The organism is Pseudomonas sp. ICMP22404, from assembly GCF_006227205.1.
In the GTDB taxonomy this organism is placed as follows: domain Bacteria; phylum Pseudomonadota; class Gammaproteobacteria; order Pseudomonadales; family Pseudomonadaceae; genus Aquipseudomonas.
The window spans coordinates 114,954-172,624 of record NZ_VCNG01000001.1; the positions used below are offsets into that span (position 1 = coordinate 114,954).

The 57,671-nt window shown below is 61.3% G+C and carries 49 protein-coding genes (2 of these 49 cut by a window edge); 26 read left to right on the forward strand and 23 right to left on the reverse strand.

Going from position 1 to position 57,671, the window contains the following annotated elements:
- A protein-coding gene (locus FGE05_RS00510; protein WP_139640699.1) for an acyltransferase crosses the window boundary here: on the forward strand, nt 1-25 show its 3' portion. The gene continues 863 nt to the left of window position 1, outside the view; the window shows 25 of its 888 coding nt (coding positions 864-888); its start codon lies off the left edge, out of view; the stop codon is at nt 23-25.
- Here FGE05_RS00510 and FGE05_RS00515 read toward each other — a convergent pair whose 3' ends face one another.
- Nucleotides 26-604 carry a DUF2780 domain-containing protein gene (locus FGE05_RS00515; RefSeq protein WP_139640701.1) on the reverse strand — a complete coding sequence of 193 codons (579 nt, stop codon included), beginning with the start codon at nt 602-604 and terminating at the stop codon, nt 26-28.
- 286 nt (nt 605-890) lie between these two features.
- Here FGE05_RS00515 and FGE05_RS00520 point away from each other — a divergent pair, with 286 nt between their 5' ends.
- The gene (locus FGE05_RS00520) at nt 891-1,304 is read left to right on the forward strand and encodes a hypothetical protein (protein ID WP_024779439.1); all 414 of its coding nucleotides are present in this window, start codon (nt 891-893) and stop codon (nt 1,302-1,304) included.
- Nucleotides 1,305-1,388: 84 nt separating this feature from the next.
- The gene (locus FGE05_RS00525) at nt 1,389-1,964 is read left to right on the forward strand and encodes a hypothetical protein (RefSeq protein ID WP_139640703.1); all 576 of its coding nucleotides are present in this window, start codon (nt 1,389-1,391) and stop codon (nt 1,962-1,964) included.
- A gap of 765 nt (nt 1,965-2,729) precedes the next feature.
- Here FGE05_RS00525 and fdhA read toward each other — a convergent pair.
- From fdhA to FGE05_RS00565, 8 genes are all read right to left on the reverse strand, one after another.
- A complete protein-coding gene (fdhA, locus tag FGE05_RS00530) occupies nt 2,730-3,929 on the reverse strand; it encodes a formaldehyde dehydrogenase, glutathione-independent (RefSeq protein ID WP_041022259.1) in 1,200 nt (399 codons plus the stop codon).
- A 183-nt stretch (nt 3,930-4,112) separates the two neighbouring features.
- Nucleotides 4,113-4,970: a formyltetrahydrofolate deformylase gene (purU, locus tag FGE05_RS00535; RefSeq protein ID WP_047702346.1), complete on the reverse strand. Its 858-nt coding sequence runs from the start codon at nt 4,968-4,970 to the stop codon at nt 4,113-4,115.
- A gap of 160 nt (nt 4,971-5,130) precedes the next feature.
- Nucleotides 5,131-5,763, reverse strand: a complete 633-nt coding sequence (locus FGE05_RS00540; protein WP_041022257.1) for a sarcosine oxidase subunit gamma — start codon at nt 5,761-5,763, stop codon at nt 5,131-5,133.
- A 132-nt stretch (nt 5,764-5,895) separates the two neighbouring features.
- A complete protein-coding gene (locus FGE05_RS00545; protein ID WP_139640705.1) occupies nt 5,896-8,913 on the reverse strand; it encodes a sarcosine oxidase subunit alpha in 3,018 nt (1,005 codons plus the stop codon).
- Nucleotides 8,910-9,239, reverse strand: coding sequence for a sarcosine oxidase subunit delta (locus FGE05_RS00550; RefSeq protein ID WP_024779445.1), 330 nt, complete (start codon nt 9,237-9,239; stop codon nt 8,910-8,912). The genes FGE05_RS00545 and FGE05_RS00550 overlap by 4 nt, the downstream gene beginning before the upstream one ends.
- A 15-nt stretch (nt 9,240-9,254) precedes the next feature.
- Nucleotides 9,255-10,505, reverse strand: a complete 1,251-nt coding sequence (locus FGE05_RS00555) for a sarcosine oxidase subunit beta family protein (protein WP_024779446.1) — start codon at nt 10,503-10,505, stop codon at nt 9,255-9,257.
- A 21-nt stretch (nt 10,506-10,526) separates the two neighbouring features.
- Nucleotides 10,527-11,780, reverse strand: a complete 1,254-nt coding sequence (gene glyA, locus FGE05_RS00560) for a serine hydroxymethyltransferase (RefSeq protein WP_024779447.1) — start codon at nt 11,778-11,780, stop codon at nt 10,527-10,529.
- 280 nt (nt 11,781-12,060) lie between these two features.
- Nucleotides 12,061-12,765 carry a TraX family protein gene (locus FGE05_RS00565; protein WP_139640707.1) on the reverse strand — a complete coding sequence of 235 codons (705 nt, stop codon included), beginning with the start codon at nt 12,763-12,765 and terminating at the stop codon, nt 12,061-12,063.
- 192 nt (nt 12,766-12,957) lie between these two features.
- Between FGE05_RS00565 and FGE05_RS00570 the strand changes: the two genes are divergently transcribed.
- Nucleotides 12,958-13,998: a low specificity L-threonine aldolase gene (locus tag FGE05_RS00570; RefSeq protein WP_139640710.1), complete on the forward strand. Its 1,041-nt coding sequence runs from the start codon at nt 12,958-12,960 to the stop codon at nt 13,996-13,998.
- 230 nt (nt 13,999-14,228) lie between these two features.
- Nucleotides 14,229-14,759, forward strand: coding sequence for a transposase (locus tag FGE05_RS00575; protein WP_139640712.1), 531 nt, complete (start codon nt 14,229-14,231; stop codon nt 14,757-14,759).
- An 893-nt stretch (nt 14,760-15,652) separates the two neighbouring features.
- Here the strand turns inward: FGE05_RS00575 and gbcB are convergent.
- Nucleotides 15,653-16,753: a glycine-betaine demethylase subunit GbcB gene (gene gbcB, locus FGE05_RS00580; RefSeq protein WP_139640714.1), complete on the reverse strand. Its 1,101-nt coding sequence runs from the start codon at nt 16,751-16,753 to the stop codon at nt 15,653-15,655.
- Between the two features lie 283 nt (nt 16,754-17,036).
- Here gbcB and gbcA point away from each other — a divergent pair, with 283 nt between their 5' ends.
- Nucleotides 17,037-18,332, forward strand: a complete 1,296-nt coding sequence (gene gbcA, locus FGE05_RS00590) for a glycine-betaine demethylase subunit GbcA (RefSeq protein ID WP_139640716.1) — start codon at nt 17,037-17,039, stop codon at nt 18,330-18,332.
- A gap of 241 nt (nt 18,333-18,573) precedes the next feature.
- On the opposite strand, the gene FGE05_RS00595 is transcribed toward gbcA, so the two are convergent.
- The 10 genes from FGE05_RS00595 to FGE05_RS00640 all read right to left on the reverse strand — a co-directional run bounded on the left by FGE05_RS00595 (nt 18,574) and on the right by FGE05_RS00640 (nt 34,883).
- Nucleotides 18,574-19,818, reverse strand: coding sequence for a metallophosphoesterase (locus FGE05_RS00595; protein WP_139640718.1), 1,245 nt, complete (start codon nt 19,816-19,818; stop codon nt 18,574-18,576).
- Nucleotides 19,819-19,845: 27 nt separating this feature from the next.
- Nucleotides 19,846-21,714 (reverse strand): cytochrome c, encoded by a 1,869-nt coding sequence (locus FGE05_RS00600; RefSeq protein WP_139640720.1) that lies wholly within the window; start codon nt 21,712-21,714, stop codon nt 19,846-19,848.
- A 123-nt stretch (nt 21,715-21,837) separates the two neighbouring features.
- Nucleotides 21,838-25,290, reverse strand: a complete 3,453-nt coding sequence (locus tag FGE05_RS00605; RefSeq protein WP_139640722.1) for a GMC oxidoreductase — start codon at nt 25,288-25,290, stop codon at nt 21,838-21,840.
- 1,038 nt (nt 25,291-26,328) lie between these two features.
- The gene (locus FGE05_RS00610; protein ID WP_139640724.1) at nt 26,329-26,895 is read right to left on the reverse strand and encodes a GNAT family N-acetyltransferase; all 567 of its coding nucleotides are present in this window, start codon (nt 26,893-26,895) and stop codon (nt 26,329-26,331) included.
- Nucleotides 26,896-27,093: 198 nt separating this feature from the next.
- Nucleotides 27,094-27,864, reverse strand: coding sequence for an electron transfer flavoprotein subunit beta (locus tag FGE05_RS00615; protein WP_139640725.1), 771 nt, complete (start codon nt 27,862-27,864; stop codon nt 27,094-27,096).
- Nucleotides 27,865-27,879: 15 nt separating this feature from the next.
- Nucleotides 27,880-29,100, reverse strand: a complete 1,221-nt coding sequence (locus tag FGE05_RS00620) for an electron transfer flavoprotein subunit alpha/FixB family protein (RefSeq protein WP_139640727.1) — start codon at nt 29,098-29,100, stop codon at nt 27,880-27,882.
- The gene (gene dgcB / locus FGE05_RS00625) at nt 29,100-31,049 is read right to left on the reverse strand and encodes a dimethylglycine demethylation protein DgcB (RefSeq protein WP_139640729.1); all 1,950 of its coding nucleotides are present in this window, start codon (nt 31,047-31,049) and stop codon (nt 29,100-29,102) included. Before dgcB ends, FGE05_RS00620 begins: the two co-directional genes overlap by 1 nt.
- 169 nt (nt 31,050-31,218) lie before the next feature.
- Complete coding sequence (gene dgcA / locus FGE05_RS00630) at nt 31,219-33,279, reverse strand: dimethylglycine demethylation protein DgcA (protein ID WP_047702362.1); 2,061 nt, start codon at nt 33,277-33,279, stop codon at nt 31,219-31,221.
- A gap of 15 nt (nt 33,280-33,294) precedes the next feature.
- The gene (locus FGE05_RS00635; RefSeq protein ID WP_024776567.1) at nt 33,295-33,825 is read right to left on the reverse strand and encodes a DUF5943 domain-containing protein; all 531 of its coding nucleotides are present in this window, start codon (nt 33,823-33,825) and stop codon (nt 33,295-33,297) included.
- Between the two features lie 80 nt (nt 33,826-33,905).
- Nucleotides 33,906-34,883: a dipeptidase gene (locus FGE05_RS00640; protein WP_024776566.1), complete on the reverse strand. Its 978-nt coding sequence runs from the start codon at nt 34,881-34,883 to the stop codon at nt 33,906-33,908.
- Between the two features lie 234 nt (nt 34,884-35,117).
- Here FGE05_RS00640 and FGE05_RS00645 point away from each other — a divergent pair, with 234 nt between their 5' ends.
- From FGE05_RS00645 to FGE05_RS00670, 6 genes are all read left to right on the forward strand, one after another.
- The gene (locus tag FGE05_RS00645) at nt 35,118-35,519 is read left to right on the forward strand and encodes a lysozyme inhibitor LprI family protein (RefSeq protein ID WP_139640731.1); all 402 of its coding nucleotides are present in this window, start codon (nt 35,118-35,120) and stop codon (nt 35,517-35,519) included.
- A gap of 93 nt (nt 35,520-35,612) precedes the next feature.
- Complete coding sequence (locus tag FGE05_RS00650; RefSeq protein WP_139640733.1) at nt 35,613-35,867, forward strand: type II toxin-antitoxin system RelE/ParE family toxin; 255 nt, start codon at nt 35,613-35,615, stop codon at nt 35,865-35,867.
- A complete protein-coding gene (locus FGE05_RS00655; protein WP_139640736.1) occupies nt 35,851-36,174 on the forward strand; it encodes a helix-turn-helix domain-containing protein in 324 nt (107 codons plus the stop codon). Before FGE05_RS00650 ends, FGE05_RS00655 begins: the two co-directional genes overlap by 17 nt.
- Before the next feature lie 141 nt (nt 36,175-36,315).
- Nucleotides 36,316-36,774, forward strand: a complete 459-nt coding sequence (locus tag FGE05_RS00660) for a hypothetical protein (RefSeq protein WP_139640737.1) — start codon at nt 36,316-36,318, stop codon at nt 36,772-36,774.
- Nucleotides 36,775-36,843: 69 nt separating this feature from the next.
- Nucleotides 36,844-37,620 carry a DUF4239 domain-containing protein gene (locus FGE05_RS00665; protein ID WP_139640738.1) on the forward strand — a complete coding sequence of 259 codons (777 nt, stop codon included), beginning with the start codon at nt 36,844-36,846 and terminating at the stop codon, nt 37,618-37,620.
- A gap of 78 nt (nt 37,621-37,698) precedes the next feature.
- Complete coding sequence (locus FGE05_RS00670) at nt 37,699-38,115, forward strand: DUF3010 family protein (RefSeq protein WP_139640740.1); 417 nt, start codon at nt 37,699-37,701, stop codon at nt 38,113-38,115.
- A 117-nt stretch (nt 38,116-38,232) separates the two neighbouring features.
- Here FGE05_RS00670 and FGE05_RS00680 read toward each other — a convergent pair whose 3' ends face one another.
- Nucleotides 38,233-39,174, reverse strand: coding sequence for a GlxA family transcriptional regulator (locus tag FGE05_RS00680; RefSeq protein WP_139640742.1), 942 nt, complete (start codon nt 39,172-39,174; stop codon nt 38,233-38,235).
- Between the two features lie 185 nt (nt 39,175-39,359).
- Between FGE05_RS00680 and FGE05_RS00685 the strand changes: the two genes are divergently transcribed.
- The 6 genes from FGE05_RS00685 to FGE05_RS00710 all read left to right on the forward strand — a co-directional run bounded on the left by FGE05_RS00685 (nt 39,360) and on the right by FGE05_RS00710 (nt 44,773).
- Nucleotides 39,360-40,310, forward strand: coding sequence for a choline ABC transporter substrate-binding protein (locus FGE05_RS00685; protein ID WP_139640744.1), 951 nt, complete (start codon nt 39,360-39,362; stop codon nt 40,308-40,310).
- A gap of 72 nt (nt 40,311-40,382) precedes the next feature.
- Nucleotides 40,383-41,270 carry a 3-keto-5-aminohexanoate cleavage protein gene (locus FGE05_RS00690; RefSeq protein ID WP_139640747.1) on the forward strand — a complete coding sequence of 296 codons (888 nt, stop codon included), beginning with the start codon at nt 40,383-40,385 and terminating at the stop codon, nt 41,268-41,270.
- A gap of 141 nt (nt 41,271-41,411) precedes the next feature.
- On the forward strand, nt 41,412-42,377 hold the full coding sequence (locus FGE05_RS00695; protein ID WP_139640749.1) for an L-carnitine dehydrogenase: 966 nt from the start codon (nt 41,412-41,414) through the stop codon (nt 42,375-42,377).
- Between the two features lie 121 nt (nt 42,378-42,498).
- Complete coding sequence (locus FGE05_RS00700) at nt 42,499-42,981, forward strand: thioesterase family protein (protein ID WP_139640751.1); 483 nt, start codon at nt 42,499-42,501, stop codon at nt 42,979-42,981.
- Between the two features lie 14 nt (nt 42,982-42,995).
- On the forward strand, nt 42,996-44,159 hold the full coding sequence (locus FGE05_RS00705; protein WP_139640753.1) for a gamma-butyrobetaine dioxygenase: 1,164 nt from the start codon (nt 42,996-42,998) through the stop codon (nt 44,157-44,159).
- Nucleotides 44,160-44,509: 350 nt separating this feature from the next.
- A complete protein-coding gene (locus tag FGE05_RS00710) occupies nt 44,510-44,773 on the forward strand; it encodes a hypothetical protein (protein ID WP_024776555.1) in 264 nt (87 codons plus the stop codon).
- A 142-nt stretch (nt 44,774-44,915) separates the two neighbouring features.
- Here FGE05_RS00710 and FGE05_RS00715 read toward each other — a convergent pair whose 3' ends face one another.
- Both FGE05_RS00715 and FGE05_RS00720 read right to left on the reverse strand, forming a co-directional pair.
- Nucleotides 44,916-46,019 carry a GlxA family transcriptional regulator gene (locus FGE05_RS00715; RefSeq protein WP_024776554.1) on the reverse strand — a complete coding sequence of 368 codons (1,104 nt, stop codon included), beginning with the start codon at nt 46,017-46,019 and terminating at the stop codon, nt 44,916-44,918.
- 562 nt (nt 46,020-46,581) lie between these two features.
- A complete protein-coding gene (locus tag FGE05_RS00720) occupies nt 46,582-47,958 on the reverse strand; it encodes an L-serine ammonia-lyase (RefSeq protein WP_024776553.1) in 1,377 nt (458 codons plus the stop codon).
- Between the two features lie 425 nt (nt 47,959-48,383).
- On the opposite strand from FGE05_RS00720, the gene FGE05_RS00725 reads away from it, so the two are divergent.
- The 8 genes from FGE05_RS00725 to FGE05_RS00760 all read left to right on the forward strand — a co-directional run.
- Nucleotides 48,384-49,331: a choline ABC transporter substrate-binding protein gene (locus FGE05_RS00725; RefSeq protein WP_041021079.1), complete on the forward strand. Its 948-nt coding sequence runs from the start codon at nt 48,384-48,386 to the stop codon at nt 49,329-49,331.
- 64 nt (nt 49,332-49,395) lie between these two features.
- Nucleotides 49,396-50,241: a choline ABC transporter permease subunit gene (gene choW / locus FGE05_RS00730; protein ID WP_139640754.1), complete on the forward strand. Its 846-nt coding sequence runs from the start codon at nt 49,396-49,398 to the stop codon at nt 50,239-50,241.
- On the forward strand, nt 50,238-51,416 hold the full coding sequence (choV, locus tag FGE05_RS00735) for a choline ABC transporter ATP-binding protein (RefSeq protein WP_041021077.1): 1,179 nt from the start codon (nt 50,238-50,240) through the stop codon (nt 51,414-51,416). The genes choW and choV overlap by 4 nt, the downstream gene beginning before the upstream one ends.
- Before the next feature lie 274 nt (nt 51,417-51,690).
- Nucleotides 51,691-52,311: a transcriptional regulator BetI gene (gene betI, locus FGE05_RS00740; protein WP_139640756.1), complete on the forward strand. Its 621-nt coding sequence runs from the start codon at nt 51,691-51,693 to the stop codon at nt 52,309-52,311.
- Nucleotides 52,312-52,389: 78 nt separating this feature from the next.
- Nucleotides 52,390-53,862 (forward strand): betaine-aldehyde dehydrogenase, encoded by a 1,473-nt coding sequence (gene betB, locus FGE05_RS00745; RefSeq protein ID WP_139640758.1) that lies wholly within the window; start codon nt 52,390-52,392, stop codon nt 53,860-53,862.
- A gap of 179 nt (nt 53,863-54,041) precedes the next feature.
- Nucleotides 54,042-55,745, forward strand: a complete 1,704-nt coding sequence (gene betA / locus FGE05_RS00750) for a choline dehydrogenase (RefSeq protein ID WP_139640760.1) — start codon at nt 54,042-54,044, stop codon at nt 55,743-55,745.
- 250 nt (nt 55,746-55,995) lie between these two features.
- Nucleotides 55,996-57,438, forward strand: a complete 1,443-nt coding sequence (locus FGE05_RS00755; protein ID WP_139640763.1) for a TldD/PmbA family protein — start codon at nt 55,996-55,998, stop codon at nt 57,436-57,438.
- Nucleotides 57,438-57,671, forward strand: the beginning of a protein-coding gene (locus tag FGE05_RS00760) for a TldD/PmbA family protein (RefSeq protein ID WP_139640765.1). The gene runs 1,104 nt beyond the window's last position; only the first 234 of its 1,338 coding nucleotides appear in the window; the start codon lies at nt 57,438-57,440; the stop codon falls past the right edge of the window. The genes FGE05_RS00755 and FGE05_RS00760 overlap by 1 nt, the downstream gene beginning before the upstream one ends.

Genomic DNA, 57,671 nt, shown 5'->3' on the forward strand with positions numbered 1-57,671 from the left:
CGCCTTGCTTGACGAACGCCGCTGATCAGAGACCGGCGCCGGAGCCCCAGATGCCGCCGAGGTTCTGCAGCAAGGAGCTGGCCACGCCCTGCTGGCCGAGGTACTGGAGGATCACCGGGGCAAACTGGCCGATCATGCCGCTGTCCATGCCCAACGCACTGAAGGCGTTGTTCAAGTCATTGGTGTCCTTGACGTTGCCCAGCAGGCCATCGAGCAGGGCATTCTTCTGCGAACCGCCACCGAGCAGGCCGCCCAGGCCATTGAGCCCGCCAATGGCGCTGTTGCCGGCGATCTGGTCCAGGCCCGGCACACTTTGGCTCAACTCGGAAAACTGCGGTTCGCTGAGACGATTCTTCGCCAACCCCAACATCGCACCGGCACCGCCGACGGCCTGTTCCGGTGTGATCTTCAATTCCGAACCCAACGTGTTGAGCAGCCCGGCGGCCTCGGGCGCGGCGGCCACGGCGCCCTTCCCCTGCTCACCCTGACCGCCCTGCATGGCCGCCACCGCATTGGCCGCATCACTGAGGCTGAACTGCGCGAAGGCTGGACTGGCCGCCAGCGAGAGCAGGCAAGACAGTGCAAAACCGCGTGAAACCTTCATTGCGAACGTCCTCTTGAGCCAAAAAAAACCGCCCGAGATGAGGGCGGCACAAAATCGTGGGTTGGACTGAGGGCAGTAGGGATTGTTCCCCGGCCACATTCCGACCGTCTTCGGACCAAGCTACAAACGTCCCTCAAACGTCCCCCGCATAGAGGACGACTATCACCGAAAGTGCTATGAAGGCTGCGAGCTAATTCTACATAGGCATAAAAAACTGTCAGGATTGACAGTAGCTCGATCGGCTCCAATGGGGACCATGTTCAATGTGAACCAATGGAGCCTGGACATGAAAAATACTCTGACGGGATGCACGTGGTTACTTCTATTGTTTATCAACCATGTTAAGGCCGGTGAAATAACCTGTCCTGCGATTGCGGAGGTTCGTGAACACCTGAAACTCTCGGATGTTAAGTCCATAGAAGTACAGGATGATCGGGAGTGGGCAGATCAGGGCGCTATTAAAATGGTCGATCCCGCATCCATGAAACTCAACGGTGCCGAGTTTGCTCTCCACGACATTGACGTTCCACAAACACCGGGAAGAGCAACCCTCACTTGCGCATATGCGTCCGTAAATCTGGCCCTCCAGTATCTTCAAGTACAGCCGCCTTTTTCAGAGTGGACGAACCGGCGCTGCGAAAATCTTGCCCTTCAGGTGTGCAATCTCATCAATGCTGACGACTTCAACCTGAGTTTCTGATTGATTTATCGTTCATCCGCCGCTGGCAGATGACCCGGAGTCAATAGATACCGTACAGTGCGCCTCCCCCTGAAGAGTTTGCCCATGGACGTAAAAATTGGTGGCGCCACCCTCGCGGTCATCCTGGCGGGCATGCTGATTGCGCTGGGTGTCAACGAATGCCAGCGAGGACCGCTGAATCCGGAAGTTGCCGATGGCGTCAGCGAAGAGCAGAAGACCTGGCTGACCATCGAGCACCGCATCAAGCGCTCCGACCCGTCTCTGACCGCGGTCACCCGCGACCAGCAAACGCTTACCGTGACCTATCGCCCGGACGCCGACGGGACCGACGAGGGTTGGGTGCCGCGCCTGCTACGCGTTGTCGGCCATGGCCTCGCCGCGCTCAATAACGCCCCAGGAGGGAAGCAGTACCCTCAGGTAACGGTCAAGGCCCGGCTCCTTGCCGACGACGACGTTGAACTGGTCTACGACATGCGGGGGTTCGACGCGATCAAGACCCAAAGGGACGGCTACACCACCTTCGCCAGCCTGCCCCGCAGCCTCACATTCGACAGGAATGCGCTGGCCCAGGCCCAGAATGAATGTCGGGACACGAATGTCTGGGGTTTCTACCCCGACTTCTGCGAGCGGGTCAAAACAGCAACGGTAACCCAGCCCTGAGTGGGGTTATCCTTGCCCGACGGGGAATGGAACGGACAACTTCTGGGTATATAAACAAGCGAGACTATTTCTTATCGGCCTTGAGTGCTGTCAGCTCTGACAGTAGTCGAGGACCTGCCTGTCGATGAACATCCAGACTGTCATCAAGTCACGGAGTACATCGAATGTGCAAAATAATGTTCGCCGGTATGTTTTCGCTCGTGGCTTTGCCTGGCCTTGCTCACGCTGCGAATATCGCATCATGTCCTCAGCCGAACACCATAGATTCTTTTACAGCCTCCTCCAGTAATCCACCTCCAAATAACGAAGGTTTCAGATACAAAGCGACCGACCCAAGCGGAGGCGCTTGGGTGGGAGAACAATTTCAATCAGCTTCAGACAACTTCTTGAAACACAACCCCAAGGCAATCTCCATTAGCGCCACGGGAGACAGCTGTAGCTATAGGGGGGATCCTCAGGAAGATAATCAAGGCAATGAGCTCTATAAGCGAGAGTTCACCCTGACCAAAGACAAAAAATGAGCCGCTGGGCCTAATGTCTGTCAGTTAAGGATCAAACGGCGCAACGCCTGTGGGAGTAAAGCTTGCTCGCGATAGCGATGGACCCGTCAACATTGTTGCTGACTGACGTACCGCAATCGTCGGATCGCCGCCCGGAGCAAGCTTTGCTCCCACGGGTTTGTGGCTTAACTGACTGGCATTAGCCGCCGGGCCCCAATAAAAAGGGCGACATCACTGTCGCCCTTTTTCCGTCTTGCTTCCAACCTTACGCCGCGCTGAACAGCTTGTGCGGATCGATCACGAATTTCTTCGGCACGCCAGCGTCGAACTCGCCGTAGCCTTTCGGCGCGTCGTCCAGGCTGATGACCTGTACGCCGACGATTTCCGCGATGTTGATGCGGTCCCACATGATCGCCTGCATCAGCGCGCGGTTGTACTTCATCACCGGGGTCTGACCGGTGTGGAAGCTGTGGGACTTGGCCCAGCCGAGGCCGAAGCGGATGCTCAGGGCACCGATCTTGGCGGCGGCATCGACCGCGCCCGGATCTTCGGTGACGTACAGGCCAGGGATACCGATCTTGCCGGCGACACGGGTCACTTGCATCAACGAGTTGAGCACGGTGGCCGGGGCTTCGTGCTTGACGCCGTCATGACCATGACCACGGGCTTCGAAGCCTACGCAATCAACGGCACAATCGACTTCAGGTTCGCCCAACAACGCGGCGATTTGCTCGTGCAATGGCGTGTCGGTGGACAGGTCGACAACTTCAAAGCCCTGCGCCTTGGCATGAGCCAGGCGGATGGAGTTGACGTCGCCGACGATCACCACCGCTGCACCGAGCAGACGAGCAGAAGCCGCAGCCGCCAGGCCGACCGGACCGGCACCCGCGATATACACGGTGCTGCCAGGACCAACGCCGGCAGTCACTGCGCCGTGGTAACCGGTAGGCAGGATGTCGGACAGGCAGGTCAGGTCACGGATTTTCTCCATGGCCTTGTCACGGTCCGGCAGTTTCAGCAGGTTGAAGTCGGCATACGGCACCAGCACGTATTCGGCCTGGCCGCCGGTCCAATCACCCATGTCCACGTAACCGTAGGCACCGCCGGCACGGGCCGGGTTGACGGTCAGGCAGACGCCGGTGTGCTGTTCCTTGCAGGAACGGCAACGACCGCACGCAACGTTGAACGGTACCGACACCAGATCACCTATCTTCAGGTTCTCGACGTCGCTGCCTTTCTCGATCACTTCACCGGTGATCTCGTGACCCAGGACCAGGCCGGTCTGGGCGGTGGTACGGCCGCGCACCATGTGCTGGTCGGAGCCGCAGATGTTGGTGGAGACCACGCGCAGGATGACGCCGTGTTCGATCTTCCTGCCACGCGGGTCCTGCATTTTTGGATAGTCGATTTTCTGGACTTCGACCTTGCCGTTGCCGAGATACACGACACCACGATTACCGGACATGCTTTCACCTCGCTGTTGTTTTTATGAAACCGCGTTGCCCAGGCAGGCAGCGCGTTGATTGCTCGGGTTAGTGCTTGTGTCTTTGTTTCTGTGCTGTATGGGAGCGCCTCATCGCGAGCAGGCTCGCTACCACAATGGATACACAATCTCCCGTGGGAGCGAGCCTGCTCGCGATGGCGCCCGTCAGAGCACCACCGTACGATTGGCGTTCAGGAAAACTCGTCTTTCAATGTGATACCCCACGGCCCGGGCCAATGTGAGCCCTTCGATATCCCGCCCCTTGGCGATCAGGTCCTCGGGATAATGACTGTGGTCCACGACCTCCACGCCTTGGGCGATGATCGGGCCCTCGTCCAGGTCGTTGTTGATGTAGTGCGCCGTGGCGCCGACCAGTTTCACGCCCTTGTTGTAGGCCTGGTGATACGGTTTGGCGCCCTTGAAACCCGGCAGCAGGGAGTGGTGGATATTGATCGCCTTGCCGTCGAGCTTGCGACACAGCTCCGGCGACAGCACCTGCATGTAGCGGGCGAGGATCACCAGTTCGGCACCGGTGTCTTCAATCACCTGCCACACCTGCCGTTCCTGGGCCGGCTTGTCGTTCGGGTCCAGGGGGAAATGGTAGTAGGGAATCTGGTGCCAGTCGGCCAGCGGCTTGAGATCCGGGTGATTGGACACCACCGCGACCACGTCCATGGACAACTGGCCGATGCGCTGGCGGTAGAGCAAGTCGTTGAGGCAGTGATCGGCCTTGGACACCATGATCACCACTTTCGGCCGGTAGTTGGGCGGCGTCAGTTCGAACACCATGCCAAAGGCTTCGGCGCGCTCGGCCAGGCCGGCACGGAAATCCTGCTCGTCGAAACCATCGGGTTGGCGAAACTCCACACGAATGAAGAAACGCCCCGAAAGCCGGTCATCGAAGGAGTGGTGCTCGGTGACGTAGCAGCCCTGCTCGAACAGAAAGCGGGTCACCGCGTCCACCGTGCCGAGCACGCTGGGGCAGTCGGCAGTCAAAATCCATGTGTCTGGGGCGCGGCTCATTGCGGTGACTCCTGTTGATTGTGAACAACTGCTGCTATGGCAGGGAGGCCTCTGTGGGAGCAAAGCTTGCTCGCGATAAAGCAACGCAGTCTCGTTGAAACCGAGGTAGCCCGATCGCGAGCAAGCTTTGCTCCCACAGATTGACCGCCAAGGCCAAAAATCAGGCCTGCACGCTCAAACCATACTCAGCCGACGCATCCTGCAGCCACAGCCACCAGTAATCGGAGAAGCTGCGGCGGATCAGAAGTTCCCAGGTGTCTTCGGCGGTGTGGCGGATCACCAGTTGCGACTTGGCGAACACCGTGCCCACGGCCTTGCCCACCGGGAAGTTGCTTGGGTGTACATCGTAGCTGGTGGATTTCATCAGCACGTCGCGCACGTTCGGGCCGGACAGTTCGAGAATCTGCTGGCCGCCGCTGACGTTGACGATCTGGATGTGCAGGTCGCCCAGGGCTTCACGCAGTTTCTGCTCGGCGGCGAACTCCTCACCGGTCGGCACGACCAGCAACCATTCATCCGGCCCCATCCATTGCAGGCTGGTCTCGCCCTTGACGATAACGCTCAACGCGCCCGGCAATTCGATGCCGAGAGCCTTGTGCACGCCCGCGGCGAATGCCGCATCGTGACCATCGCCACGGATGGTCAGGTGACCCAGGAGTTTTTTCTCGCGCACGGTCACGCCGGCGTTCTTGCGACCCTTGCCCACCAGGCTGGCGAGGTCGGCATGATGCAGCGACGACTCGGCTTTGGCCCCGGTGGTTGGGCGTTGTTGGTAAACATTGGCTGCTGTCATATAGCACCTGTCTCTTGAATTGATCGTTCCCACGCTCTGCGTGGGAATGCCGCCATGGACGCGCTGCGTCCGCTTTGGGGCGCGGAGCGCCCCGGGATGCATTCCCACGCGGAGCGTGGGAACGATCAGGTATCAAATATTCTGCCGATCGCCCTTCGGATCGAAGAACACCGACGAAACGATCTCTGCCTCGATCACGCTGCCATCAGCCTGCGGCGAGAAGACCCGCTCACCGATACGCTTCAAGCCCCCCTTGACCACACCCATCGCGAACGAATAGCCCAGGGAGTTGTGCGCATAGCTGGAGGTCACGTGACCCACCATGGTCATCGGGATCGACTGCTTGGGGTTGAAGACCAACTGTGCGCCTTCCGGCAGCCAGACATTCGGGTCGATCGGCTTGAGGCCCACCAGTTGCTTGCGGTTCTCACGCACGCAATCTTCACGGTTCATGCCACGCCAGCCGATCCACGAGAACGGCTTGGTACGGCCTACGCACCAGCCCATGTTCAGGTCGTCCGGGGTCATCGAGCCGTCGGTGTCCTGGCCGACGATGATGAAGCCCTTCTCGGCCCGCAGTACGTGCATGGTTTCAGTGCCGTACGGGGTCAGGTTGTACTTCTTGCCGGCCTCGACGATCTTCTCGAGCACACCCATGGCGTAGTCGGCCTGCACGTTGACTTCGTACGACAGCTCGCCGGTGAACGAGATCCGGAACACCCGCGCCGGCACGCCACCCACCAGGCCTTCTTTCCAGGTCATGAACGGGAAGCCGTCACGATCCAGGTCGATGTCGGTGACTTCGCTCAACAGCTTGCGGCTGTTGGGCCCCGACAGGGTCATGGTTGCCCAGTGGTCGGTGACCGAGGTGAAGTACACCTTCAGGTCCGGCCATTCGGTCTGCTGGTAGATCTCCAGCCATTGCAGCACACGAGCCGCACCGCCAGTGGTGGTGGTCATGATGAAATGGTTGTCAGCGACGCAGGCGGTCACGCCGTCGTCGAACACCATGCCGTCTTCCTTGCACATCAGGCCGTAGCGAGCCTTGCCCACGTCGAGCTTGGTCCAGGCGTTGGTGTAGATGCGGTTGAGGAACTCACGGGCATCCGGACCCTGGATGTCGATCTTGCCCAGGGTCGAGGCGTCCAGCAGGCCGACGCTGTCGCGCACAGCCTTGCATTCGCGCTTGACCGCGGCATGCATATCTTCGCCGTTCCTTGGGAAGTACCAAGGGCGCTTCCACTGGCCAACGTCTTCGAATTCAGCGCCGTTCTTCACATGCCAGGCATGCAGCGCAGTGAAGCGAACCGGTTCGAAGATGTGCCCGCAGTGCCGGCCGGCCACCGCGCCGAATGTCACCGGCGTGTAGTTCGGACGGAACATGGTGGTGCCCATCTGTGGGATGCTCACGTTCAGCGAACGGGCCGCGATGGCCAGGCCGTTGACGTTGCCCAGCTTGCCCTGGTCGGTACCGAAGCCCAGTGCGGTGTAGCGCTTGACGTGCTCCACCGACTCGAAGCCTTCGCGGGTGGCGAGCTCGATGGCGGCGGCGGTGACGTCGTTCTGCAGGTCGACGAACTGCTTTGGCGCCCGTGCGGTCCCTTTTTCGTGCGGCACCTGGAACAGCGCCAGGGTAGGCTCTTCGTGGCGGCTCAGGGCTTTAGGCAAAACGCCTTCCACGGTCTTGAAGCCGGCTTCGCTGGCCGCGCGCGCGCCGCCCTCGAAACCATCGGCCAGGGTATCGCCGAGGCTGTAGACGCCATTCACGCCGCCGACGCATACACGTTTCTGCGGTGCTTCGCCCGGTACGAAACCGAGGATGTCTTCACGCCAGATCGGCTTGCCGCCCAGGTGCGAAGCCAGGTGGACCACCGGGCTGTAGCCGCCGGAGCTGGCGACCAGGTCGCAGTCCAGCCATTCGCCGGGGCTGGTGACTTTTTGTCCGCGAACGTCGATCGCGGCGACGCGAGCAGCAGTCACGCGCTTGCTGCCACGGGCCTCGATCACGGCGCTGCCGGTGAGGATGCGGATGCCTTTGGCGCGTGCTTCTTCCACCAGCGCACCACGTGGGTTGCTGCGGGCATCGGCGACGGCGACGACTTGCAGGCCGGCGTCGAACCAGTCCAGCGCAACGCGATAGGCGTGGTCGTTGTTGGTGGACAGCACCAGCTTCTTGCCCGGTGCCACGCCGTAGCGACGCACATAGGTAGAGACTGCACCGGCCAGCATGTTGCCCGGCACGTCGTTGTTGCCGTAGACCAGCGGACGCTCGCAAGCACCGGTGGCCAGCACCACGCGCTTGGCGCGGACGCGGTTGATACGCTGACGCACCTGGCCGATCGGCGCGCGGTCACCGAGGTGATCGGTGAGGCGTTCGTGGATGGTCAGGAAGTTGTGGTCGTGATAACCGTTCACCGTGGCGCGAGGCAACAGCAACACTTCCGGCATCGAGCGCAGCTCAGCCACCACCGCCGCGACCCACTCGGTCGCCGGCTTGCCGTCCAGGCTTTCGCGGGAATCGAGCAGGCTGCCACCGAACTCTTCCTGCTCGTCAGCCACGATCACCCGCGCACCGCTGCGACCGGCGGCCAAGGCCGCGGCCAGGCCGGCAGGGCCGGCACCGACGATCAGCACGTCGCAGTGACGGTTCATGTAGTCGTAGGTATCCGGATCGTTCTCGGTCGGCGAGCGACCCAGGCCGGCGGCCTTGCGGATGTACTTTTCGTAAGTCATCCAGAACGATTGCGGGTACATGAAGGTTTTGTAGTAGAAGCCCGGCGGCATCAGCTTGCCGCCGACCTTGCCGAGAATGCCCATCATGTCGTTGTTCACGCTCGGCCAACCGTTGGTGCTGGTGGCGACCAGGCCCTGGTACAGCGCCTGTTGCGTGGCACGCACGTTAGGAATCTGCGTGGCTTCGGTGGCGCCGATCTGCAGCACCGCGTTCGGCTCTTCCGCACCGGCGGCGAAGATGCCCCGTGGACGGGAATACTTGAAGCTGCGGCCGATGATGTCGACGCCGTTGGCCAGCAATGCAGCGGCCAGGGAGTCGCCTTCGAAGCCCTTGTAAGTCTGGCCGTTGAAAGTGAAGCTCAGCACTTTGTTGCGGTCGATCCGTCCGCCGTTGGACAGGCGATTGATCTGGCTCATACCTTCTCTCCCAGAGCCTGTGCGGCCGCTTTCGGACTGTCAGCCTTGTCGGTGAATTGCGGCTTTTGGCCGATCTTGTAGGTTTCCAGGATTTCGTAGGTCACGGTGTCGCGGGTCGCGTTGAAGTACTGGCGGCAACCGGCAGCGTGGATCCACAACTCATGGTGCAAACCGCGAGGGTTGTCGCGGAAGAACATGTAGTCGCCCCACTCCTCGTCGGTGCAGCTGTTCGGGTCCAGTGGACGCGGGATGTGCGCCTGGCCGGACGAATGGAATTCCTCTTCGGAGCGCAGTTCGCCGCAGTGAGGACAGAAGATGTGCAACATAGGGAATTTCTCCTGTTAGTGGGCGACGGCAGCAGCGCCGTGTTCGTCGATCAATGCACCGTTGTGGAAACGGTCGATGGAAAACGGTGCGGCCAGTGGGTGCATTTCACCCTTGGCCAGGCTGGCGGCAAACACGTTGCCCGAGCCCGGAGTGGCCTTGAAGCCACCGGTACCCCAACCGCAGTTGAAGAACATGTTCGGCACCGGCGTCTTGGAGATGATCGGGCAGGCGTCCGGCGTGGTGTCGACGATGCCGCCCCACTGACGGTTCATGCGCACCCGCGAGAGCACCGGGAACATCTCGACGATGGCCTGGATGGTGTGCTCGATCACCGGGTACGAACCGCGCTGGCCGTAGCCGACCCAGCCGTCGATACCGGCACCGATCACCAGGTCGCCCTTGTCGGACTGGCTGATGTAGCCGTGCACGGCGTTGGACATGATCACGCTGTCGATGATCGGCTTGATCGGCTCGGACACCAACGCTTGCAACGGGTGGGATTCGACCGGCAGGCGGAAGCCGGCCAGCTTGGCCATGTGCCCCGAGTTACCGGCGGTCACCACGCCGACGCGCTTGGCGCCGATAAAGCCCTTGTTGGTTTCCACACCGATGCACACGCCGTTTTCCTTGCGGAAACCGATCACTTCGGTCTGCTGGATCAGGTCCACGCCGAGGGCGTCCGCGGCACGGGCAAAGCCCCAGGCCACGGCATCGTGACGGGCCACGCCGCCGCGACGCTGAACGGTAGCGCCCAATACCGGGTAGCGGGTGTTCTTCGAGCAGTCCAGGTACGGAATCTCGTCGGCCACTTGCTTGGCGTTGAGCAGCTCGCCATCCACACCGTTGAGGCGGTTGGCGTTGACCCGACGCTCGGAGTCACGGATGTCCTGCAGGGTGTGGCACAGGTTGTACACACCGCGCTGGGAGAACATCACGTTGTAGTTCAAGTCCTGGGACAGACCTTCCCAGAGTTTCATCGCGTGTTCGTACAGGTGGGCCGATTCGTCCCACAGGTAGTTGGAGCGCACGATGGTGGTGTTGCGCGCGGTGTTACCACCGCCCAGCCAGCCTTTCTCGACCACGGCCACGTTGGTGATGCCGTGCTCCTTGGCCAGGTAGTAGGCGGTCGCCAGACCATGCCCGCCACCGCCGACGATAACCACGTCGTAGACCTTTTTCGGCGTCGGCGTACGCCACATCCGCTGCCAGTTTTCGTGATGGCTGAGAGAGTGCTTGAAGAGGCCGAAGCCCGAATAGCGTTGCATAGTCATTACTCCAAAACCGACTCAGCGATAAACCGGGAAGTCCGCGCACAGGGCTGCCACTTGCTGGGCGACATTGGCCTCGACATCGGCGTCGCCGAGGTTGTCGAGGATGTCGCAGATCCAGCCGGCCAGCGTCACGCACTGGGAAACCTTGAAGCCGCGCGTGGTCACCGCCGGGGTACCGATGCGCAGGCCCGAAGTCACGAATGGCGACTGCGGATCGTTCGGCACGGCGTTCTTGTTGACGGTGATGTGAGCGCGACCCAGGGCGGCATCGGCGTCCTTGCCGGTCAAGCCCTGACGGATCAGGCTGACCAGGAACAGGTGGTTATCGGTGCCGCCGGACACTACATCGTAGCCGCGCTTGATGAACACGCCAGCCATGGCCTGGGCGTTTTCGATCACTTGCTGCTGGTAGGCCTTGAAGCCAGGCTCCAGCGCCTCCTTGAAGCACACCGCCTTACCGGCGATCACGTGCATCAGCGGGCCGCCCTGGGCGCCCGGGAATACCGCGGCGTTGAGCTTCTTCTCGATCTCTTCGTTGGACTTGGCCAGGATCAGGCCGCCACGCGGACCACGCAGGGTCTTGTGGGTGGTGGTGGTGACCACGTCGGCGTAAGGCAGTGGGTTCGGGTACAGACCGGCGGCAACCAGGCCAGCGACGTGAGCCATGTCGACGAACAGCAGAGCACCGACCTTGTCGGCGATCTGGCGGAAGCGTGGGAAGTCCAGGGTCTTGGAATAGGCCGAGAAACCGGCAACGATCATTTTCGGCTTGTGCTCGACCGCCAGGCGCTCGACTTCGTCGTAGTCGATCAAGCCGGTGGTGGTGTCGATGCCGTACTGCACGGCGTTGTAGAGCTTGCCCGAGGACGACACTTTGGCGCCATGGGTCAGGTGACCGCCGTGGGCCAGGCTCATGCCCAGGATGGTGTCGCCGGCTTGCAGCAGGGCCAGGTACACGGCGCTGTTGGCCGAGGAACCGGAGTGCGGCTGGACGTTGGCGTAATCGGCGCCGAACAGTTGCTTGGCGCGTTCGATGGCCAGGGCTTCGACCTTGTCGACGTGCTCGCAGCCACCGTAGTAGCGCTTGCCTGGATAGCCTTCGGCGTATTTGTTGGTCAGGCCGCTGCCCTGGGCCTGCATGACACGCTTGCTGGTGTAGTTCTCTGACGCGATCAGTTCGATGTGATCTTCCTGGCGTTGCTCTTCGGCGTTCATCGCCGCCAGCAGTGCATCATCGTAACCTTGGATCTGGTCTTGCTTGCTGAACATCGCGTCTCTCCCAGCGGCGTCGGTACGCCTTTTTGTCTTGGTGAGGCACCGCCCGTTCGACAGTGCCCTTTGGATGCGATGGTATGGCTGGCGCAGGCAGGCCAAATGCCTATGGACGCCACGCAAAGGCGCGTTTACGACATGCACTTGCAGAGTTGAAGGTGTGGATAGAACAAAGCTGTGGGAGCGAGGCTTGCCCGCGATGAAAACAACGCGGTCGCTCGGCTAACCAGGCGCCTGGTCGCGGGCAAGCCTTGCTCCCACAACTGTTCCACGGGCGTTACTGGATGACCTGGCGAACCGCGAGCAATACCAGGAAGTGTCCGGGATACAAGGCATACGCCCAACGCCGCATCGCCGGCGGATGAAAACGACCCGCCCGTCGCAAAAGCAACAGCCCGAGTCCTGGCGCAAACAGGCAAGCCAGCATGCCCCACACCGCCACCCCACTCCCCAGCCATGCGGCGCCATAAAGCACCCGCCACTGATTGGCCGCCAGGCACACCAGCCCTGGTAACCATGCGAAGTACCAGGGCCGACGAAACACCACCAACATCGCCAAGGGCAGCAGCACGCCGAAGAAACCGAACATCAGGTGTGAAGCGCACAGTGCCGCCAGCAGCAATGCCCCCAACGCCAGGCACCGGGCCTCCCATTGCGATGCCTGCCAACCACGCGCCACCAACAGCCCCAGGATCAGTGTCGGCAATACATTCAACGTAGAGGGGTCGGGGATGAACAATCGATAAGGTATTTCACTGATCGCGCTGAACAGTAACAGCCAGCCCAGATAACGCCACGGCATGAAACCGGCCCCGTCCCGCGCCAGGTTCGCCGCCATCGCCAGGCAGAACCCGGGAAATGCCAGGCGTCCCGGCACGTAGAGCCAATCGGCGGAAAAACCGACATATCGCAGATGATCGAGCACCATCGCCAACAAAGCCAGCCACTTGAGCAGGTCCAACGCCCCGTCGCGCCGACTCATGTAAAGCGCGATCCACTGAAGTTGAGATTTCCTGACAGAAACATCCGGTGTGTTCCCTCGCTAATCTTGGGTAAAGTGCGCACCAACATCGACCACGGCGCCGTTGATCAAACACGCCGAACCATGAAGCTCCCCACCCGGGAATTTCTGCCAGGGATCTTTACCCAGGACCTCTACTTCAGGAGCAAGGCCATGACCGACAAGAGTCAACAGTTCGCCAGCGACAACTATTCCGGCATTTGCCCCGAAGCCTGGGCGGCCATGGAAGAAGCCAACCAGGGCCACCAGCGCGCCTACGGCGACGACGAATGGACCCACCGGGCGGCCGACGATTTCCGCGCCCTGTTCGAAACCGACTGCGAAGTGTTCTTCGCGTTCAACGGCACCGCGGCCAACTCCCTGGCACTGTCCTCGTTGTGCCAGAGTTACCACAGCGTGATCTGCTCGGAAACCGCCCACGTCGAAACCGACGAATGCGGCGCACCGGAGTTCTTTTCCAACGGCTCCAAACTGCTGGTGGCCCGCACTGAAAACGGCAAGCTGACGCCTGACTCGATCCGCGAAATCGCCCTCAAGCGCCAGGACATCCACTACCCCAAGCCCCGGGTCGTGACCCTGACCCAGGCGACGGAAGTCGGTAGCGTCTATACACCGGACGAAATCCGCGCCATCAGCACCACCTGCAAGGAACTGGGGCTGAACCTGCACATGGACGGCGCGCGCTTTTCCAATGCCTGCGCCTTCCTCGGCTGCTCACCGGCAGACCTGACCTGGAAGGTGGGCGTGGACGTGTTGTGCTTCGGCGGCACGAAAAACGGCATGGCGGTGGGTGAAGCCATCCTGTTCTTCAACCACGACCTGGCGGTGGACTTCGACTATCGCTGCAAACAGGCCGGGCAACTGGCATCGAAAATGCGCTTCCTCTCCGCCCCCTGGGTCGGCCTCCTGCAAAACGACGCCTGGCTCAAGCATGCCCGCCACGCCAACCACTGCGCCCAACTGCTGGCGCAACTGGTGAGCGATATCCCTGGTGTGGAACTGATGTTCCCGGTCCAGGCCAACGGCGTGTTCCTGCAACTCTCGGAACCCGCCATCGCTGCCCTCACCGCCCGCGGCTGGCGCTTCTACACCTTCATCGGCAAGGGCGGCGCACGGTTCATGTGTTCTTGGGATACCGAAGAGGCGCGGGTAAGGGAATTGGCGGCGGATATTCGGGAAGTGATGAGCGCCTGAAGCCAGGCTACTGATCGTTCCCACGCAGAACGTGGGAACGATCAGCAGGAAGGCTGTCGACATCACACCGATCGTTCCCACGCTCTGCGTGGGAATGCCTCCACGGACGCTCCGCGTTCGGCGCCTGCAAACGAACAGACTATTCTCACCTGCCACGTACCCTTTTCGCCTATCACGCCATGAATCGGCAACTGCAACATGACCATTCCACGCGCTACAGGAATGCACCCATGGGCCGGAGCCGCTACGTCATCACCGAACCTGACAAACCGCACTTTCACACCTGCACGCTCATGGAGTGGCTGCCGCTGTTTGTACGGCCCTACCTCGTCGATCACCTGCTCGATTGCTGGCGTTATCAGCAAGCCCACCAGAACCTGCAACTGCTGGGTTATGTCGTTCTGGAGAATCATCTGCATTTCGTCGCCCAGGCACCGAACCTGAACAAGTGCTTGCGCCAGTTCAAATCATTTACGGCACGCCAGATTATTGATGACCTGCAGAGCAAAGGCGCAGAGCGAGCGTTGCAACGCTTGAGGTTCAGCAAGCGGGCACATAAGCAAGACCGGGGGTATCAGCTTTGGCAGGAAGGCTCACATGCGGAGCAGATTCATAGCGAAACAGTCATGCGGCAAAAGCTGGATTACATCCACTTCAACCCGGTGAAGCGTGGGTATGTGGAATTACCGGAACATTGGCGGTATTCCAGTGCGCGCAATTATGCGGGGATGGAAGGCTTGATCGAGATTCAACGATGGTAACGTGCAGACGGCTGGGGAGCTGGGACGCCGAGCGTCCCTGGCGGCATTCCCACGCAGAGCGTGGGAACGATCAGCAGGAATGCTGTCGACATCACACCGATCGTTCCCACGCTCTGCGTGGGAACGCCTCCTCGGACGCTCCGCGTTCGGCGCCTGAAAACGAACTGCTCTCACCTGCCACGCACTCTTTTCGCCTATCAACATTGGCGATTTTCCAATGCGCAATTACGCGGATGGAAGGCTTGATCGGATTCAACGACGGTAGCGTGCAGACGACCGGGGAGCTGGGACGCGAAGCGTCCCTGGCGCCATTCCCACGCAGAGCGTGGGAACGATCAGCAGGAAGGCCGCCGACACCACACCGATCGTTCCCACGCTCTGCGTGGGAACGCCTCCACGGACGCTCCGCGTTCGGCGCCTGAAAACGAAGTGCTCTCACCTGCCACGCACTCTTTTCGCCTATCAACATTGGCGATATTCCAATGCGCAATTACGCGGGATGGAAGGCTTGATCGGATTCAACGACGGTAGCGTGCAGACGACCGCGGAGCTGGGACGCGAAGCGTCCCTGGCGGCATTCCCACGCAGAGCGTGGGAACGATCAGCAGGAAGGCCGCCGACACCACACCGATCGTTCCCACGCTCTGCGTGGGAACGCCTCCACGGACGCTCCGCGTTCGGCGCCTGAAAACGAACGGCTCTCACCTGCCACGCACTCTTTTCGCCTATCAACATTGGCGATATTCCAATGCGCAATTACGCGGATAGAAGGCTTGATCGGATTCAACGACGGTAGCGTGCAGACGACCGGGGAGCTGGGACGCGGAGCGTCCCTGGCGGCATTCCCACGCAGAGCGTGGGAACGATCAGCAGGAAGACCTGGATGTTCCGGATCAGAACTCGATCCGCACATCTCCCTTCGGCACGCTGCAGCACGACAGGATGTAGCCTTCGGCTTCGTCGTCCTCGGTGATCCCGCCGTTGTGATCCATCTCCACTTCCCCACCCAGCTTCAACACCTTGCAGGTGCCACAGATGCCCATGCCGCAGGCCTTGGGGATCATCATGCCGAGCTTGGCTGCGGCGGCGTGGACGGTTTCGCCCGGTGCCACGCGGATGCTCTTGCCGGAGGAGGTGAATTCCACCAGGTGCAGGTCCGCCGCATCGACCTCAGGGGCGTCGGCGGCTTGCTCGGCCTGCTCCACCGCGTCGGCACGGGCTTCCGGTGGCGTGGCACCGAAGGATTCCTCGTGGTAACGCTTCATGTCGAAACCGGCGGCTTCCAGCAGGCGCTTGACCGCGTTCATGTACGGCGTCGGGCCGCAGCAGAACACTTCGCGCTCCATGAAGTCTGGCGCCATCAGCTCCAGCATCTTGTGGTTCAGGTAGCCGCGATAGCCGGCCCAGGGTTCGCCCAGGCCATGTTTTTCACAGATCAGGTGCAGGCTGAAGTTGTCGATCCGCGACGCCATGTGCTCCAGCTCGCGGTGATAGATGATGTCTTTGGGCGAACGGGCGCTGTGGATGAACACCATGTCGACGTTGCCGTTGGTATCGTAGTACCAGCGCGCCATGGACATGACCGGGGTGATGCCGACGCCGCCGCTGAGGTAGAGCACCTTCGGGCTGGAGAAGTCGATGGCATTGAACAGCCCTACCGGCCCGTGCACCGCCAGTTCCTGACCTTCGTGCAGGGTGTCGTGCAGCCAATTGGAGACCTTGCCCCCTGGCACACGCTTGATGGTCACCGAAAAGCTGTAGGGAACCGACGGCGAGCTGGAAATGGTGTAGGAGCGCATGATCTGCTGGCCTTCGATTTCCAGCTCCAGGGTGACGAACTGCCCGGGCTTGAAAAAGAACATGATCGGCTGGTCAGCCATGAAGCAGAATGTGCGCACATCCCAGGTTTCCTGGATGACTTTGACGCAACGTACGATATGTCGGCCATTGGCCCAGGTCTGGGTGGTGACCGGGTTCAGGAAATTATTGGACATGTTGATCTCCACGGCCGACTGCCGGCCTTCATGGTGGCGATTGTGCGCAGGCGCCAGAACGGCCATTTACCTATCTGCGACATTCACATACTTATCGCGACCAGCCCCTAACTACCGGCTCTGGCGCGTCGGGAACAGATTGGGCCATGTCGCCCATGGATAAGGTTCCAGCCTGGCGCGGCCCCACACTCGCCCCAACAGACAAACAACGTTTTCTGCCTTGCGTAGCACAACCGATTAGCCATATTTCGCCGGCCACACAGATGGCCATGAGGATACAACGATGGACGTGACCACAACCCTGAGCCTGGGCGATCCACTGGAACCCGCACGCAAGGCCACCGTGCAGATGCTACAGGAACGCGAGCGTACCTATTCGCTGCCGCAGCCATTCTATAGCGACGAGCGCCTGTTCGACATCGACATGCAGGAGATCTTCCAGAAGGAATGGCTGATCGCCGGCATGACCTGCGAGATACCGACCAAGGGCAACTACCTGACCCTGCAAGTGGGCAAGAACCCGATCATCGTGATCCGTGGCGCCGACGGTGTGGTTCACGCTTTCCACAACGTCTGCCGCCACCGTGGTTCACGCCTGTGCACCAGCGACAAGGGCAAGGTTGCCAAGCTGGTCTGCCATTATCACCAGTGGACCTACGAGCTGGACGGTCGCCTGCTGTTCGCCGGCACCGAAATGGGCGCCGACTTCGACATGAAGGAATACGGCCTCAAGCCTGTGAACGTGAAGACCGCCGGTGGCTACATCTTCATCAGTCTGGCGGAGAACCCGCCGGCCATCGATGATTTCCTGTCGACCCTGAGCCATTACATGGAACCCTACGACATGGAAAACACCAAGGTGGCGGTGCAAACCACCTTGATGGAGAAGGCCAACTGGAAACTGGTGCTGGAAAACAACCGCGAGTGCTACCACTGCGGCGGTTCGCACCCGGAACTGCTCAAGACCCTGCTGGAATGGGACGACGTCACCGACCCGCGCGCCGACCAGGCGTTCAAGGACCACGTGGCCGCTTCCGCCGCCGCCTGGGAAGCCGAGAAGATCCCTTACGCCCACGCCAGCTTCGGCCTGCGTAACCGCATCGTGCGCATGCCGCTGCTCAAGGGCACCGTCTCGATGACCATGGACGGCAAGCAGGGCTGCGCCAAGCTGATGGGCCGCATCAAGAACCCGGACCTGGGCTCGATGCGTATCCTGCACCTGCCGCACTCGTGGAACCACTGCATGGGCGACCACATCATCGTGTTCACCGTGTGGCCGATCAGCGCCCAGGAAACCATGGTCACCACCAAGTGGATCGTGCACAAGGACGCGGTCGAAGGCGTGGACTACGACGTGGCGCGCATGCGCGAAGTCTGGGACGCCACCAACGACCAGGACCGTCGCCTGGCCGAAGAAAACCAGCGCGGCATCAACTCCACCGCCTACCAGCCGGGCCCATACTCCAAGACCTATGAGTTCGGTGTGGTTAACTTCGTGGACTGGTACAGCGGCCGCATGCTGAACAACCTGGGCGCCGAGCCTGCACCGTACCTCAAGGGCATCAAGGTCCAGGCCTAAGGCAAAAAGCATCGCGAGCAGGCTCGCTCCCACATTCGATCTTCGGTCCGCCAAAGATCCCCTGTGGGAGCGAGCCTGCTCGCGATAGCGTTGGATCAACTCGCATCAATGTTGTTTGTACCACCGTCTTCGCGGGCAAGCCCGGCTCCCACAGGTCCCGCATCATGCGTAAATATCGCATACACCACAAATTCACTGTGGGAGCGAGCCTGCTCGCGATAGCGGCCTGACTATCAACCTATTACTTCGAAGACCACCGCACCGAGCCATCCTCCCCGTAGAACGTCTCTTCGATGTTCTCGCCCACCAGCCGCACCTTCACATACCCGTTCAGCACCCGCTCCGGATACACCTCATCCCCGGCCAGTTCCGTCTCTGACCACAATATCCGCGCATGCCCATTCAGCTCGCTGGTGGTGCCATAGGGAATCGCCCCATGCCCGGCGCAACGTGCGTGCAACCCGCCTTGGGTGGCGTAGCAGATGCCGTTGTGCAGATGGCCCCAGTACCAATAGTCCGGCTCACGCCCCAGCGCATCGCACACCGGTTGGTATAGCGCGGTCTTGTTGTGCCCGGAAATGTCGAACCCCTGGTGATGACTGAGCACCATCAGCTTCTTGCGCTTGGGCAGGCTTTTCATCCAGTCGATCTGCTGGCTGTTGAGCGTGCCGTCCATGTACAGGTTCATGGCATCCGAGGCGTAGGCGCTGTCGAGGCCGACCACCAGCCAGTCGTCGTTGTACAAGGCGAAGTAGCTGGTGCCCTGCTGTCCCGGAAAACGCTTGGCCAGCTCCTTGAAATAACCATGGGCGCCGCTGTACATCTCGTGGTTGGAATTGAGAGTGAACGAGCCATGCTTGCCCTGGGGCCAGCCGACCATGTCGACGTCTTCCTGGGAATGTGAACCGGCGTAGTAGACATCCCCCAGGTGAATGGTGAAATCAGCCTGGGCCAGTTGCATCTGATTGGCCACCGCCACCGCCGGGGCGTGGCTGTCGAACGGTCCGGTACCCCAGTCGCCAGCGATGGCCAGCACCACGTCGCTGTCCATTTTCACCATTGCCGGCGTGGTGCCGAACGTCGCGTGGTGGCGCAGGTTCTCGATCCACTTGAGCAGCGCCTCGCTCCACAGCAAGTCCAGCAATTCCCATTTGCGGCAGCCCAGCAAAGTGCCGTCCTTGAGCACCCGTGTCGGCAATTCGTCTTCGCTTTGCGGCAAAGGCGTGGCGTTGCCGATCTTCAGGATCGACAGGCCGTGGGCCAGCTCCCACGGCACGGCCGGTTCGTCGTCCGGCAAGTCGCCATGTTCGATCGTGTACCGAGCCTGGTCGTGGCCCCGTTGCAACAGCTTGACGATGGCCTCGAACTCCTCGGGCTCCAGATCGTTGACGAGCTTTTTCCAGGACATTTCCAGCCGTGTGACCAACCCATGCAGACGGACCTTGACCTTGTCGAACTCATGTTCCCAATGATGCAGTAATGACATGTGGACGCTCCTTCGCAGTGCCCTGGACTACAGGGTCTTCATGAATTCGATCAGGGCCCGTTTGTCGGTGTCCGACAGTTGCGTGCCATACAGATGACCGCCGTTGTGGTTGCCTTCCAGGCGGGTGTCGTATTTGAAATCCGCCGACGCCTTCATCTGCGTGCCGCTGGTGATAAAGCCGACCTTCTGCGGGTCGTAGATATCGGAGCCGGTGTAGAACACTTGCGGACGCTGCTCCGGCGGCAGCAACAGGTCCCACAAGGTCGGCACCGAGCCGTTGTGCAGGTACGGCGCACGCAACCAGACGCCGTCGGTGGGGGTGTTGCTGTAGCTTTGGGTCTTGCGGTAAGCGTTGAAATCGAATGGCGGCTTCTTGAAGCCGTGGAACGCCGTCACCAACCCGGTGGTGAAGGAATTCAGGCGATGGGGATCGGTGCCCAACTGGTCGATGTTGGTGGTGACCTGACCCGTGTCGGTACGACCAAAGTCGTGGCAACCGGCACAGTTCTTCTCCCAGATCGGTTTGCCCTGGGCCACCTTCGCCTGATCCAGGGCGAACGGCCAGGCCGGCGCCTTGTGCCCCAGCAACCAGTTGGTCACCCGGTTGAAGCTGGGCGGCAGCACCGACTCCGGCGTCGCGCCCACGGCCATGGCGGCGGCGTAGTTGCGCTCGTGAATGTTGTTGTTATTGCCGTCCCAGTGCAGGTACATCGACTCGCGAGGCTTCTGGTTCCAGACCTGCGGCAGATCCACAGTGCCGATGGTCGAGTCGTCCGGGAAGCCGAACACCACCATTTTGGTCGGGTTGAAGGTGTCGGTCCGCCCGGGGCCCTGGGCCGGGCGCAGTTTCTGCCAGGCGTAGGCCTGCTTCTGCTTGAGCAGCGCGCTCTTGGCCATCGGGATGATCAGGTAGCGGTTGTACAGCTTCTCGAAAAAGCCCAGTTGGAACTTGCCGTTGATCGCGGCCATGATCGCATCGGGGGTGAATTTCGGGTCGCTGGCACAATCGTAGGCAAACCACTGGAAGGCTTGCAGTTGCAAGGTATTGGCCGGCGCGGTGGCGACCGGAACCGCTACGTCGGTGGCGTTGGCCCGGTATGAGCCGGTATGGCACAGGGCGCAGTTCGGCTCCACGGTGGGGTAGCCCAGTTGTCGCTTGGCCATGCCGATGGGCAGGTCCTTACCGTTTTCATAGAGGAAACCGAATACTTCGTAGCCACCCGGCTTGGGCATCTTTTCCGGGCACATCTGCGGCAGCACGGCGAACAGGTAGTAGGGAATCCGCGCCTCGATACCGAGGCCGATGGCCGCGTACTTGTAGTGGTCTTCGTCGGAAGCGAAGTCCGGTTGCGGGACTTCGCGGATCATCTGGTACCAGGTCTGGTAACCGATGAAGCCCAGCACCAGTACCACGACCAGCACACCGGTCCTGAAGCGCGGACTGTGCCAGTGCCGCGTCCAGCCTTCACGCCACTCCCGGCACCCCGTACAGAGCAAGGCCAGCGGGCGATGGGCAACCGGGCTGCCCAGGTACAGCAGCACGCCCAGTATCAGGAACATGCTCAGGTCACCCACCAGCATTGGAACGAACAACGGGCCTTGGTTGTTGGTGTTGATCAGGTAGATCCAGAACACCACCGCCACCAGCCGCGACAGCACGCACAACCACGAATTCACCACGAAACGCGGCGCATTGAACCCCGAGGGCATGTAGAACAGGCTGATCCCCACCAGCAACATGCCGGTGTTTTCCAGCCAGGGATCGGACAGCACAGGAGGCAGGCCGAGCATGGACGTCAACAATGCCGGCGCGAACAGCGCCGGAATCGCGAAGAACATGTTCATGACAATCCCGACCCAGATGATGCGTTGGTACCAGCGGATGTAAGTGTTCATGGCATTTCCCCAGATCGTGCCCACGCTCTGCGTGGGCATGCATCCCATGACGCTCTGCGTCATAAAAGCGGACGCGGAGCGTCCGTGGCGGCATTCCCACGCAGAGCGTGGGAACGATCCCGGCTAGCCGAGCGCGGTCTTCTCCAAGTGCTGGAGGATGATTGGATACACGTCCATCACCGCATCCTTGCCGAAGATGCAGTCGATATGACCGTAGCCCGGTACCTCGTGGCGGCTGAACAGTTGCGGACCATGCATGTCGCACAGCCGCTCATAGGTCTTGAGGGTGCTTTGCGGCAAGTAGCACTGGTTGTCGGCGCCGCTGATGAAGCAGATCGGCAATTTCAACCGATCGAAATGCGGCATGTAGACATCATTGCCCTTGAAGTCCACCAGATGCCCCTTGCGCACGATCAGCGCCAGGTGCTCGAAGGTGTGCATGTTCGATTCGCCGAACAGTTCATGCAGGTTGTCGTGCAGGGTTTCGTTGAGAGTGTCGTGGCGGTACAGCGACGCATACATGAAAGTGATGCGATGGCAGACCGGGTTGGTGCAGTAGCCCTGGGCTTCGATCCGGGCATAGCCGTTCAGCGCTTTGTCATAGAGTTTGTTGAACCAGTTCTCCTTGGTGTCGGCGTAGGCGGTAAGGGACTTGATGCCAATGGCGTCGAGCATGCCCGGCAGGTGCAGGCCAGCCTTCAGGCCGGTGGCAGTGGCGACCACCGTATCGGCGGCAATCTGCGAGCAGACCACCGAGCGCACGCCTTGCAACCCCGCCAGCATCGACATGAAGAAGGTCGTCGCACCGTAGCAATGCACCACGCATTGCACGTCGCGGGCGAGGGTCGCCTGCTGGATCTGTTCGATGGCCGCCTTGAAGTCGTACTGGGCCACCTGGTCGCCGTTCCACTCATGCTTGCTGGCGGGCAGCAGGATGCTCACCCGCAGGTCCAGCAACCAGACGTCGTACTCGTGCTTGCACAGGTACTCCAGCAAGTTGGTGTGAATGGTATCGGTGGAGAAGATGTTCGAGCCCACGCCCAGGCCGTGAACCAGCATTACCGGGCCCTTGCTGCCCGCCTGATAGCGGGTCAAACGCAGTTGGACGTTGTCTTCGGTTTCGAAGAAATGCACGGTCGGTGCCGGTGCGTCCAGCGGCCGCTTGATCCGCGGTGGCGCATCCGGGTTGAAGTAGATATCGCCGGCGAACACCCCACCGTAGCTCTCCCACAGGATGCCGGCAAAGAACTTGCCGAACCGCGCCAGGGCCTCGACCCGCTCGCGTTCATTGCGGGCGTTGAGCACCTTCATGGTGGTCATCTGCTTGGCGAAGTCCGCCGGCAGGATGTGCATCACCCCCGAGCCGAGTACCGCGCCGGTCTTGTCCGGCCCGCGATAGAGGGTGACATAGAGGGTGCTGGTGTCATGCCAGATGTTCAGCACGCCATTGTCCTCGGGCACGGTCTTGAAGGCACTGAAGTAATAATCGCTGCCGTCCTCGGCGGTCAGCTTCATGTCGTAGTTCATGTGCCGCACGCCCACCTGCTCCTGGTATTGCTCGAACAGGTTGAATACGCCGTTACTGGCGACCAGCGGCTGTGGCGAAAGCATGGGAGCATCCAGAGTCCCCACCAGCGTGGCGGCGTGTTCCGGCTCCTTGATCATCCGATTGAGGTCATCGGCGGTGATGGTCAGAGTGAACTCGATGGTCGAGTTGTCGGTTTTTCCGCGTTTGGCTGCCGCTTCGTAAAGCGTGAGATCGGTGCCTTGGGCCTGGGTGAAGGCCGTGGAGAAATAGCCCGTCATGGTTTCGGTGAACTGCACGCCGAGGGTGGGCGCTGCCACCGACTTGCGCGGGGCCGAAGGCAATGTGTAATCGATCAACCAGCCGCGATCCGCCGCCAGCAGCCCCATGTTGCGCTCGCTCACAGCCGAAATGGTCAGCAGTGGGTTTACCGCCAGGGAAGTCGGAATCACCGCACCGTCGGCCACGTACAGGCCGGGATAGACATCCGTGCCGCTGGCGCCACTGAACACCTGGCCCTTGTGGTTGACCACGCCTTGCGTCGCGTCTTCGCCCATCACGCAACCACCCAGAGGGTGGACCGAGACAATGCTGTGCTTGAGCAACTTGGTCCAGATCGGGTTTTCGACCCAGATCCCTCCCAGCGCCTTGGTACTCTGGTGCAGACGCTCATTGCCGAGGGTGACGTTCTCCTGTTCGCCGACACCGGGCCAGTCGATGCGCAACTGGTCCTTGCTGTCGAGCACCATGCGGCCCTTGCCGTTGTCGTGGCTCATGATCAGGTAGGTTTGCATGTTATGCAGCGCGCCGTGATACGGGCCGCGCAAGAAGCTTTCGGCTTCCCGCCCCTTGTATTTGAGGCTGGCGCCGAAGCCGGTGTCGGTGGGCACGCCGATCATTTCGGCGAACGCCGCCATGCTCGGCACCATCGGCCGGCCGAGCGCGCCGGGAATCGAGCCTTCCTCGATGACCATGCGGCTGCGCCAGTCGCCCTCGGTGCGCATGTCGATGACCGAGGTGATGCACGGCCCCACCGGCTCCAGTTCCTTGGCCGAATGGGCACCGAAACCGATGCCGTTGATAGTCTGATCGCAGTTGTGGCCGAACCCGAGGATGTCGCCATTACCGCTCATGTTCTCACCCAGCTGACTGGACATCGACAAGCCCTTGTCCCGGGAGCGCAGCATGATCTCGGTGGAACCCAGGGTGCCGGCGGACACCACCACGATGTCGGCCCGCACGAACAGTGTCGGCGCCGAGAACAGTTCGCGGCCGCTGTCCAGGTACTGGAAGTGCACGATCCAACCGTTGCCGTCGCGCTCCAGGTGCCGCACCTCGGCCTGGCAGAAAATTTCCGCGCCGTGGTTCCAGGCATCCGGCAGGTAATTCATCAGCGTGGTGTTCTTGGCCTTGTTGTTACACCCGGAGACGCAGTCGCCACAGCCGTTGCACGGTAATTGTTCGACGCCGACGTGGTTGAGGTTGTTAGGCAGCCTGTCGAACGTGACGTTGATGGGCGGTTTGTAGAAATGCGCGCCTTGCTTGAGGTAATCAGCCGACTTCTTGTGGGCGTCGAGCTTGGGCAGATTCGGCTCCGAGGCCGGGTAAGGGTTGGGCTTGAGCATTTCGCGAGCGCGCTCGTAACCCTCCTTGAGCAGCGTGTCACGGTGTTCACGCACCGCCAACGGCCAGCGTGGATCCTCGAACACGCCGGGCTCCGGCTCCAGCGCGACGTTGGCGTTGATCAGCGAAGTACCGCCCAGACCACAGCCCACCACCACGTTCTGTTGAGCATTGACGTGCAGGTCGAACATCCCGGTGCGCGAGCCGATGTGCCCGTCCGGGTCATGCACCTGCAACTCTTCCGTGGCCGCCAGCATGGTGTTGGGGTATTCGCCGGGTTGCATCTCCCGGCCCCGCTCCAGCAGACACACCTTGCGCCCGGCCCGGGACAGCCGTGAAGCGGCAATACCGCCGCCATAACCGGAGCCGATGACGATAACGTCGTAATGCTCCTTGATATCACTGATGGGGGTCGAGATCCGTGTCATGTCCAAGTCCTCTCAGGCAGAAGGGGCAACTCTGCGGTTGCCTGTAAATCCAAGGCGTACAGACGCCTGGCCGCTGTCCCCTGGAGGTACGCGCGGCAGTCAACGGTGTTACGGAGGAAACGAGGTGCGGGGGAACGCTATTGACGCGCACGCTGGTTAGCGGCGCGACGACGAATGCGTCGGGGCAACAACATGGGCGGCGTCGGGGTGCAATTCACCGATGAGGGGAGGTACGCGTGAGGGTGTCGGCTATCCATCCTGTGCTCTCCCTGAACCGGATGTGGATAAAAACGCTGAGTCCTTGTGGTTTGGAGTGAAGACACACGACCGCCACGCGTCAAGGCAGTTCCTTAGAACTGTATGAAATTTGATCTATCGCGTTTCGGACTATGCCCGCCGGGGTCTGGAGCCTTTCGCAAACAAGTTATCCACATGACCACCCACAGTTAATGGGGACAAGTACACCTTGGCAAGACAGTTCTTGGGGATAAAGCCATGAAAAACCGTGGCTTATGCATAAAGAAGGTTTTTCTGTCATATCGGTTATTTTTTGAACAAATGCCTGTAGGCCCTTATCCATAAGGCCTACAGCTGGAAGCGAACACCTTATCCACAGAAGCGCCAACAGTGTTTGGGGGTAATTTTGACGTCTTGTGGAAAAGCGTTGCCAGGCCCTGTAAATAAAGGTTTTTCGAGCAATTTTCCAATCCAGAAGACAAATTGATCATTTAATGATCAACCGAGCGAAAAGCCCGTCTCGCGTGGCTTGCAGAGGATAGCGAACATCTTATCCACAGAGGCACCAACAAGTATTGGGGGCAAAAATGTGGATCAGTCTTTCCTCATTGGTCAAAAAAACCAATAAAAACCGTGGGTTGGACTGATCACTTTTTGAGCGAAGCCTTGGAGGGCTTGATTGGCAAGGGGTATGGCAAGGGACGAACAGGTTATCCACAAGACGGTGTACAGCAATTGTGAGTAACCACCAAACTCCTGTGAAGAAGCCGCTCGTTTCCCACGAGTTCCATCCTGCAGCGGTCAGGGCCGATACATCAGATACGCTTCTCCCGTTACCCGAATCATCGGGTGCGGGACAATCCGACAGGTTTTAACAATACCAAAGCCATGGCGCTCATAGAAACGCCGGGCGCCGGTGTTCGCAGCGTAGTCGATCAGGCTCAACCCCTTGAGCTTCAATTCAACGGCCCGCTGCTGCGCCAGCTCGAGGAAGCGCACGCCCAACCCCTTGTTACGCCAACCTTCATGCAGCGCCAGGCTCGATATATAGAGCGTATCGGGAATTTCCATATCAGCGTAGGGCGCCAGGACCGGATCCGTAACCGGAGTCGCCAGCGGATCATGACGCATCACATAGCAGTGCATCATCCCGATGACCCGCCCCTCAGCCTCCGCAATGACGCAGTTCTGGTAGGAGAAATCAACATCCTCACGTGCGTAGCGAGTTGCGCCCACCTCCACGAGATCCTGTCCAGGCTCCGCCAGCTGGCTCCAGATGTAATCGGAAGCACCTTCGGAGGAAATCTGGAACAAGCGAGCAATCTCGGGCGTATCCGCGGGTAAAGCCGGACGAAATACAATGTCCATGAAAGGGGATTCCAATAGCTATCAGACGCCTTTTTTGGCTTATCCACAGAGGCGCACACGTGAGTTGTGGGTAAACCCGAATCCCTTGTGGGAGCGAGCCTGCTCGCGATAGCGGCGTATCCGCGACAACAGTGTCACCTGATACCCAGCCATCGCGAGCAGGCTCGCTCCCACATGGGGTTTTGCGGGGATGTGGGGTTAGCGAACCACCCCTTCCTCCACCAACAGCTTGAGAATCGCCTCGGCACCGGCCTCCGGGCTCAGGCCCTTGAGCACTTGCCCGCCTCCGCCGCTGGCCTTGGCCGTGGCGGCTTTCATGCGGTCGGCGCCGCTCTTGGCCTTGATGACTTTCAAGCGCTTGGGGCGTGGTTTGGCCGGCTGCAGGGTCGCCACCGCCAGCAGAGCGTCGTCGATCACTTCCACTTCTTCAGCGTGCAACGCGCCGCGCCGCGCCGGGCCGTAGGCGCTTTGCCGTGGTTTCGGCGCAGCGTTATCCACAGTGGCCAGGAATGGCAGGCGCACTTTCAGGCGCCGACGCTGCCCGCGAGGCAGGGCTTGCAGCACCAGGGCCACGCCATTGTCGAGAGACTCGACCTGGGCCAGGCCCACCACCAGCGGCCAACCGAGGTTTTCCGCCAGCAGAAACGGCAGCATGCCTGAGCCTTCGCCGGTTTCCGCCTGGCTACCGGTCAGCACCACCTGAGCACCGGCGTCGCGCAGATAGTCGGTCAGTGCTGGCAGCGCATCGGCACCCATAGGGTTTTCCAGCACATGCAATTCGTCCAGCCCCATGCCCAGGTAGGCACGCAGGGCCGGCTCGGCCACGTCGCCCGCGTGCAGCACTTGCAGGTCGTTACCGGCCAGTTGCAGGCCCAGCTCCACGGCGCGGGCGTCCTGCTCGGCGCGCCGGGGCCGACCGGAGGTGGGGTGCGCGCCGATGGACACCAGGCTGATCACTTGAGTACTCATGGTTGAATCCTTAGCTTAAGCCGCATCACGCTTGGCCTCGTTGCGGTAAGCCTCTACCGCCGCGATCAAGGCTTGAAGAATCGCCGCGCTGTCGCCGATCACCGACAGGTCTGCCCGTTTGATCATGTCGCAACCCGGGTCGAGGTTGATCGCCACCACCTTGTCGCAGGCACCGATGCCTTGCAGGTGCTGGATCGCCCCGGAAATCCCCACGGCCACATAAACCCGTGCGGTGACCCAGGTACCACTGGCGCCGACCTGACGGTCCCGGGCCATGAAACCATCGTCCACCGCCACCCGCGAAGCACCTTCGGTGGCGCCCAGGGCCGCAGCGGTCTGATGGAACAGCGCCCAGTCCTTGACCCCGTTGCCCCCCGAGAAGATGAACTCGGCTTCGGCCATCGGGATCGCGCCCGGATCCACCGCCACCGCGCCCAGGTCCTCGATGCGCGTCAGGCTACGGGCCACGCTTGTGGATAACTCAACCGGCAACGCTTCGTGTCGGGTTTCGCTGACCGGCTCGGCACATTCGGCCGCCGCCAGGATCAACCGGGCCAAAGGCCGGGCCAAGTCCTGCAGGCCCGCGCCGGCACGACCGATGCACTCCTCGCCCTTGACCTGCCAGACACGGGTAGCCGGGCGTTCGCCCAGGGCCGCGGCGAAGCGCCGGCCCAGTTCAGCGCCACCGCTGCGGCTGTCGGGCAGCAACCAGTGCCGCGGATTGAACTGGTTATCTACAGCGCGCAGACCTTGCACACGTTGCTCCGGTGCATAACCGCTGAATTCTTCGCCATCCAGCACCAACAGCCGATCGACGCCGGCCGTGGCGAACGCGCTTTCCTTATGCTCGCCGAAGACCACTGCCAGCACGGCACCGTCCGTACCGGCCAGCTGATGAGCCAGACCCAGCAGATCGCGGTCGTGACTGCTGAGGCGTCCGCCCACCATGTCCGGCACCACACAGATGTGGAACGCCGGTTGTGGCACTTGATGCAACGGCAGTTGCACCTCAGTCGCGGCGCTGCGCTTGGCCGTGCCGCCCTGCTGGGCGCCGCTGCGGTCGATACGCTTGATACCGTTGGGGCCGATGAAGCCGACGCCATGGACATTCTTGCGAACGATGCCGTTGGGCCCCATCCAGCTGTGCTGTACCGGTTGCATGGCCGCGTGCAACGGGTGCAGGCGGTTGCGGGCGATCCACTCGGCGCGAGGGTCGCGGCGGATGATGTCGCTCATTAATGCACCTCCGCAGGTTCACGTTTGGCCGGGGCCGCAGACTTGCTCGGCACCGCCTCTTCGAGCAGGGCATCGGCCACCAGCTCGGCGATGTCCTTGATCATCGGCCGGGGCTCGACCACACCCTCGAGCATCGCGGTGCACTGTGGGCAACCTACCGCCACCAGCTCGGCGCCGGTTTCGCGGATATCTTCCATGCGCATGTCAGGGATCCGCTGTTTGCCCGGGATGTCGGTGATCGGCGCACCGCCGCCGCCGCCGCAGCAACGCGAACGGAAACCGGAACGCTGCATTTCCTTGACCTCGATGCCCAGGGCACGCAGCACCTGGCGTGGCGCCTCGTATTCGCCGTTGTAGCGACCCAGGTAGCACGGGTCGTGATACGTCACGCTGTCACCCTTGTGCTGACCGAGGTTGAGGGCGCCGGCGTCGATGATTTCCGCCAGGTAGGTGCTGTGGTGCTGCACCAGGTAGTTGCCATCGAAGGCGCCGTATTCGTTTTTCAGCACGTGGAAACTGTGAGGGTCGCAGGTCACGATGCGGTTGAACTTGTATTTGGCCAGGGTCTGGATATTGCGCTTGGCCAACAGTTGGAACGTCGCTTCGTCACCGAGGCGCCGGGCCACGTCGCCACTGTCGCGTTCCTCGAGACCGAGCACGGCGAAGTCGATATTCGCGGCTTTCAGCACTTTGACGAAGGCACGCAAGGTGCGCTGGTTGCGCATGTCGAAGGCGCCGTCACCGACCCAGAACAGTACGTCGGTGGATTTCTTCTCGCTGAGCAGGTTCAGGTTCAGATCCGCCGCCCAGTTCATCCGTCCGCCGGGGGCGAAGCCGCCCGGGTTATCGGTGGCGATGAGATTTTCCAGTACCTCGGCGCCCTTGTTTGGCGTAGCGCCTTTTTCCAGGGTCAGGTGCCGACGCATGTCGACGATGGCGTCGACATGCTCGATCATCATCGGGCATTCCTCGACGCAGGCACGGCAAGTGGTGCAAGACCACAGCGTCTCGGCGTCCACCAGGCCGTTGACGATCGGCTGGAGAGGATTGCCGCCGTGCTCGCCCACCGGCTTGCCCGGATACGGGCTGCCGGCGAACTTCGCATCGGTGCCGCCGGCCAGGCCGACGACCATGTCCTGGATGAGCTTCTTCGGGTTCAGCGGCTGACCGGCGGCGAACGCCGGGCAGGCTGCTTCACACTTGCCGCACTGCACGCAGGCGTCGAAACCGAGCAACTGGTTCCAGGTGAAATCCTTGGGTTTCTCCACGCCCAACGGCGCAGTGGGATCGTTCAGGTCCAACGGCTTCAGGCCGGTGGAGCGACCACCGCCAAAGCGCTCGGCACGACGGTGCCAGGCCAGGTGCAAGGCACCGGCGAAGGCATGCTTCATCGGCCCGCCCCAGGTCATGCCGAACAACAGTTCCGACACACCCCACAGCACGCCGACGCCCAGGATCGCTGCCAACAGCCAGCCACCGAAGTTTTCCGGGAGAATACCGGCCACCGGCAGGGTCACCAGGAAGAACGATGCCGAGAACGCCAACAGGCTTTTCGGCAGGCGCATCCACGGGCCTTTGGACAGGCGCGCCGGCGGATTGCGCCGACGCAGGTAGACAAAGATCGCACCGACGAACATCACCGCCGACATCAACAGCAGTGCATAGCCAAGGATACGGTTATGCAGGCCGAAACCGTGCACCAGGATCGCCAGCACGAGCGATGCCACCGCACCACCGGCCGTGGCAACGTGGGTGTTGGCAATGTATTTGTCCCGCGCCACCACGTGGTGCAAATCCACCATGTAGCGCTTGGGCATGGCAAAGAGGCCGCCGATCAGGTTGACCTTGGACGGTCGCCCCCGGCGCCACATGTTCACCCGCCGCAAGGCGCCAAGGACCGCGAGGCCCAAAGCGGCGAACAGCAGGATGGGAAGAAGGGTGTTCAGCATGGTGAAGCTCCCAAAGACCTCAGGTCTTGCAGGCACAGAAACCTGGATGTCTTGCTCGATTCCTGTGGGAGCAAGGCTTGCCCGCGATGGGATTGACTCGGTCAGTCAGATGCTCCGTATCGCTGCTATCGCGGGCAAGCCTTGCTCCCACTGGGTTATCCACAAGCCGTTAGAAATCCTTGCACAGCCGCAGGGCGTCATAGATGGCGGCGTGAGTATTACGCTGCGCCACACAGTCACCGATGCGGAACAGCAGGTAGCCATCGCCGCTCTGCTCCAGGCACGGTTGAGGCTTGATCGCGAACAGAGCTTCGACGTCGATCTGGCCCTTGTTGCGCGAACCTTCCTTGAGGGCGTAGTAGATTTCCTCGTCCGGCCGCACGCCGTTCTCCACCACCACCTGGTCAACCACGCGTTCTTCCTTGGCCCCGGTGTATTCGTTCTCCAGCACCGCCACCAGCTTGTCGCCTTCGCGGTAGACCTTCTCCAGCATCATGTCCCCGGTCATGATCACTTCTTTCGGGTACATGCTGCGGTAGTAGGTGGGGAACGAGGTCCCGCCAATGGCCACGCCCGGCTTGATATCGTCGGTGACGATCTCGACCTGGCTGCCCTTGTCGGCGAGGAAGTCGGCCACCGACATGCCGGTGAACTCACAGATGGTGTCGTAGACCAGCACGTTCTTGCCCGGTGCGACCTTGCCATCGAGCACGTCCCAGCTGCTGACCACCAGCCCTTCGGCGGCGCCCCAGTGCTCGTTCTGCTCCAGGTTCGGATGACCACCCACCGCCAGCACCACCACATCCGGACGCAAGTCCATGATGGTCGCCGCGTCGGCCGCCACGCCCAGGCGCAGGTCGACTTTCAGCCGCGCCAGTTCCAGTTGGAACCAACGGGTGATACCGGCGATCTGGTCCCGTTGCGGGGCTTTCGAAGCGGTGGTGATCTGCCCACCGATGAATTCTTTCTTCTCGAACAGGGTCACGTCGTGGCCACGTTCAGCCGCCACGCGAGCGGCTTCCATCCCGGCCGGGCCGGCACCGACCACCACCACCTTGCGTTTCGGCCCGGTGGATTTCTCGATGATGTGCGGCACGCCCATGTATTCACGGGAGGTCGCGGCGTTCTGGATGCACAGGACGTCCAGGCCTTGGTACTGACGGTCGATGCAGTAGTTGGCGCCGACGCACTGTTTGATCTGGTCGACCTGGCCCATTTTGATCTTGGCGATCAGGTGCGGGTCGGCGATGTGGGCACGGGTCATGCCGACCATGTCGACATAACCGCCCTCCAGAATCCGCGTGGCCTGGTTCGGGTCCTTGATGTTCTGCGCGTGCAGCACCGGAACCTTGACCACTTCCTTGATACCGGCGGCCAGGTGCAGGAACGGCTCCGGTGGATAACTCATGTTCGGGATGACGTTGGCCAGGGTGTTGTGGGTGTCGCAACCCGAACCCACGACGCCGATGAAGTCCAGCATGCCAGTGTCGTCGTAGTACTTGGCGATCTGCTTCATGTCTTCATGGGACAGGCCGTCCGGGTGGAACTCGTCACCGCAGATGCGCATGCCCACGCAGAAGTCGTCGCCCACTTCGGCGCGCACGGCCTTGAGCACTTCCAGGCCGAACTTCATCCGGCCTTCGAAGCTGCCGCCCCATTCGTCGGTACGCTTGTTGACCCGCGGGCTCCAGAACTGGTCGATCATGTGCTGGTGCACGGCTGACAGCTCGACGCCGTCCAGGCCACCGGCCTTGGCCCGGCGCGCGGCCTGGGCGTAGTTGCCGATCACCCGCCAGATTTCTTCCGGCTCGATGGTCTTGCACGTAGCGCGGTGCACCGGCTCACGGACACCGGACGGCGACATCAGGGTCGGCCAGTTGAAGCCGTCCCAACGCGAGCGACGGCCCATGTGGGTAATCTGGATCATGATCTTGGCGCCATGCTTGTGCATGGCGTCGGCCAGGTTCTGGAAGTGCGGAATGATGCGGTCGGTGGACAGGTTCACCGAGCTCCACCACTCCTGCGGGCTGTCGATGGCAACTACCGACGAGCCACCACAAATCGCCAGGCCGATGCCGCCCTTGGCCTTCTCTTCGTAATACTTCACGTACCGGTCGGTGGTCATCCCGCCGTCAGTGGCATAGACCTCGGCGTGAGCGGTGCTGAGCACGCGGTTGCGGATGGTCAGTTTGCCGATCTGGATCGGCTGGAACATTGCTTCAAAAGCCATGGCGCAATCCTCGACTTACAACGGCTTGACGATGAACAGGCCGTCGTCGTGGCCTTCTTCGGAACCACCGTAGACCTGCTCGGCCACGGTACGGATCGAACTGCCGCGAGCAGCGAGAATCTGGTCCATGGCACCGGCGAACCAGCCGGTGAACATGTAGTCGACCTTGCGTCCGACCTTGCCGTACACGTACACGAATGCCGAGTGTTCGAGCTTGACGCTGCAGGTGCCTTTGTCGAGGTCGATGTCCTGGATCTTGAACAGGCCCCAACCACGTTGCGACAGACGCTTCATGTAGTGTTCGAACACCGCGACGCCTTCCAGGCCGTGGCATTCGGCTTCTTTTTCACACCAGTGCCAGGCGGATTTGTAGCCGGCCTTGTAGAGGATCTCGGCGTAGGCGTCGGCGCCCAGCACTTCCTCGATGCCCATGTGGTTGTTGACGAAGAAGTGACGCGGTACATAGAGCATCGGCAGGGCGTCGGAGGTCCAGACACCGGTTTCGCTGTCGACTTCGATAGGCAGTTGAGGGGCGATTTTGGCCATTGAAACTTGACTCCGGAAATTCGTGATGTTGCCCGCGGCGCGGATGGCCGCAGGTAAAGGATTCAGTGCAGCAGCGGCGTTTATTCGCCCCAGACGTCTTTCAAAACGTTCACCCAGTTCTCACCCATGATCTTGCGCACCACTCGCTCGGAATGACCGCGCTTGAGCAGCGTTTCGGTGAGGTTCGGGAACTCGCCCACGGTGCGGATGCCCAGGGGGTTGATGATCTTGCCGAAGCTGGTCAGACGGCGGGCGTAGCCCTTGTCGTGGGTCAGCATTTCGAAGAACGCCTGATCGTGGCCCTGGGTGAAGTCGGTACCGATGCCAATGGCGTCCTCACCGACGATGTTCATGGTGTATTCGATGGCTTCGGCGTAGTCGTCGATGGTCGAATCGATGCCCTTGGCCAGGAACGGCGCAAACATGGTCACGCCGACGAAACCGCCATGATCGGCAATGAATTTCAGTTCTTCATCGGACTTGTTGCGTGGGTGCTCTTTCAAGCCGGACGGCAGGCAGTGGGAGTAGCAGACGGGCTTCTTCGACTCGAGGATGACCTCTTCGGAAGTCTTGGAACCGACGTGGGACAGGTCGCACATGATGCCGACACGGTTCATCTCGGCAACGATTTCACGACCGAAACCCGACAGGCCACCGTCGCGCTCGTAGCAGCCGGTGCCGACCAGGTTCTGGGTGTTGTAGCACATCTGCACCACACCGACGCCGAGCTGCTTGAAGATCTCGACGTAACCGAGCTGGTCTTCGAAGGCGTGGGCGTTCTGGAAGCCGAAGATGATGCCGGTCTTGCCCTGTTCCTTGGCGAGGCGGATGTCCGCAGTGGTTTTCACCGGGATCACCAGGTCGCTATTCTCGCGGATCAGTTTCTGGCTGGCTGCGATGTTGTTGATGGTGGCCTGGAAGCCTTCCCATACCGACACGGTGCAGTTGGCAGCGGTCAGGCCGCCCTTGCGCATGTCTTCGAACAGGTCGCGGTTCCATTTGGCAATGATCAGCCCGTCGATAACGATGCTGTCGGCGTGCAATTCGGCTGGGCTCATCAGGCAGTCCCCTTTTATCGGATTTCATGCGCCGAATCGTCTGCCGGCGCTTTGGGGCCAGCATATGCCTGAGGGCCGTGGCGACCCGGTGCAAAAACGACAGGGGAATTGCCGAAAGCGTCAATCCGCGACAAAGGGCTGCGACAGGCCCATCCTCCCCGTCTGTTCTTTGCCCGGCGCTTGCGCCAGAATCCGCTGCATCACTGGTTTTCACTGGACTCGAGCGGCAACGCAATGAAATCAATCCTCCTGGCTTTGGCACTGATCAGCACCGTCGCCCATGCGACCGAAGACACCGAACAGAACCCTTGCGACGCCGTCGAAAACGACGTCCAGACCCTGGCCTGCTCGGCCTATGGCAAGACGGCCGCCGAACAGCTGCTGAGCGAAAACCTGCAAAGCCTCAACGAACGCCTGCAGACCCGCTACGGCAGCGACAAGGCCCAGCTCAACGACATCACCGGCAAGATCAAGGCCGCCCAGCAACTATGGCAGAAGCAGCGCGAGGCCGATTGCGCCATCGCCGCCTTCCCGGCCAAACCGGGCAGCGAAGCGTACAAAATCGCCGAAAACGACTGCATGGCCCAGGTGAGCGATGATCGGTCGGAGTTTTTGGAGTCGATTGGGCAGGAGTGATGACGGGGCAATATCCAGACACCGTTCATGCATTGGCTTCGGAAAAAATATAAGTCAGGATTCGCAAATCTTATAAAAGACTTATATTCTTTCATGAACACTATCTACTGGACCCGAAAAGCCGTTAAGCAGCTTCTGAAATTGCATTCTCTCCATCAGACTCAGGTCCGGGACGCCATCTCGGCTCTCGTTGAAATGCCTGATGTGGTGAATGTCAAAGCGCTTGTCGGCCATGGCTACGCTTACCGCCTTCGAGTTGGGAGCTATCGAGTCATGTTCGATTGGGACGGGGCGATCAAGGTCGTCAGCATTCAAGAGGTCAAGAAACGCGATGAACGTACCTACTGATATTCAGATCATCAACGATGCCGAGGGAAATCCGGCATTTGTGGTGATTCCGTATTCACAATACGTTGCACAAAAGCTGGAGCCAGAGCTAATCCCCCATGAGGTGGTCAGCCGCATCGTCGACGGCGCAACCCCCATCCGCGCCTGGCGCGAACATCTGAACCTGACCCAGGACGACGTCGCCAAGCGCCTGGGCATTTCGCAACCGGCCTTTGCCCAGCAGGAGTCCGTTGCAAAACCCCGCCGGGCCACTCGCGAGAAGATTGCCGCGGCCTTTGGTATCCATGCCGATCAACTGGAGCTCTAGTGCTCGAATCCCCGAATCGGCCTCACAGTCCACTAGCCGCCAACTGTCAACTATGACAGTAGGCGGGCCAAACAGAGAAGCCTAGGATCAGCACGTGACAGGAATTCACGTGACTCCGGCCTAATCGCCAGGGAGCTGATCATGCTGACTCAACATATCTTGCCTCAGACCCGGCAAACCCCATCATCCGGCAATGTTGTCGCCCAGCTGGAGGACGGCGCGCCCTTCCAGTCCAACATGATCAATTTTGCCTACGACTATTACACGACGGACCGACAGCTACGCCTGACGCTTTCCGCCGTCCAGGTGCCGGACACGGCCGCCGAACGGGTCATTCGCGGAATCGAAATGGTGTTCAGCCCAGAAGTGACCAACGAGACCCTGGTGATCGGGGAGCGGAAGGTGTACGTCACTTACTGGACAATGTGGGCGGAGAACGGCCAGACACGCTTCCGGACCAATGATGCCGACAACGGCTCCGTCTCGGTGATGTTCAATCATGAGGAGGAAACCTACCTCGGTAATTTCACTTTCGGACCCGCCGGAAGCGTTATCCAGGGCAGTTTCTCCATCCAGGGGCGGGATAATTTCACCCTTTGAGGGACTCACCGGTCATCGTCCGGTCTAGCCGTACAGACGAGTCGAGCACGACATTCAAGGGATTTTCGTATGCACGCGCTTACCGTCCTGCCCTTCTACGGCGTGGCCATTTTCATCGCCATCGTGCTGGGCATCGAGGCCGGTCGCCGGATCGGCAACCGCCATCTTGCCCTGGACCCGGAGGGTGCCCGCCAGGGCGTTGGAGCGATTGAAGGCGCAGTGTTCGGCCTGCTGGCGCTGCTGATTGCCTTTACCTTCTCCGGTGCCGCCTCGCGCCTGGATCAGCAGCGAACGCTGATCGTCGCCGAAACCAACGCGATGGGCACCGCCTGGTTGCGCCTGGACCTGCTGCCGGCCGCCGAGCAACCGGCGGTGCGCCAGGCATTCAGGGATTATGTCGACGCCCGAATCGACTACTACCGCGACTTGCGCGAGGATGAGATCGACGAAGCCGCCCATGACCGGGCCAACGAGTTGCAGCAAACCATCTGGAAACGCACCGTCGCCGCCCTGCAGCAGATGCCCACGCCGACCCTGGGCGTCAGCGTGCTGCAAGCGCAGAACGAAATGATCGACATCACCACCACCCGCGCCGTGGCCCACGAAACCCACCCACCACTGATCATTTACCTGATGCTGGTGACCATGACCCTGGTCAGTGCCGTACTGATCGGCTACGGCATGGCCGGCACGGCGCAGCGTCACTGGCTGCACAGCCTGGGCTACGCGGTGGTCATGGTCTGCGTGTTGTATGTGATCCTGGACTTCGAGTACCCCCGCTTCGGCGTTATCCGAGTCGACTACTTCGACAAAATCATGCTGGATCTGCGCAAGTCCCTGGACTGAGGCGATAAAAATCACCACGTCCCCCGGCTCCGATATGGATAGACTTGGACCTCATACCTCCCCACTCCGAAGGCTCGAATGATTATCTGCGGCATCGAAATCAAAGGCAGCGAAGCGATCATCGCCGTCGCTTCGCTGGATCAACAGGCATTGAGCCACGTCGCGCTGAACACCCGGAAAATCGCCCTGGACGATGATGACGAAGCCGCCAACGTCAAGGCTTTCGCGGCCCGGGTACGGGCGTTCGTCGCCGAGAACGCGATCGAACGCATCGCGATCAAGAAACGCAGCAAGAAAGGCGAGTTCGCTGGCGGCCCGACAACCTTCAAGATTGAAGGGGTCTTGCAGTTGCTGGAAGGTTGCGACGTGACGCTGCTCTCACCGCAGACGATCAACGCGCAACACAAGAAACATGACTTCGCCCTGCCAGCGACGCTGAACAAATATCAGCATGAGGCTTACAAGACGGCGTGTGCGGCGTTGATGAAGCAATAAGCAGATTTCCTGTGGGAGCGAGCCTGCTCGCGAAGGCGGTGGATCAGTAGGTATCCATGTTGGATTTGCCACCGTCATCGCGAGCAGGCTCGCTCCCACAGGGCCTGTGTTCGGCCCTCAGACCACCTTGCGCCGATCCTCCCGAGGGCAGCGTTCGAACCTCGCCCGATAACTGCGGGTGAAGTACGACGGTGACTCGAACCCGCAGGCGATGCTCACTTCCAGTACGCTCATGTCGGTCTGGCGCAGCAGTTGCCGGGCCTTTTCCAGGCGCAGGCGCAGGTAGAAATTGCTGGGGGTGTCGTTCAGGTGCAGACGGAACAGCCGTTCGAGCTGGCGACGGGTAACCCCGATGGAATCGGCCAGTTCAAGGGTACTCAGGGGCGGCTCGCTGTGGGTTTCCATCTCACCGATGACATGCACCAGCTTCTTGTTGCGGATGCCGTAGCGGCTGGCGATTTCCATGCGCTGGTGATCCTTGCGCGGACGGATGCGACCGAGCACGAATTGTTCGCTGACCTGAATCGCCAGGTCCGCGCCGTGGGCCTGGCCGATCAGGTCCAGCATGAGATCGATGGAGGCAGTGCCCCCTGCGCAGGTGATGCGGCGGCGGTCGATTTCGAAGAGCTCCTGGGTCACGCTGAGCTGTGGATAGGACTCCTTGAACGCCTCGATGGCCTCCCAGTGCAGGGTCACGCGGTGCCCCTCCAGCAATCCCGCATCGGCCAGGACCACACTGCCTGTATCGATGCCGCCCAGGGTCACGCCTTCCTTGTCCAGTCGGTGCAACCAGCGCTCCAACGCCGGTGTGGCGAACTTCAGCGGTTCGAACCCCGCCACCACCCACAGGGTCGCGCCTTTTTTCAACGGCTCCAGCGCAGCGTCGGCGTTGACCGACATGCCATTGCTGGCCAGGACCGCGCCGCCATCGGCACTCAGCACATGCCAGCGGTACAGTTCGCCACGAAAGCGATTGGCGACCCGCAACGGTTCGATGGCCGAAATGAAGCCGATGGCCGAAAAACCCGGCATCAGCAAAAAATAGAAATCCTGGGACATGGCGCACTCGGTCGACGGGTAGCGTGGGAGTCTTGATACGCCACTTGCAGGGGCCATTCAAGAGGTCGCTGCAGTGCAAGTGCGAGTCGCCGCAGTGCGTTTTGCGAAAGGGCCGGCTGCGTAACTTGGCATCACCGGCGCGCAGACACCGGAACCCATAACAATAAGCTGCCGAGGAACCCGACATGAAACGACTGATCAGCTACTGCGTTCTTGCACTCAGCGGTACCACCTTTCTGGGCATGAGCTCCACCACCCTGGCAGCCGAACCGGCCACGTGCCAGAACGTGCGCCTGGGCGTGGTCAACTGGACCGACGTCATCGCCACCAGTGCCTTGACCCAGGTGATGCTCGACGGCCTCGGCTACCAGACCAAACAGACCAGCGCTTCCCAACAGATCATCTTCGCTGGCATCCGCGATCAACGCCTGGACATGTTCCTGGGCTATTGGAACCCGCTGATGACCCAGACCATCACACCGTTCGTCGAGGCCAAGCAGGTGAAGGTGCTGGAGCAACCCAGCCTGAAAGATGCCCGCGCCACCCTGGCCGTGCCGACTTACCTGGCCGACAAGGGCCTGAAGACCTTCGCCGACATCGCCAAGTTCGAAAAGGAACTGGGCGGCAAGATCTATGGCATCGAACCCGGCTCCGGCGCCAATACCCAGATCAAGGCAATGATCGCCAAGAACCAGTTCGGCCTGGGCAAATTCCAACTGGTGGAGTCCAGCGAGGCCGGCATGCTTGCCGCCGTGGACCGTGCCGTGCGGCGCAAGGAAGCCGTGGTGTTCTTCGGCTGGGCACCGCACCCGATGAACGTCAACGTACAGATGACCTACCTCACCGGCAGCGACGACGCCCTCGGCCCGAATGAAGGCATGGCCACCGTTTGGACCGTCACGGCGCCGAACTACGCCGAACAATGCCCGAACGTCAGCCGGTTGCTGAGCAACCTGACCTTCAGCGCCGAAGACGAGAGCCGGATGATGCAGCCGCTGCTGGATCACAAGGACCCGCTCGAATCGGCCCGGCAATGGCTCAAGGACCATCCGCAGGACAAGCAGCGCTGGCTCGAAGGCGTGACCACCTTCGACGGCAAGCCGGCCGCCGACAACCTGAAACTGACCAGTAACTGATCGAACGTTATTCCTCTGCGCGGCACTCAACTGGCTGCGCAGTGACTCACTACGCCTGAAGGAAACCGCACCATGAACCACGACGTCATCATCACCTGCGCACTCACCGGTGCTGGCGACACGACCGCCAAGAGCCCTCACGTACCGGTCACGCCGAAACAGATCGCCGAGGCCGCTGTAGAAGCCGCCAAGGCCGGGGCTACAGTGGTCCATTGCCACGTCCGCGACCCTCAGACCGGCAAGTTCAGCCGCGACGTGGCGCTGTATCGCGAAGTGATGGAACGCATCCGCGAGGCTGACGTGGACATCATCGTCAACCTCACCGCCGGCATGGGTGGCGACCTGGAGATTGGCAGCGGCGAGCGGCCCATGGAGTTCGGTCCCAACACCGATCTGGTGGGACCGCTGACCCGCCTGGCCCACGTCGAAGAATTGCTGCCGGAAATCTGCACCCTGGATTGCGGCACCCTGAATTTCGGCGACGGCGACACCATCTACGTCTCCACTCCGGCGCAACTGCGGGCCGGGGCTCGGCGCATCACCGAGCTGGGGGTCAAGGCCGAACTGGAAATCTTCGACACCGGCCACCTGTGGTTCGCCAAGCAAATGATCAAGGAAGGTCTGCTGGACAACCCCCTGTTCCAACTCTGCCTGGGCATCCCATGGGGCGCTCCGGCCGACACCACCACCATGAAAGCCATGGTCGACAACCTGCCGGCGGACGCGGTGTGGGCCGGCTTCGGCATCGGGCGCATGCAGATGCCAATGGCCGCCCAGGCGGTGCTGCTGGGCGGCAACGTACGGGTCGGACTGGAGGACAACCTGTGGCTGGACAAAGGCGTGCTCGCCACCAACGGCCAACTGGTGGAACGAGCCGGCGAAATCCTCAGCCGCCTCGGTGCCCGCGTGCTCACGCCCGCTGAAGGCCGCAAGAAAATGGGCCTGACCAAGCGCAGCTGACCCGAGCCTTTGCATATCCCTGTGGGAGCGAGCCCGCTCGCGATAGCGGTACAACAGCCTATCGATGTGCCGACTGACACTCCGCCATCGCGAGCAGGCTCGCTCCCACATTCAGTTCATCGCACTCTTCAGGAAACCACCATGAGCTTTATCACCGACATCAAGATCTTCGCCGCCCTGGGCAGTGGCGTCATCGGCAGCGGCTGGATCAGCCGGGCCCTGGCCCATGGCCTGGACGTCGTGGCCTGGGACCCGGCACCGGGTGCCGAGGCAGCGCTGCGCAAACGCGTCGCCAGTGCCTGGGGCGCACTGGAGAAACAAGGCCTGGCGCCTGGCGCTTCCCAGGACCGACTGCGCTTTGTCGCGACCATCGAAGAATGCGTGCGCGATGCCGACTTCATCCAGGAGAGCGCCCCCGAGCGCCTGGAACTCAAACTCCAACTGCACAGCCAGATCAGCGCTGCCGCCAAGCCCAATGCGCTGATCGGCTCCAGCACGTCGGGGCTGCTGCCTAGCGAGTTCTACGAAGGTTCCACCCATCCGGAACGCTGCGTAGTCGGTCACCCGTTCAACCCGGTGTACCTGCTGCCGCTGGTGGAAGTGGTCGGTGGCAAGAACACCGCGCCCGAAGCCATCCAGGCCGCCATGCAGGTCTATGAATCGCTCGGCATGCGCCCCCTGCACGTGCGCAAGGAAGTCCCCGGCTTCATCGCCGATCGCCTGCTTGAAGCGCTCTGGCGCGAAGCCCTGCACCTGGTCAACGACGGCGTGGCGACCACCGGGGAAATCGATGATGCCATTCGTTTTGGTGCCGGCCTGCGCTGGTCGTTCATGGGTACGTTCCTGACGTACACCTTGGCTGGCGGCGATGCCGGGATGCGCCATTTCATGGCCCAGTTCGGCCCGGCGCTGCAATTGCCGTGGACCTACCTGCCGGCGCCGGAACTGACCGAGAAGCTGATCGACGATGTGGTGGAAGGCACCAGCGATCAGCTGGGCAGCCACAGCATTTCGGCGCTGGAGCGCTATCGTGACGATTGCCTGCTGGCGGTGCTGGAAGCGGTAAGGACCACGAAAGAGAAGCATGGGATGGCGTTTACCGAGTAATCCTTTTCTGGCCTCCATCGCGAGCAGGCTCGCTTCCACATTGGATCTGCATCGCACAGGTGGGAGCGAGCCTGCTCGCGATGAGGCCAGACCAGTCACTACACCTGTCGGAACCTGAACCATGCCCACCCTCACCACCTACCAAACCCACATCCGCCCCGAATGGGTCGATTACAACGGTCACCTGCGCGACGCCTACTACCTGCTGATTTTCAGCTACGCCACCGACGCACTGATGGACATGCTCGACATGGACAGCCAGAACCGCGACGCCAGCGGCCACTCGTTGTTCACCCTCGAACTGCACCTCAATTACCTGCACGAAGTGAAGGTCGACGCCAACGTCGAAGTGCATACGCAGATCATCGGTCACGACGCCAAACGCTTGCATCTCTACCACAGCCTGCACCTGGTTGGCGGCGACAAGGAGCTGGCGGGCAACGAACAGATGCTGCTGCACGTCGATTTGGCGGGCCCGCGTTCGGCGCCTTTCACGGAACCTACTCTGGGCAAACTCAAGGCCTTGATCAGCGAACAGTCCGAGCTGCCGCCGTCGGCTTGCATCGGTCGGGTCATCGCCCTGCCGCCTGCCCGCCAAGCCTAGAAAAGGAGATCGCCATGAACACCGCCGCCGCTGTTGCCGACTTCCGTCGCTATCCCCGGGTTTGCGCGTTGACCGCGGCAAGTCCCTTCGCCGACCGGATACAGGTCACCTGGGCCGATGGCCGGATCAGCCCGTTTCATCATCAATGGCTGCGGGATAACTGTCCGTGCTCCCACTGCGTCTATACCGTTACCCGGGAACAGGTGCTGGAAATCGTCGATGTGCCCGAAGACCTGGCGCCTGGCGCAATCCGCCTCGACGACGAAGGCAGCCTGTGGGTGGATTGGCAAGACGGCCACCAAAGCCGTTTCGACCCGGGCTGGCTGCGCGCCCACGCCTACGACGATGAATCCAGGGCCGAGCGCCTGGCGGGCAAGGCCAAGCGCCAACTTTGGAAACACGATCTGCAACTGCCGGTGTTCGATTATCCGGCGCTGATGGAGGATGACAGCGCGCTGCTGCAATGGCTGCTCGCGGTACGAGACATCGGTCTGACCCAGGTGCGCGGCGTGCCCACCGAACCCGGCTCGCTGAAACAGATTGCCCAGCGCATCTCATTCATCCGCGAGAGCAACTTCGGCGTGCTGTTCAATGTGCAATCCAAGGCCAACGCCGACAGTAACGCCTACACCGCCTTCAACCTGCCACTGCACAGCGACTTGCCGACCCGGGAGTTGCAACCGGGGTTGCAGTTCCTGCATTGCCTGGTCAACGACGCGGATGGCGGCGAGAGTATTTTCGTCGATGGTTTCGCCATTGCCGAAGCCCTGCGCCAGGAAGACCCGGAGGCTTTTGCGGCGCTGTGCACGATCCCGGTGGAGTTTCGCAACAAGGATCGCCACAGCGATTACCGCTGCCTGGCGCCCATCATCGCGCTGGACGCGCTGGGGCAGGTTTCCGAAATCCGCATGGCGAACTTCCTGCGTGGGCCGTTCGACACCTCAGTCGAGCAGATGCCCGACCTCTACCGCGCCTACCGACGCTTCATCGCCTTGACCCGCGAACCTTCGTTTCGCCTGACACAGCGGCTGGAGCCCGGCCAGTTGTGGTGCTTCGACAACCGCCGCACCCTCCACGCTCGCAACGCCTTCGACCCGGCCACCGGGGCGCGGCATTTCCAGGGCTGCTATGTGGACCGGGATGAGTTGCTGTCGCGGATTCTGGTATTGCAGCGCTAGACCGCGTCGTAGCCATCGCGAGCAGGCTCGCTCCCACAGAAGCCCCCGCTCCCCTGTGGGATCGGGCCTGCTCGCGAAGGCGTCGGCACGGACACGCAGGCAAAAAAATCCCCGATCAAGCCGTGACATGATCGGGGCAGGAGGCGTTACTGGAGGAGCTGTCAGCGCGAGGGTGACCAAACCATCGTGATTCAGCTTGAGGCCAGTGTGCCCAGTCCCGGTCAGCGTCAGTTAGCCGAAAACGACACGCTCATAGCCATATAGGTCATCGCGACGATTTGCCCTTGCCGCAGCTTCGGGTGGCTACCAGAATCGAGTCACGCCCCCATCCATGAACAAGGAAAAGCGTCATGATGCACGCCGATTTGATCGACCAGGAAGACCTGCTGGGCCAGCTCAAGGCTCTCGGCCTCCAGATACCCAGCGGCTCTACCGCCGAGCAGGCCTGCGAGTGTGCGGTGCGCGGCCTGGACAAGGCTCGTGCCAATGAACTGCGCCGGATGGTCAAGGAAATGTACACCAGCAGCGCTACCATCCTGCCGGCCGTGCGCCAGGCGATCGATAAGCAACTGTTGCCGGCACTGGCGCAATACCAGCAGAACCACAGCGCCTGAAAAATCTATCGCGAGCAAGCTTTGCTCCCACAGGCCTGGACTGCCCCTAAGGATTGGATTTGTGTCCAACTTCTTGGGGGTAGTCCAGGCATGTCGATAAGCCTGTTGGAGCAAAGCTTGCTCGCGACGAAAGCGCCTCGGTTTAGAGCCTTACGCTGGCAAATGTCGACTCGTTACGCGCCTGGCTCAACGCCGACAGCGGACCGGACAACGGCGACAGCACCAGAGCCTGCGGCAACGGCATCATCGCCACCTGTTGCGTGGTGTTGGAACCGACGCGCTCGTCCCGCGGTGGAATGCCGAAGTATTCGCGGTAGCACTTGGAGAAGTGCGGCGTGGAGACGAAGCCGCACACCGATGCCACTTCGATGATCGACATCGGCGTCTGCTTGAGCAGTTGCCGTGCACGGATCAGTCGCAGTTTGAGGTAATAGCGCGACGGCGAGCAGTGCAGGTATTTCTGGAACAACCGCTCGAGCTGACGCCGGGAGACGGCGACGTACACCGCCAGTTCGTCCAGGTCGATCGGTTCTTCGAGGTTGGCCTCCATCAGCGCGACGATTTCCTGCAACTTCGGCTGGTTGGTGCCAAGCATGTGCTTGAGCGGCACACGCTGGTGATCCTGCTCGTTGCGGATGCGCTCATAGACAAACATTTCCGAGATGGCCGCCGACAACTCGCGACCATGATCGCGGCTGATCAGGTGCAGCATCATGTCCAGCGGAGCGGTGCCGCCGGAGCTGGTGAAACGGTTACGGTCGAGGGTGAACAGGCGGGTACTCATCGACACTCGCGGGAACGCTTCCTGCATCGCCGCCAGGCATTCCCAGTGCACGCTGCAGTCGAACCCATCGAGCAGACCGGCGCAGGCCAATGCCCAACTGCCGGTGCAGACCGCGCCAAGGCGACGGGACTGACGGGCCTGGCCTTGCAGCCAGGACACGTGTTCACGGGTAACGGTGCGCTGGATGCCGATGCCGCCACAGACGATGACGGTATCCAGGGCCGGCGCCTTGTGCATGGAGGCGTCCGGGGTGATCTGCAGACCGTCACTGGCCCAGACCTGCCCGCCATCCACGGTGAGGGTGGTCCAGCGATACAGCTCGCGCCCGGATAGCTGGTTGGCCATGCGCAGGGGTTCCACAGCGGACGCCAGGGAAATCAGCGTGAAATTGTCCAGCAGCAGAAAGCCGATGGACTGAGGCGCACGGTTCTGGGGTTGGGCCCCGGAGTGGGTCGACGTCATCGCGGTATCTCCTCACACAAAGCGGTGATGGCCTCAGGCGGAGGCTCTTTTTATTGGTGATGCCCTCGGTCTCTACACAGGAGACGGGCTTTGTATTGGTAGAGCAATTGCCGTGCCTAAATTTGAATAGGCATTCAATAAATCCTGAAAACGACATGCCGAGCCGTCTATATAAGGCGCATAACGCGTGTGGATTATCGGGGTCTTCAAGGGCGGCTGGCGCCTATCACTGCGGGCAGTGAGCACTTCGGTAGCACTTGTGGGAACTGGGCTGCGCCACTTTCGGAACAGTGTCACCCCAAGCGCGGTGGACGAACGGTTGATAGCTGCGCAACGGCTAACCCGACGAACGGGTCTTATCTGATTGCGACGCGCTAAAAAGTGGCGGGACTATGGCGTAATGTTCATTTATTGAGCAGTTTCAGAGCGCTTGTGGCGAGGGATTTTATCCCCGCCGGGCTGCGAAGCAGCCCTGAATACAGACAACTCGGTGTATCAAAAGTACCTGAAGGGCCGCTTCGCGACCCAGCGGGGATAAAATCCCCTCGCCACTAGACTTCTATCAGCATTCCACCGCGCTGACCGCCAACCCACCGCGCGACGTCTCTTTGTACTTGTCGTGCATGTCGGCACCGGTATCGCGCATGGTGCGGATCACCCGGTCCAGGGAGATGAAATGCTGGCCGTCGCCGCGCAGTGCCATTTGCGCCGCATTGATCGCTTTTACCGCGGCGATCGCGTTGCGCTCGATGCAAGGCACCTGGACCAGACCGCCCACCGGGTCGCAGGTCAGGCCAAGGTTGTGTTCCAAGCCGATTTCCGCCGCGTTGCACAGTTGCTCCGGCGTGGCACCGAGGATCTCCGCCAGACCTGCCGCCGCCATGGCACAGGCCGAGCCCACTTCGCCCTGGCAACCGACTTCGGCACCGGAAATCGAAGCGTTCTTCTTGCACAGGATGCCCACCGCCGCCGCACCGAGGAAATAATCCACCACGTTGGCGTCGGTAACGGCCTCGCTGAACTTCATGAAATAGTGCAGCACCGCCGGAATGATCCCCGCCGCGCCATTGGTCGGCGCCGTCACCATGCGTCCACCGGCGGCGTTCTCCTCGTTGACCGCCAAGGCGAAGAGGTTGACCCACTCCATTGCGCTCAGGGTCGAACCGATGACATTCGGCTTGTTCAACTCTTGCAGGCTGCGGTGCAACTTGGCTGCACGCCGGCGCACGTTCAGGCCGCCGGGCAGGATGCCTTCATGCTTGAGGCCATGCTCGACACATTCCTGCATCGCCCGCCAAAGCTTCATCAGCCCGCTGCGGATTTCTTCTTCCGAGCGCCAGGCCTTTTCGTTGGCCATCATCAGTTCGGCCACACGCAGGTTATGGGTGCGACACAGCGTGAGCAGCTCTTCGGCGCTGGAGAAATCGTAAGGCAGACGGGTGGTGTCCAGGTCCGCCACGCCGCTGGAAGCCTGGGCCTCATCGACGACAAAGCCGCCGCCGACTGAATAATAGGTGTCGCGAAACAGCTCACCGCTGGCGCCTTCGGCCACCAGCGTCATGGCATTGGGATGGAACGGCAGGTTTTCGTCGATCAGGCGCATGTCCCGGGCCCATACGAAAGGCACTGGCAAGCGACCGTCCAGTTGCAGGGTCTCGGTTTCGCGCAACAGTGCGATGCGCGGCGCAATCTGCGACGGATCGATCGCATCTGGCCACTCGCCCATCAGGCCCATGATGACGGCGGTATCGCTACCGTGACCGATGCCGGTGGCCGACAGCGAACCATAGAGCTGCACCTCGACCCGTCGCACGTCGTTCAGCAGCGCCTTTGCCCGCAACGCCTCGACAAACAGTGCCGCGGCGCGCATCGGGCCGACCGTGTGAGAGCTGGACGGGCCAATACCGATTTTGAACAGGTCGAACACACTGATTGCCATTGCCTAGAACCTCCAGAACGGGCATATCCGGGCGCAGGAGCGCCCGGTGACGGAGCTGCTACGCTCAACGCCGGGATGGCCGCATCATCCGGTTTTTGCCTCTGGGGTCGACGTCTGACACCGACGCAATTATGCCCACCAACGCCGCCGGCCTCATGGCGGGGTTCCACGCCGTTTTTTTGCGTGTCAGTGACCTGTCGGAGGCGGAAAAAATCTGTAAACGACGTCACCGACACTGGATGCGACCCTCCCTGTACTGGATACGACTCACCCTGTAGGCGACAGATTTGCGCTGGTACATGATCGGTTACGGCTCGTTTTCAAGGCCGCGTGTCGAGACAGTGTTCACGCGCCCCAACCGCAACACCCAATACAAAGCGCGGTTGTCCGACCGGACCCGCCGATAAAACACCAGGAGTCCACTCATGAAAGGTTCCAAGTCGTTGTTGTTGGCCGCCATGCTGAGTCTTCCCATGCTGGCCAACGCTGCTGAACCCGCACAATGCAGCACTGTTAACTTCTCCGACGTCGGCTGGACCGACATCACCGTGACCACCGCCACCACCAGCGTGATTCTTGACGCCCTCGGCTACAAGACCAAGACCACCATGATTTCCGTACCGGTGACCTACAAGTCCCTGGCCGACGGTAAGAACATGGACGTGTTCCTCGGCAACTGGATGCCGACCATGGAAAACGACATCAAGGCCTACCGCGACGCCGGCACCGTGGAAACAGTGCGCACCAACCTCAAAGGCGCCAAGTACACACTGGCCGTGCCGAAGGCCCTCTACGACAAAGGCCTGCACGACTTCTCCGACATTGCCAAGTTCAAGAAGGAACTCGACGGCAAGATCTACGGCATCGAGCCGGGCAACGACGGCAATCGCCTGATCCAAAGCATGATCGACAAGAATGCCTTCGGCCTGAAGGACGCCGGCTTCAAGGTTGTCGAGTCGAGCGAAGCGGGCATGCTGTCCCAGGTCGACCGTGCTTCCAAGCGCGGTACCGACGTAGTGTTCCTCGGCTGGGCACCGCATCCGATGAACACCCGTTTCAGCATTGAATACCTGACCGGTGGCGACGAGTTCTTCGGTCCGGACTTCGGCGCCGCTACCGTGGCGACGAACACCCGCAAGGGTTACACCCAGGAATGCAGCAACGTTGGCCAGCTGTTGAAGAACCTCGAGTTCACGGTCGACATGGAAAGCAAACTGATGGGCAACGTCTTGGACGACAAGATGAAGCCTGAAGCTGCCGCCAAGGCTTGGCTGCAGAAAAACCCACAGGTACTCGATACCTGGCTCGCTGGCGTGACCACCATTGACGGTAAACCTGGCCTGGAAGCCGTGAAAGCCAAGCTCGCACAGTAATAGTTATGCCGGGCGGGTTCACCCGCCCGGGCTGTTTATCCCTTGCATGCGGACGTTCACTACCATGCTGATTGATCAGAAAATACCCTTGGGCCAGTACATTGCGGGCTTCGTCGAATGGTTGACGCAACATGGCGCCAGCACCTTTGACGCCATCGCACTGTTCCTGGAAACGATGATTCACGGCGTGACATTTGCGCTGACCTGGTTCAACCCGTTGGCCTTGATTGGCATCATTGCCCTGCTGGCGCATTTCATCCAGCGTAAATGGGGCCTCACCGTATTCGTCATTGCCTCCTTCCTGCTGATCCTCAACCTCGGTTACTGGCAGGAAACCATGGAAACCCTGGCCCAGGTGATGTTCGCCACCCTGGTCTGCGTCGTAATCGGCGTGCCGCTGGGCATTGTTGCCGCGCACAAGCCGATGTTCTACACCATGATGCGTCCGGTACTCGATCTGATGCAGACCGTACCGACCTTCGTCTACCTCATTCCTACCCTGACCCTCTTCGGTCTGGGTGTGGTCCCGGGCCTGATCTCCACGGTGGTGTTCGCGATTGCCGCGCCTATCCGTCTGACTTACCTGGGCATCTGCGACGTTCCGGAAGAACTGATGGACGCCGGCAAGGCCTTTGGCTGCTCCCGTCGCCAGCTCCTGTCGCGTATCGAACTGCCCCATGCGATGCCAAGCATCGCGGCCGGTGTCACACAGTGCATCATGCTGTCGTTGTCGATGGTGGTGATCGCCGCACTGGTAGGCGCCGACGGCCTGGGCAAACCCGTGGTCAACGCACTGAACACCGCCGATATCGCCCTGGGCTTCGAAGCCGGCCTGGCGATCGTACTGCTGGCGATCATGCTCGACCGTATCTGCAAACAACCCGACGCAAAAGCAGGGGGTGACGCATGAGCATAATCCGCTTCGACCAGGTCGACGTGATCTTCGCCAAAGATCCACGCGAAGCCCTCAAACTGCTCGACCAAGGCATGACCCGCAACGAGATCCTGAAGAAGACCGGGCAAATCGTCGGCGTGGAAAAAGCCAGCCTGGACATCGAGAAAGGCGAAATCTGCGTCCTGATGGGCCTGTCCGGCTCCGGCAAATCCAGCCTGCTGCGCTGCATCAACGGCCTGAACACCGTGAGCCGTGGCAAGTTGTTCGTCGAGCATGAAGGCCGGCAGATCGACATTGCCTCCTGCAGCCCCGCTGAACTGAAGATGATGCGCACCAAACGTATCGCCATGGTGTTCCAGAAGTTCGCTCTGATGCCTTGGCTGACGGTGCGCGAGAACATCAGCTTCGGCCTGGAAATGCAGGGCCGTCCGGAAAAGGAACGGCGCAAGCTGGTGGATGAGAAACTTGAGCTGGTGGGCCTGGCCCAGTGGCGCAACAAGAAGCCCGACGAACTGTCAGGCGGCATGCAGCAACGGGTCGGTCTTGCCCGCGCCCTGGCGATGGACGCCGACATCCTGTTGATGGACGAACCGTTCTCGGCCCTCGACCCGCTGATCCGCCAAGGCCTGCAGGACGAACTGCTGGAGCTGCAACGCAAGTTGAGCAAGACCATCGTGTTCGTCAGCCATGACCTCGACGAAGCCCTGAAACTGGGCAGCCGGATCGCGATCATGAAAGACGGCCGGATCATCCAGTACAGCAAGCCGGAAGAAATCGTGTTGAACCCGGCGGACGACTATGTGCGCACCTTCGTCGCCCATACCAACCCGCTCAACGTCCTCTGCGGCCGCAGCCTGATGCGCACGCTGGACAACTGCAAGCGCATCAACGGTTCGGTGTGCCTGGATCCGGGTGGCGATTCCTGGCTCGACCTGGCCGAAGGCAACACCATCAAGGGTGCACGCCAGAACGGCGCAGCACTGGACCTGCAGAACTGGGTCCAGGGGCAACCTGTCGAAGGCCTGGGCCGTCGCCCGACGCTGGTGGATTCCAACATCGGCATGCGCGACGCGTTGCAGATCCGCTACCAGACCGGCAACAAACTGGTGCTCCACGATAACCAGAAAGTGGTCGGGATCCTCGGCGACAGCGAGCTGTACCACGCGCTGCTCGGCAAGAACCTGGGTTAAACCTCAACCCTGTGGGAACGAGCCTGTAGGAGCCGAGCCTGCTCGCGATGGAATCGACACGGTTCAACTGCAAACCGCGTCATCGTTCATCGCGAGCAAGCTCGGCTCCCACAGGTCTCGCTCCCACAGGGTTTTGCATTCCTGGAAAGCGACCTTTGAGCCTAGACGTACGCCCGATTTTTTATTGATTGAACGTTCAATCAAAACAAAATAGACTGTTTCTCGCTCCGCCGGACAATCTCTGTCCGCCGAATGATCCGAGGAAATGCACCCAATGCCCAAGGTCGGTATGCAACCCATTCGCCGCCAGCAATTGATCGAAGCCACGTTGCAGGCCGTCGATCAGGTCGGTATGGGGGACGCCAGCATTGCGCTGATCGCCCGTTTGGCCGGGGTGTCCAACGGCATCATCAGTCACTATTTCCAGGACAAGAATGGCCTGATCGCGGCTACGGCTCAGTATCTGATGACGGTGCTGAGCGAGAACGTCACCGCGCGCCGGCTGGCACTTGAGGACAAGAGCCCGCGGGCACACCTGAAAGTGATCATCGCGGCCAACTTCGACGCCAGCCAGGTCAATGGCCCGGCAATGAAAACCTGGCTGGCCTTCTGGGCCACCAGCATGCATCACCCGTCATTGCACAGGTTGCAGCGGATCAACGATCACCGTCTGTATTCCAACCTGTGTTGCCAGTTCCGTCGCGCCCTGCCCCTTGATGAGGCACGCAGTGCGGCACGGGGTCTGGCCGCGCTGATTGACGGTTTGTGGCTGCGCGGGGCGCTGTCGGGAGACGCATTCGACACCGCCCAGGCACACCGGATCGCTTACGAATACATGGATTTCCAACTGGGCAAAGCAGGGGCGCCAGAGCACACAGAACCGCTCGACTCCTGAACCGCCGCCGAACCGCGTAGTCAGCTTTAGAAGACGCGCACGGAGGCAGCCAACCACTTATGCACTTGCGAGGACTTTATGGCCCGTTTCGAACTGCAAAAACTCTACATCGATGGCGCGTACAGCGATGCCAGCGGCGACGCCACTTTCGAAGCCATCAACCCTGCCAACGGTGAAGTGCTTGCCCAAGTGCAGCGTGCGACGAAAGAAGACGTCGAGCGCGCCGTGGTCAGTGCCGAAAAGGGCCAGAAGATCTGGGCCGCCATGACCGCCATGCAGCGCTCGCGGATCCTGCGCCGCGCCGTGGACATCCTGCGCGAGCGCAACGATGAATTGGCCGCACTGGAAACCCTGGACACTGGCAAGGCCTACTCCGAAACCCGCTACGTCGACATCGTCACCGGCGCCGACGTGCTGGAATACTACGCCGGCCTGGTGCCCGCCATTGAAGGCGAGCAGATACCGCTGCGCGATACCTCGTTCGTCTACACCCGTCGCGAGCCCCTGGGCATCGTGGCTGGCATCGGCGCGTGGAACTACCCGATCCAGATCGCGCTGTGGAAGTCCGCACCAGCCCTGGCCGCCGGCAACGCAATGATCTTCAAGCCAAGCGAAGTCACTTCGCTGACCACCTTGAAGCTGGCCGAGATCTACACCGAAGCCGGCGTTCCGCCCGGAGTCTTCAACGTGTTGACCGGCAGCGGCCGTGAAGTCGGCACCTGGCTGACCGAGCACCCGCGCATCGAGAAAGTCTCGTTCACCGGCGGCACCGACACCGGCAAGAAAGTCATGGCCAGCGCCTCGAGTTCATCGCTCAAGGACGTGACCATGGAACTGGGCGGCAAGTCGCCACTGATCATCTGCGACGACGCCGACCTGGATCGCGCCGCCGACACTGCGATGATGGCCAACTTCTACAGCTCCGGCCAGGTCTGCACCAACGGCACCCGCGTGTTCGTACCAAGCCATCTCAAAGCTGCGTTCGAAGCCAAGATCGCCGAGCGCGTGGCGCGCATCCGCATCGGCAACCCAGAGGACGAAAACACCAACTTCGGCCCGCTGGTGAGCTTCGCCCACATGGAGAGCGTGCTGGGCTACATCGAGAAGGGCAAGGCCGAAGGCGCACGCCTGCTGTGTGGCGGCAAGCGCCTGACCGACGGCGAGTTCGCCAAGGGCGCGTTCGTCGCTCCGACCGTGTTCACCGATTGCACCGACGAGATGACCATCGTGCGGGAAGAAATCTTCGGCCCGGTGATGTCGATCCTCAGCTACGAGACCGAAGAAGAAGTGATCCGCCGCGCCAATGACACCGAGTTCGGCCTGGCCGCCGGCGTCGTGACCCGCGACCTGAACCGCGCCCACCGCGTGATCCACCAACTGGAAGCCGGTATCTGCTGGATCAACGCCTGGGGCGAGTCCGACGCGAAGATGCCGGTCGGTGGCTACAAACAATCGGGCGTGGGCCGCGAAAACGGGATCAGTTCGCTGAACAACTTCACGCGCATCAAATCGGTACAGGTCGAGTTGGGCGATTACGCGTCGGTGTTCTAAAGCCCGGCTTCTGCGGTGCCTGCGAGGCCGTCATCGCGGGCAAGCCATGCTCCCACAAGGAATCTGCTCTAACACAACTGCTGTGTCTATCAGAAACCTGTGGGAGCAAAGCTTGCTCGCGATGGAGTGAAAGACACTCACCGGCCACGACCTGAACCCAATTAAAGAGGGTGCATTTCATGTCCCAAGAATTCGATTACATCATCATCGGTGCCGGCTCCGCCGGTAACACCCTGGCCACCCGTCTGACCGAAGACGAAGGCGTCACCGTCCTGCTGCTCGAAGCCGGCGGCCCGGACTATCGCCTGGACTTTCGCACGCAGATGCCCGCCGCCCTGGCGTTCCCGCTGCAAGGTCGACGCTACAACTGGGCCTACGAAACCGATCCCGAGCCGCACATGAACGGCCGTCGCATGGAATGCGGACGCGGCAAAGGCCTGGGCGGCTCTTCGCTGATCAACGGCATGTGCTACATCCGTGGCAACGCCCTGGACTACGACAACTGGGCAAAACTGCCCGGCCTCGAAGACTGGACGTACCTGGACTGCCTGCCCTATTTCAGGAAAGCCGAAACCCGGGACATCGGCCCGAACGATTACCACGGCGGCGATGGCCCGGTCAGCGTGACCACACCCAAGCCCGGCAACAACCCGCTGTTCCACGCCATGGTAGAGGCCGGCGTGCAGGCCGGTTATCCGCGTACCGAAGATCTCAATGGCTATCAGCAGGAAGGTTTCGGCCCGATGGACCGCACCGTCACGCCGAATGGCCGGCGCGCCAGCACCGCGCGCGGGTATCTGGACGTGGCCAAGAAGCGTTCGACCCTGACCATCGTCACCCATGCCCTGACCGACAAGATCCTGTTCGAAGGCAAGCGTGCCGTGGGCGTGCGTTATCTGGTGGGCGCCGCTGAAGAGCGCGTCGAAGCCCGGGCACGCAAGGAAGTGCTGTTGTGCTCAGGCGCCATCGCCTCGCCGCAGATCCTGCAACGCTCCGGCGTCGGCCCGGCCAAACTGCTGGAAAGCCTCGACATCCCGGTGGTGCACGACCTGCCGGGTGTCGGCGAAAACCTCCAGGACCACTTGGAGCTCTACCTGCAATACGCCTGCACCCAACCGGTCTCGCTGTACCCGTCGCTGCTCTGGTACAACCAACCGGCCATCGGCGCCGAGTGGTTGTTCAACGGCACCGGCATCGGTGCCAGCAACCAGTTCGAAGCCGGTGGTTTCATCCGCAGCCGTCCGGAGTTCGAATGGCCGAACATCCAGTATCACTTCCTGCCGGTGGCGATTAACTACAACGGCAGCAACGGTGTGAAGGAGCACGGTTTCCAGGCGCACATGGGTTCCATGCGCTCGCCAAGCCGTGGCCGGATCCAGGCGAAGTCCAAGGATCCCCGCCAACACCCGAGCATCCTGTTCAACTACATGGCCACCGAGCAGGACTGGCAGGAGTTCCGCGACGGCATCCGCCTGACCCGCGAGATCATGCAACAGCCGGCGCTCGATCCGTTCCGTGGACGCGAAATCAGCCCGGGCATCGAAGTGCAGACCGACGAGCAACTGGACCAGTTCATCCGCGAACACGCCGAAACCGCCTTCCATCCGTCCTGTTCGTGCAAGATGGGCACCGACGACATGGCGGTGGTGGACGGCGAAGGCCGCGTGCATGGTATGCAAGGCCTGCGAGTGGTGGATGCCTCGATCATGCCGATCATCACCACCGGCAACCTGAACGCGCCGACGATCATGATCGCCGAGAAAATCGCCGACAAGATCCGCGGCCGCAAGCCACTGCCACGCAGCACCGCGCCGTACTATGTGGCCGGCGATGCGCCGGTCAAAGGCAAGCCGGTGCGCGAGGTGGCGCCAGCCGTGCAGTAACACCCCAGCGCGGCTATCGCGAGCAGGCTCGCTCCCACACTGGATTTCGGCGGACACAAGTTTCGTGCCCGACACAGATCCCATGTGGGAGCGAGCCTGCTCGCGATGGCGCCCGACCAGACGCTGAAGCATTCCCGCTCTATCCAGCCTCAAGCCTTGATCCCGCCCCGCCCCAAGCCTAATCTAGCCTCACGCAAACGTTTCACCCTCCCCCCGCAGCACCGATGCACCCTACCAAGGAGGTTCCCCGATGTTCGACTTCCACCCCCAGCTCAAGCAGCGTTTTGCTGCCTTGCGCACGGGCGCTGAATTCTTTTCCCTGCGTTATGTGCGCGAGTCCGGCCAGCATCTGTCGGTGCGCAAGAACATCGCCGAACCGCCCAGCCTGGGCCGTGACGAAGGGGCGATGCTCACCGTGCGGGTCAACGGTGTCGAAGCCTATGCGGCCACCAATGACCTGTCCCAGGCCGGTCTGCAAGCAGCCCTGGAACGGGCCGAGCAACAGGCCCGCCGGCTCAAGCCCCACGCCCTGCTCGACCTGCGCGAACAGGCGGTTGCCAGCGACCGCGCCGATTACTTCTCGCCGCATTTCGACCAGGCGTTCCCCGCCCTGAGCGATTGCTACCAATTACTCGGCGACGAATCGGCGGCGGTGCCCCAGGACGAGCGCCTGGTGAATTGGCAGGTGAGCATCGGCCTGACCCAGGTCGAACAGATCTACCTCAACAGTGCCGGTGCCGAGTTGCGCCAGGCCCAGCGCTTCATCTACCCGGCACTGGACGTCACCGCCTTCGACGGTCATGACAGCCAGACCCGCACCCTGGGCCGCGAGAACTTCGGCCAGCAAGGCGGCTTCGATGTGATCAACCGCTGCGGCCTCATCGGAGCCGGGCCGAAAATCGCCGATCAGGCCCTGCAATTGCTGATGGCGCCGAACACGCCGCAAGGCCCGCGGGACCTGCTGTTGATGCCCGACCAGATGATGTTGCAGATCCACGAGTCCATCGGCCACCCACTGGAGCTGGACCGCATCCTGGGGGACGAGCGCAACTACGCCGGCACCAGCTTCGTCAAGACCAGCGACTTCGGCCATTTGCAGTACGGCTCCAAGCTGCTGAACGTGACGTTCGACCCGGACATTCCCGAGGAACTGGCGAGTTACAGCCATGACGACGACGGCAGCCTCGCCAGCAAGCAGTTCCTCATCCGCGAAGGCTTGCTGCTGCGCCCATTGGGCGGCGCGCTGTCACAGTTTCGCGCAGGCCTGGACGGCGTCGCCAACAGCCGCGCCTGCGGCTGGAACCGCCCGCCCATCGACCGCATGGCGAACCTGAACATCGAACCGGGCGATCAGTCCCTGGAGCAGTTGATCCAGGGCATCGAACACGGCGTGCTGATGCGCACCAACCGCTCCTGGTCCATCGACGATGCCCGCAACAAATTCCAGTTCGGCTGCGAATGGGGCCAGTTGATCGAGAACGGTGAGCTCAAGGGTGTGGTGAAGAATCCCAACTACCGCGGCATTTCCGCGCAATTCTGGAAGAGCCTGCGGGCCGTGGGCGATGCCAGTACCTCCCAGGTGCTGGGCACGCCGAACTGCGGCAAGGGCGAGCCGAACCAGGTCATCCGCGTCGGCCATGCGTCGCCAGCCTGCGTGTTCAGAGACGTTGATGTGTTTGGGGGGGACGCTTGATGAGTACCGTCAACAATCAGGCCGAGGCATTCAAGACGCTGGTCGACTGGCTACGCGCTGCGTTGCATGGGTCCGAACAATTCACCTTGGGCTACGCCGCAGAGTCCTCGGCCTTCGTGCGTTTCAACCATGGCAAGGTGCGTCAGGCCGGGCAGGTGCAACAGGCCAATGTGAATTTCAAACTGATCGACGACGGGCGCCATGCCGACCTGCAGATCACCTTGTCCGGCGAA

Bases quoted from the DNA above. Each gene is read 5' to 3' on its own strand.
- FGE05_RS00605 (WP_139640722.1), bottom strand. From the start codon at position 25,290: ATGACACGGATCTCGACCCCCATCAGTGATATCAAGGAGCATTACGAC.
- FGE05_RS00650 (WP_139640733.1), top strand. From the start codon at position 35,613: ATGAACACTATCTACTGGACCCGAAAAGCCGTTAAGCAGCTTCTGAAA.
- FGE05_RS00755 (WP_139640763.1), top strand. From the start codon at position 55,996: ATGTTCGACTTCCACCCCCAGCTCAAGCAGCGTTTTGCTGCCTTGCGC.
- FGE05_RS00570 (WP_139640710.1), top strand. From the start codon at position 12,958: ATGACCGACAAGAGTCAACAGTTCGCCAGCGACAACTATTCCGGCATT.
- FGE05_RS00655 (WP_139640736.1), top strand. From the start codon at position 35,851: ATGAACGTACCTACTGATATTCAGATCATCAACGATGCCGAGGGAAAT.
- choW (WP_139640754.1), top strand. From the start codon at position 49,396: ATGCTGATTGATCAGAAAATACCCTTGGGCCAGTACATTGCGGGCTTC.
- FGE05_RS00685 (WP_139640744.1), top strand. From the start codon at position 39,360: ATGAAACGACTGATCAGCTACTGCGTTCTTGCACTCAGCGGTACCACC.
- FGE05_RS00715 (WP_024776554.1), bottom strand. From the start codon at position 46,019: ATGACGTCGACCCACTCCGGGGCCCAACCCCAGAACCGTGCGCCTCAG.
- FGE05_RS00575 (WP_139640712.1), top strand. From the start codon at position 14,229: ATGGGCCGGAGCCGCTACGTCATCACCGAACCTGACAAACCGCACTTT.
- FGE05_RS00705 (WP_139640753.1), top strand. From the start codon at position 42,996: ATGAACACCGCCGCCGCTGTTGCCGACTTCCGTCGCTATCCCCGGGTT.
- FGE05_RS00545 (WP_139640705.1), bottom strand. From the start codon at position 8,913: ATGAGCCAGATCAATCGCCTGTCCAACGGCGGACGGATCGACCGCAAC.
- FGE05_RS00695 (WP_139640749.1), top strand. From the start codon at position 41,412: ATGAGCTTTATCACCGACATCAAGATCTTCGCCGCCCTGGGCAGTGGC.
- FGE05_RS00565 (WP_139640707.1), bottom strand. From the start codon at position 12,765: ATGAGTCGGCGCGACGGGGCGTTGGACCTGCTCAAGTGGCTGGCTTTG.
- FGE05_RS00600 (WP_139640720.1), bottom strand. From the start codon at position 21,714: ATGAACACTTACATCCGCTGGTACCAACGCATCATCTGGGTCGGGATT.
- betA (WP_139640760.1), top strand. From the start codon at position 54,042: ATGTCCCAAGAATTCGATTACATCATCATCGGTGCCGGCTCCGCCGGT.
- FGE05_RS00515 (WP_139640701.1), bottom strand. From the start codon at position 604: ATGAAGGTTTCACGCGGTTTTGCACTGTCTTGCCTGCTCTCGCTGGCG.
- FGE05_RS00520 (WP_024779439.1), top strand. From the start codon at position 891: ATGAAAAATACTCTGACGGGATGCACGTGGTTACTTCTATTGTTTATC.
- FGE05_RS00615 (WP_139640725.1), bottom strand. From the start codon at position 27,864: ATGAGTACTCAAGTGATCAGCCTGGTGTCCATCGGCGCGCACCCCACC.
- betB (WP_139640758.1), top strand. From the start codon at position 52,390: ATGGCCCGTTTCGAACTGCAAAAACTCTACATCGATGGCGCGTACAGC.
- FGE05_RS00540 (WP_041022257.1), bottom strand. From the start codon at position 5,763: ATGACAGCAGCCAATGTTTACCAACAACGCCCAACCACCGGGGCCAAA.
- FGE05_RS00690 (WP_139640747.1), top strand. From the start codon at position 40,383: ATGAACCACGACGTCATCATCACCTGCGCACTCACCGGTGCTGGCGAC.
- FGE05_RS00555 (WP_024779446.1), bottom strand. From the start codon at position 10,505: ATGCAACGCTATTCGGGCTTCGGCCTCTTCAAGCACTCTCTCAGCCAT.
- FGE05_RS00710 (WP_024776555.1), top strand. From the start codon at position 44,510: ATGATGCACGCCGATTTGATCGACCAGGAAGACCTGCTGGGCCAGCTC.
- FGE05_RS00525 (WP_139640703.1), top strand. From the start codon at position 1,389: ATGGACGTAAAAATTGGTGGCGCCACCCTCGCGGTCATCCTGGCGGGC.
- gbcB (WP_139640714.1), bottom strand. From the start codon at position 16,753: ATGTCCAATAATTTCCTGAACCCGGTCACCACCCAGACCTGGGCCAAT.
- FGE05_RS00725 (WP_041021079.1), top strand. From the start codon at position 48,384: ATGAAAGGTTCCAAGTCGTTGTTGTTGGCCGCCATGCTGAGTCTTCCC.
- gbcA (WP_139640716.1), top strand. From the start codon at position 17,037: ATGGACGTGACCACAACCCTGAGCCTGGGCGATCCACTGGAACCCGCA.
- glyA (WP_024779447.1), bottom strand. From the start codon at position 11,780: ATGTTCAGCAAGCAAGACCAGATCCAAGGTTACGATGATGCACTGCTG.
- FGE05_RS00665 (WP_139640738.1), top strand. From the start codon at position 36,844: ATGCACGCGCTTACCGTCCTGCCCTTCTACGGCGTGGCCATTTTCATC.
- FGE05_RS00640 (WP_024776566.1), bottom strand. From the start codon at position 34,883: ATGAGCCCAGCCGAATTGCACGCCGACAGCATCGTTATCGACGGGCTG.
- FGE05_RS00660 (WP_139640737.1), top strand. From the start codon at position 36,316: ATGCTGACTCAACATATCTTGCCTCAGACCCGGCAAACCCCATCATCC.
- FGE05_RS00700 (WP_139640751.1), top strand. From the start codon at position 42,499: ATGCCCACCCTCACCACCTACCAAACCCACATCCGCCCCGAATGGGTC.
- FGE05_RS00645 (WP_139640731.1), top strand. From the start codon at position 35,118: ATGAAATCAATCCTCCTGGCTTTGGCACTGATCAGCACCGTCGCCCAT.
- FGE05_RS00610 (WP_139640724.1), bottom strand. From the start codon at position 26,895: ATGGACATTGTATTTCGTCCGGCTTTACCCGCGGATACGCCCGAGATT.
- purU (WP_047702346.1), bottom strand. From the start codon at position 4,970: ATGAGCCGCGCCCCAGACACATGGATTTTGACTGCCGACTGCCCCAGC.
- choV (WP_041021077.1), top strand. From the start codon at position 50,238: ATGAGCATAATCCGCTTCGACCAGGTCGACGTGATCTTCGCCAAAGAT.
- FGE05_RS00635 (WP_024776567.1), bottom strand. From the start codon at position 33,825: ATGGCCAAAATCGCCCCTCAACTGCCTATCGAAGTCGACAGCGAAACC.
- betI (WP_139640756.1), top strand. From the start codon at position 51,691: ATGCCCAAGGTCGGTATGCAACCCATTCGCCGCCAGCAATTGATCGAA.
- FGE05_RS00595 (WP_139640718.1), bottom strand. From the start codon at position 19,818: ATGTCATTACTGCATCATTGGGAACATGAGTTCGACAAGGTCAAGGTC.
- FGE05_RS00550 (WP_024779445.1), bottom strand. From the start codon at position 9,239: ATGTTGCACATCTTCTGTCCTCACTGCGGCGAACTGCGCTCCGAAGAG.
- FGE05_RS00670 (WP_139640740.1), top strand. From the start codon at position 37,699: ATGATTATCTGCGGCATCGAAATCAAAGGCAGCGAAGCGATCATCGCC.
- dgcB (WP_139640729.1), bottom strand. From the start codon at position 31,049: ATGCTGAACACCCTTCTTCCCATCCTGCTGTTCGCCGCTTTGGGCCTC.
- FGE05_RS00720 (WP_024776553.1), bottom strand. From the start codon at position 47,958: ATGGCAATCAGTGTGTTCGACCTGTTCAAAATCGGTATTGGCCCGTCC.
- FGE05_RS00680 (WP_139640742.1), bottom strand. From the start codon at position 39,174: ATGTCCCAGGATTTCTATTTTTTGCTGATGCCGGGTTTTTCGGCCATC.
- fdhA (WP_041022259.1), bottom strand. From the start codon at position 3,929: ATGTCCGGTAATCGTGGTGTCGTGTATCTCGGCAACGGCAAGGTCGAA.
- FGE05_RS00620 (WP_139640727.1), bottom strand. From the start codon at position 29,100: ATGAGCGACATCATCCGCCGCGACCCTCGCGCCGAGTGGATCGCCCGC.
- dgcA (WP_047702362.1), bottom strand. From the start codon at position 33,279: ATGGCTTTTGAAGCAATGTTCCAGCCGATCCAGATCGGCAAACTGACC.